The sequence below is a fragment of the Paraburkholderia sp. J76 genome (assembly GCF_905220295.1).
Lineage (GTDB): Bacteria > Pseudomonadota > Gammaproteobacteria > Burkholderiales > Burkholderiaceae > Paraburkholderia.
In genome coordinates, this window is the sequence record NZ_CAJMZJ010000014.1 from 56,237 (window position 1) to 113,712 (window position 57,476).

The 57,476-nt window shown below is 65.2% G+C and carries 49 protein-coding genes and 1 pseudogene (2 of these 50 running past the window's edge); 31 read left to right on the plus strand and 19 right to left on the minus strand.

The features are described from left to right. The 4 genes from U5768_RS24310 to U5768_RS24325 all read right to left on the minus strand — a co-directional run. Window positions 1-1,160 carry the 5' portion of an EAL domain-containing protein gene (locus U5768_RS24310; RefSeq protein WP_322032947.1) on the minus strand. Its footprint begins 130 nt before the window's first position, so the window shows 1,160 of its 1,290 coding nt (coding positions 1-1,160); its start codon is at window positions 1,158-1,160; its stop codon lies off the left edge, out of view. A 193-nt stretch (window positions 1,161-1,353) separates the two neighbouring features. Continuing rightward, window positions 1,354-1,614, minus strand: a complete 261-nt coding sequence (locus U5768_RS24315; protein ID WP_028204803.1) for a hypothetical protein — start codon at window positions 1,612-1,614, stop codon at window positions 1,354-1,356. A 233-nt stretch (window positions 1,615-1,847) separates the two neighbouring features. Next, a complete protein-coding gene (locus tag U5768_RS24320; RefSeq protein WP_322032948.1) occupies window positions 1,848-2,081 on the minus strand; it encodes a hypothetical protein in 234 nt (77 codons plus the stop codon). Window positions 2,082-2,240: 159 nt separating this feature from the next. Further along, window positions 2,241-2,963, minus strand: coding sequence for a YdcF family protein (locus tag U5768_RS24325; protein ID WP_322032949.1), 723 nt, complete (start codon window positions 2,961-2,963; stop codon window positions 2,241-2,243). Window positions 2,964-3,130: 167 nt separating this feature from the next. Between U5768_RS24325 and U5768_RS24330 the strand changes: the two genes are divergently transcribed. Next, complete coding sequence (locus U5768_RS24330; RefSeq protein WP_028204806.1) at window positions 3,131-3,445, plus strand: hypothetical protein; 315 nt, start codon at window positions 3,131-3,133, stop codon at window positions 3,443-3,445. A gap of 263 nt (window positions 3,446-3,708) precedes the next feature. On the opposite strand, the gene U5768_RS24335 is transcribed toward U5768_RS24330, so the two are convergent. Both U5768_RS24335 and U5768_RS24340 read right to left on the minus strand, forming a co-directional pair. Further along, on the minus strand, window positions 3,709-4,008 hold the full coding sequence (locus tag U5768_RS24335) for a hypothetical protein (protein ID WP_322032950.1): 300 nt from the start codon (window positions 4,006-4,008) through the stop codon (window positions 3,709-3,711). Between the two features lie 285 nt (window positions 4,009-4,293). Continuing rightward, window positions 4,294-4,689: pseudogene (locus U5768_RS24340) on the minus strand (transposase); the annotation flags it as partial. Window positions 4,690-5,115: 426 nt separating this feature from the next. Here U5768_RS24340 and U5768_RS24345 point away from each other — a divergent pair. From U5768_RS24345 to truB, 9 genes are all read left to right on the plus strand, one after another. Beyond that, window positions 5,116-6,018, plus strand: a complete 903-nt coding sequence (locus tag U5768_RS24345) for a LysR family transcriptional regulator (protein ID WP_322032951.1) — start codon at window positions 5,116-5,118, stop codon at window positions 6,016-6,018. A gap of 107 nt (window positions 6,019-6,125) precedes the next feature. Next, window positions 6,126-7,325 (plus strand): pyridoxal phosphate-dependent aminotransferase, encoded by a 1,200-nt coding sequence (locus tag U5768_RS24350; RefSeq protein WP_322032952.1) that lies wholly within the window; start codon window positions 6,126-6,128, stop codon window positions 7,323-7,325. Between the two features lie 276 nt (window positions 7,326-7,601). Beyond that, on the plus strand, window positions 7,602-8,546 hold the full coding sequence (scpB, locus tag U5768_RS24355; RefSeq protein WP_322032953.1) for an SMC-Scp complex subunit ScpB: 945 nt from the start codon (window positions 7,602-7,604) through the stop codon (window positions 8,544-8,546). A 62-nt stretch (window positions 8,547-8,608) separates the two neighbouring features. Continuing rightward, window positions 8,609-10,411, plus strand: coding sequence for a 23S rRNA pseudouridine(2605) synthase RluB (gene rluB, locus U5768_RS24360; RefSeq protein WP_322032954.1), 1,803 nt, complete (start codon window positions 8,609-8,611; stop codon window positions 10,409-10,411). 489 nt (window positions 10,412-10,900) lie between these two features. Continuing rightward, a complete protein-coding gene (gene rimP / locus U5768_RS24365; RefSeq protein ID WP_028204813.1) occupies window positions 10,901-11,359 on the plus strand; it encodes a ribosome maturation factor RimP in 459 nt (152 codons plus the stop codon). Continuing rightward, window positions 11,356-12,831, plus strand: a complete 1,476-nt coding sequence (nusA, locus tag U5768_RS24370) for a transcription termination factor NusA (RefSeq protein ID WP_310632376.1) — start codon at window positions 11,356-11,358, stop codon at window positions 12,829-12,831. The genes rimP and nusA overlap by 4 nt, the downstream gene beginning before the upstream one ends. A 156-nt stretch (window positions 12,832-12,987) precedes the next feature. Further along, window positions 12,988-15,945: a translation initiation factor IF-2 gene (gene infB, locus U5768_RS24375; protein ID WP_322032955.1), complete on the plus strand. Its 2,958-nt coding sequence runs from the start codon at window positions 12,988-12,990 to the stop codon at window positions 15,943-15,945. 134 nt (window positions 15,946-16,079) lie between these two features. Continuing rightward, a complete protein-coding gene (gene rbfA, locus U5768_RS24380; RefSeq protein ID WP_042272510.1) occupies window positions 16,080-16,445 on the plus strand; it encodes a 30S ribosome-binding factor RbfA in 366 nt (121 codons plus the stop codon). Between the two features lie 8 nt (window positions 16,446-16,453). After that, complete coding sequence (gene truB / locus U5768_RS24385; protein WP_322032956.1) at window positions 16,454-17,422, plus strand: tRNA pseudouridine(55) synthase TruB; 969 nt, start codon at window positions 16,454-16,456, stop codon at window positions 17,420-17,422. 130 nt (window positions 17,423-17,552) lie between these two features. On the opposite strand, the gene U5768_RS24390 is transcribed toward truB, so the two are convergent. The 4 genes from U5768_RS24390 to U5768_RS24405 form a co-directional block, all read right to left on the minus strand. Continuing rightward, complete coding sequence (locus U5768_RS24390; protein ID WP_322032957.1) at window positions 17,553-19,118, minus strand: DHA2 family efflux MFS transporter permease subunit; 1,566 nt, start codon at window positions 19,116-19,118, stop codon at window positions 17,553-17,555. A gap of 107 nt (window positions 19,119-19,225) precedes the next feature. Beyond that, the gene (locus U5768_RS24395; protein ID WP_322032958.1) at window positions 19,226-20,485 is read right to left on the minus strand and encodes an EmrA/EmrK family multidrug efflux transporter periplasmic adaptor subunit; all 1,260 of its coding nucleotides are present in this window, start codon (window positions 20,483-20,485) and stop codon (window positions 19,226-19,228) included. Between the two features lie 65 nt (window positions 20,486-20,550). Beyond that, complete coding sequence (locus tag U5768_RS24400; protein ID WP_322032959.1) at window positions 20,551-22,152, minus strand: efflux transporter outer membrane subunit; 1,602 nt, start codon at window positions 22,150-22,152, stop codon at window positions 20,551-20,553. A gap of 86 nt (window positions 22,153-22,238) precedes the next feature. Beyond that, window positions 22,239-22,745, minus strand: coding sequence for a MarR family transcriptional regulator (locus U5768_RS24405; RefSeq protein ID WP_322032960.1), 507 nt, complete (start codon window positions 22,743-22,745; stop codon window positions 22,239-22,241). A gap of 413 nt (window positions 22,746-23,158) precedes the next feature. On the opposite strand from U5768_RS24405, the gene typA reads away from it, so the two are divergent. The 6 genes from typA to U5768_RS24435 all read left to right on the plus strand — a co-directional run bounded on the left by typA (window position 23,159) and on the right by U5768_RS24435 (window position 33,011). After that, on the plus strand, window positions 23,159-24,985 hold the full coding sequence (gene typA, locus U5768_RS24410; RefSeq protein ID WP_322032961.1) for a translational GTPase TypA: 1,827 nt from the start codon (window positions 23,159-23,161) through the stop codon (window positions 24,983-24,985). Between the two features lie 339 nt (window positions 24,986-25,324). After that, on the plus strand, window positions 25,325-28,189 hold the full coding sequence (locus U5768_RS24415; protein WP_322032962.1) for a 2-oxoglutarate dehydrogenase E1 component: 2,865 nt from the start codon (window positions 25,325-25,327) through the stop codon (window positions 28,187-28,189). Between the two features lie 118 nt (window positions 28,190-28,307). Then, window positions 28,308-29,579 carry a 2-oxoglutarate dehydrogenase complex dihydrolipoyllysine-residue succinyltransferase gene (gene odhB / locus U5768_RS24420; RefSeq protein WP_322032963.1) on the plus strand — a complete coding sequence of 424 codons (1,272 nt, stop codon included), beginning with the start codon at window positions 28,308-28,310 and terminating at the stop codon, window positions 29,577-29,579. A 144-nt stretch (window positions 29,580-29,723) separates the two neighbouring features. Further along, entirely contained in the window at window positions 29,724-31,154 is a 1,431-nt protein-coding gene (lpdA, locus tag U5768_RS24425) for a dihydrolipoyl dehydrogenase (RefSeq protein ID WP_322032964.1), read from the plus strand. A gap of 115 nt (window positions 31,155-31,269) precedes the next feature. Further along, window positions 31,270-32,367, plus strand: coding sequence for a cell division protein ZapE (gene zapE, locus U5768_RS24430; protein ID WP_322032965.1), 1,098 nt, complete (start codon window positions 31,270-31,272; stop codon window positions 32,365-32,367). 188 nt (window positions 32,368-32,555) lie between these two features. Further along, complete coding sequence (locus U5768_RS24435; protein WP_322032966.1) at window positions 32,556-33,011, plus strand: transposase; 456 nt, start codon at window positions 32,556-32,558, stop codon at window positions 33,009-33,011. 108 nt (window positions 33,012-33,119) lie between these two features. On the opposite strand, the gene U5768_RS24440 is transcribed toward U5768_RS24435, so the two are convergent. Next, window positions 33,120-33,572 carry a DUF2147 domain-containing protein gene (locus tag U5768_RS24440; RefSeq protein WP_415913970.1) on the minus strand — a complete coding sequence of 151 codons (453 nt, stop codon included), beginning with the start codon at window positions 33,570-33,572 and terminating at the stop codon, window positions 33,120-33,122. Window positions 33,573-33,914: 342 nt separating this feature from the next. Between U5768_RS24440 and U5768_RS24445 the strand changes: the two genes are divergently transcribed. Then, complete coding sequence (locus U5768_RS24445; protein ID WP_322032968.1) at window positions 33,915-34,649, plus strand: DUF2968 domain-containing protein; 735 nt, start codon at window positions 33,915-33,917, stop codon at window positions 34,647-34,649. Between the two features lie 104 nt (window positions 34,650-34,753). Here the strand turns inward: U5768_RS24445 and U5768_RS24450 are convergent, their stop codons facing one another. The 3 genes from U5768_RS24450 to U5768_RS24460 form a co-directional block, all read right to left on the minus strand. Continuing rightward, window positions 34,754-34,942, minus strand: a complete 189-nt coding sequence (locus tag U5768_RS24450; RefSeq protein WP_322032969.1) for a hypothetical protein — start codon at window positions 34,940-34,942, stop codon at window positions 34,754-34,756. A 195-nt stretch (window positions 34,943-35,137) separates the two neighbouring features. After that, window positions 35,138-35,629 (minus strand): RNA chaperone Hfq, encoded by a 492-nt coding sequence (gene hfq / locus U5768_RS24455; RefSeq protein WP_322032970.1) that lies wholly within the window; start codon window positions 35,627-35,629, stop codon window positions 35,138-35,140. Between the two features lie 103 nt (window positions 35,630-35,732). Further along, complete coding sequence (locus tag U5768_RS24460) at window positions 35,733-35,954, minus strand: hypothetical protein (RefSeq protein ID WP_322032971.1); 222 nt, start codon at window positions 35,952-35,954, stop codon at window positions 35,733-35,735. Between U5768_RS24460 and U5768_RS24465 the strand changes: the two genes are divergently transcribed. Genes U5768_RS24465 through U5768_RS24485 form a run of 5 tightly spaced genes read left to right on the plus strand, consistent with a single transcriptional unit; the run spans window position 35,953 to window position 39,474 of the window. Beyond that, complete coding sequence (locus U5768_RS24465; protein ID WP_322032972.1) at window positions 35,953-36,207, plus strand: hypothetical protein; 255 nt, start codon at window positions 35,953-35,955, stop codon at window positions 36,205-36,207. The two genes, U5768_RS24460 and U5768_RS24465, sit on opposite strands and share 2 nt — an antisense overlap. 35 nt (window positions 36,208-36,242) lie before the next feature. Further along, window positions 36,243-36,389: a hypothetical protein gene (locus tag U5768_RS24470; RefSeq protein ID WP_322032973.1), complete on the plus strand. Its 147-nt coding sequence runs from the start codon at window positions 36,243-36,245 to the stop codon at window positions 36,387-36,389. 12 nt (window positions 36,390-36,401) lie between these two features. Then, window positions 36,402-36,965: a sigma-70 family RNA polymerase sigma factor gene (locus U5768_RS24475; protein ID WP_415913966.1), complete on the plus strand. Its 564-nt coding sequence runs from the start codon at window positions 36,402-36,404 to the stop codon at window positions 36,963-36,965. After that, entirely contained in the window at window positions 36,962-37,885 is a 924-nt protein-coding gene (locus U5768_RS24480; protein ID WP_322032974.1) for an anti-sigma factor, read from the plus strand. The genes U5768_RS24475 and U5768_RS24480 overlap by 4 nt, the downstream gene beginning before the upstream one ends. Continuing rightward, the gene (locus tag U5768_RS24485) at window positions 37,885-39,474 is read left to right on the plus strand and encodes an FAD-binding oxidoreductase (RefSeq protein ID WP_322032975.1); all 1,590 of its coding nucleotides are present in this window, start codon (window positions 37,885-37,887) and stop codon (window positions 39,472-39,474) included. The genes U5768_RS24480 and U5768_RS24485 overlap by 1 nt, the downstream gene beginning before the upstream one ends. Before the next feature lie 438 nt (window positions 39,475-39,912). On the opposite strand, the gene U5768_RS24490 is transcribed toward U5768_RS24485, so the two are convergent. The 4 genes from U5768_RS24490 to U5768_RS24505 form a co-directional block, all read right to left on the minus strand. Continuing rightward, window positions 39,913-41,694 carry an AMP-binding protein gene (locus U5768_RS24490; protein WP_322033092.1) on the minus strand — a complete coding sequence of 594 codons (1,782 nt, stop codon included), beginning with the start codon at window positions 41,692-41,694 and terminating at the stop codon, window positions 39,913-39,915. Between the two features lie 247 nt (window positions 41,695-41,941). Beyond that, complete coding sequence (locus U5768_RS24495) at window positions 41,942-43,159, minus strand: MFS transporter (RefSeq protein WP_322032976.1); 1,218 nt, start codon at window positions 43,157-43,159, stop codon at window positions 41,942-41,944. A gap of 386 nt (window positions 43,160-43,545) precedes the next feature. Next, window positions 43,546-44,955, minus strand: coding sequence for a tetratricopeptide repeat-containing glycosyltransferase family protein (locus U5768_RS24500; protein ID WP_322032977.1), 1,410 nt, complete (start codon window positions 44,953-44,955; stop codon window positions 43,546-43,548). Between the two features lie 157 nt (window positions 44,956-45,112). Continuing rightward, window positions 45,113-46,237, minus strand: a complete 1,125-nt coding sequence (locus U5768_RS24505; RefSeq protein ID WP_322032978.1) for a porin — start codon at window positions 46,235-46,237, stop codon at window positions 45,113-45,115. 385 nt (window positions 46,238-46,622) lie between these two features. On the opposite strand from U5768_RS24505, the gene U5768_RS24510 reads away from it, so the two are divergent. Together U5768_RS24510 and U5768_RS24515 are read left to right on the plus strand one after the other, a co-directional pair. Continuing rightward, on the plus strand, window positions 46,623-47,396 hold the full coding sequence (locus U5768_RS24510; RefSeq protein WP_322032979.1) for an SDR family oxidoreductase: 774 nt from the start codon (window positions 46,623-46,625) through the stop codon (window positions 47,394-47,396). A 39-nt stretch (window positions 47,397-47,435) separates the two neighbouring features. Further along, the gene (locus tag U5768_RS24515; protein ID WP_322032980.1) at window positions 47,436-49,148 is read left to right on the plus strand and encodes a long-chain fatty acid--CoA ligase; all 1,713 of its coding nucleotides are present in this window, start codon (window positions 47,436-47,438) and stop codon (window positions 49,146-49,148) included. Window positions 49,149-49,259: 111 nt separating this feature from the next. On the opposite strand, the gene U5768_RS24520 is transcribed toward U5768_RS24515, so the two are convergent. Further along, a complete protein-coding gene (locus U5768_RS24520) occupies window positions 49,260-49,622 on the minus strand; it encodes a hypothetical protein (RefSeq protein ID WP_322032981.1) in 363 nt (120 codons plus the stop codon). Between the two features lie 251 nt (window positions 49,623-49,873). On the opposite strand from U5768_RS24520, the gene U5768_RS24525 reads away from it, so the two are divergent. The 7 genes from U5768_RS24525 to U5768_RS24555 form a co-directional block, all read left to right on the plus strand. Next, window positions 49,874-50,593: a GntR family transcriptional regulator gene (locus tag U5768_RS24525; RefSeq protein ID WP_322032982.1), complete on the plus strand. Its 720-nt coding sequence runs from the start codon at window positions 49,874-49,876 to the stop codon at window positions 50,591-50,593. A gap of 215 nt (window positions 50,594-50,808) precedes the next feature. Then, entirely contained in the window at window positions 50,809-52,557 is a 1,749-nt protein-coding gene (oxc, locus tag U5768_RS24530; protein ID WP_322032983.1) for an oxalyl-CoA decarboxylase, read from the plus strand. Window positions 52,558-52,593: 36 nt separating this feature from the next. Then, window positions 52,594-53,844: a formyl-CoA transferase gene (gene frc / locus U5768_RS24535; protein ID WP_322032984.1), complete on the plus strand. Its 1,251-nt coding sequence runs from the start codon at window positions 52,594-52,596 to the stop codon at window positions 53,842-53,844. 147 nt (window positions 53,845-53,991) lie between these two features. Next, window positions 53,992-54,420 (plus strand): PAS domain-containing protein, encoded by a 429-nt coding sequence (locus tag U5768_RS24540; RefSeq protein ID WP_322032985.1) that lies wholly within the window; start codon window positions 53,992-53,994, stop codon window positions 54,418-54,420. A gap of 25 nt (window positions 54,421-54,445) precedes the next feature. Next, the gene (locus U5768_RS24545; protein ID WP_322032986.1) at window positions 54,446-54,703 is read left to right on the plus strand and encodes a hypothetical protein; all 258 of its coding nucleotides are present in this window, start codon (window positions 54,446-54,448) and stop codon (window positions 54,701-54,703) included. Window positions 54,704-54,864: 161 nt separating this feature from the next. Further along, a complete protein-coding gene (locus U5768_RS24550) occupies window positions 54,865-56,433 on the plus strand; it encodes a Re/Si-specific NAD(P)(+) transhydrogenase subunit alpha (protein ID WP_322032987.1) in 1,569 nt (522 codons plus the stop codon). Window positions 56,434-56,442: 9 nt separating this feature from the next. Next, window positions 56,443-57,476, plus strand: the 5' portion of a protein-coding gene (locus U5768_RS24555) for an NAD(P)(+) transhydrogenase (Re/Si-specific) subunit beta (RefSeq protein WP_322032988.1). The gene runs 361 nt beyond the window's last position; 1,034 of the gene's 1,395 nt are visible here — the first part of the coding sequence; its start codon is at window positions 56,443-56,445; its stop codon lies off the right edge, out of view.

Here is a 57,476-nt window from a genome sequence, read left to right on the forward strand (position 1 = left end):
ATCACCGCGACCCGGCCGGGCGTGGCAAGCGCACGCCGGAAATACTCGCGGCGCGACCAGTTGCTGTCGGTATCGGGATAGAAAGGCGCGAGGCGCGCGGGCGGCCCGACGCCTGGCATCGTAATCGAAGGTTCGTGCTGCTCGCCGTGTTCGTCCGCGGTGAAGACGCGCTGCGCGCGGCTGGCGCCGTCGCTGAAGATCGCGTTGGCGGCGGCCTCAAGCGTTCCGCCGCCCGTGAGCACCCGCGCGCCGCACAGCATGGCGTGCGAGAGCGCGCCGAAATTGACCTGTTCGATGATCTCGGTGCTGCGCTGGTAGTCGGCGAAGCGCCGCCACATCGACTGCGCGAGCGCGGGCGCGGCGGCCCCGGCTTCCCGTACCGAAGCGCGTGGCTCGCCGAACCAGAAGCCCTGCACGAGATCGATGTCGGCCTGCATCAGCACCATGAGCTGCGACTCGGTCTCGACGCCTTCGGCGAGCACCATCGTGCCCGCGTGATGAAGGATCGACACCAGCTCCGAAATGAATGCCACGTGACTTTCGCCGCTGGCCGCGCGCGTGACGAGCGAGCGGTCGAGCTTGACGATGTCGGGCCGGTAGCGCCACACGCGATCGAAATTGGAGAACCCGGCGCCAAAGTCGTCGAGCGCGACGAGGAAATCGCGGCCGCCCGCAGGCGGTCGTTCGTCGACGAACGAGCTGTATTCGTCGCCGCCGCGCTGCTCGAGAACCTCGATCACCACACGTTCGCGCGGGAAGTCGAAGTAGCGGCACAAGCCGTCGATGGCGGCCTGCGCGGGATCGGCGGCGCGTGCGCTGCGCGGCAGGGTGTTCAGGAAGATCCAGCCGGTTTCCACGCCTTGCTCGACGAAATTCGCGAGATGCAGGCAGCGGGCGAGTTCGTCGAGTTGCTGCGCCTCGGCGCCTTCGACCGTTGCGAACAGATCGGGCGGGGCGACAGCGTGGCCCGATGCGTCGGTCACGCGCAGCAACGCTTCATAGCCGACCACGCGCTGGTGCGTGATGGAGAGCACCGGCTGGAACGCGCTGTCGAGCGCGCAGCCGCGCCATTGCGCGCCCCAGCCCGCAGCGCGCGGCTGGAGTTGGGCGAGCAGGCTGGCGGCGGCAACCGCCCTGGCGTTCGACGGATCGTTCGGCATGGCTCGGGACGCGCGGCGTCGCGCGCGGTTCGTGAGCGTTTGAACCCGCAGGCCCGCGGGCCGCGCGACTGCCGTTTGTCGCAGGCGCCAGCCCGACGGCGATAACCGGCGGGGCCTGTCGTCAAGTGTACGGACTATCGGAAAATATTGCTCGCCTCGGTCGTGCCTGGCGTGGCGAGACGGAACGTGCCGCTCAGTGCGCGGTGTCGGGCACGTCGAGAATGAGGATGATGGTCCAGTCCGCGTCGCCTTCGTGATGGTACTGACGTTCGGCGACGATGAACGGCTGCTGCTTGCCGGCCGGCCCGAGGAACAGCACGTCGCCTTCCATCGGCAGGCATTCGACGGGAGGCAGCGCGAGATATGCGTCCTGGTTGCCGCCGCGCGGCATCAGTTTTTCGATCTTGCGTGAGGCCGCTTCGGTCCATTCGATATCGAGCTGGATGTTGCTCATTGTGTCTCTCCGCGCGTGGCGCGCACAAAAGGTTGGGTCTACGCCGACCGGGCGTTTTCGAGGTGCGCGACTTTAGCATACCGCGCCCGCGGGCCGGCGCGGTGGCCATGCGCACGAGGGCCGGGGCGACGAGGTGGAAGCGGATAGAAAAAAAGCCGATGACGGCAAACGCCGCATCGGCTTCATGGTTGCGGGTGAGGGGCTGCCCGCGTGCGGCCAGTCCTCGCCCCGGCTTACTGGGCGGGAGCCTTCTTGTGATGCGAATGCCCCGACTTGTGATGCGTCATGGGCGCCGGCGCCGGTGCGGGCGCGGCTTCCTGTTGCTGCTGCAGGGCCTGGGCGCGTTGCAGGACGTCGTCTGCCCTGGCCGGATCGGTGCTCATCGTGATGCCGTTGTCCGACTGCGCATACGCAGCGCCCGTCAGTGCGGAAAGCGAAATCAGGACTGCGAGGGACACTTTTTTCATCTCTACCTCCGAAGGAGCGGTTTATGGACCCAGCCGGTACCTGTCCAAGCAGGATGGACATGTCATTCTAACGATCAAATACTCGCACCAGATGACATCGCATAAACCGTTCCCACGGGAGTTACATCTCGTTACACCTGGTGGCGTCACGCGGTGACGCTAGAACCAGCCGATCATCCGATAGACATAAAACTGGGCAACCCCAATCGATTCATGGAGCGCCGTTTCGGCGGACCTGAGGTTGGCCACGCGCGGCAGCAGACCGCGCTCGACGTGGCGCACGCTCGATACCGCCGGCAGCGGGTGCATGTCGAACCGGTGAAAATCGAGCATCGCGCGGCGCATCTGGTACGAGGACGTCACGAGCAGCAGCGTTTCGTCGTTGCCGGCCCGAACGATGGGCGCGACGTTGCGCGCGTTTTGATACGTCGTAAGACTCTGGTTTTCGAGCACGAGATCGGCGCTCGGCACGCCCGCGCGCAGCAGGTAGGGCGCGTAGTTGTCGGCCTCGGCGCTTGCGTGACGCTCGGGGTTGCCGCCGCTCACGATCACACGGCACGCGCCGCCCGCGCGCGCGCACTGCGCGTGCAGTTCGGCGGCAAGGGCGATGCGTGCGTACACGTCGCGCGCGGGTACCAGTTCGCCGTCGCGCGATTCGGTGCCTCCGCCCAGCATGATGATGGCGGTGCGTGGACCGAAGCTCGCCGGGCCGATCTTCGTTTGATCGTAGGGAGTGCGATACAACGCCGGCTGGGCGAAATCGAGCAGCGCCCCGGAGAGCCAGCCGGTTGCGAGCAGCCAGAAGACCGCCGCCGCGCAGGCTGCGACACGCCATCGCGCGTTGCGCCACAGCAGGCCGAGCGCAATAAATAGCGCAAACAAAACGATTAGAATCAATTTGGATGAGGTAACGTATTGTTTTCGGGAAAAAGTGCGTCCAACCGACCTTTGCGCCGCGAGCGTGGCGCGGCGTTGGCCGTGCGGGAAGCGGGAAACCCGCTTTCACGGGGGACCGGATAACCTGGACTGCATTTTAAGAAAGAAGTGAGATGACCACGTATTCCAACGAAGCAGTACTCGAAGCGCTGCGGCGGGTGCAGTACCGGCAGGTCCCGTGGGCGCGTCGTCCTGAAGTGTTCCAGTATTTGCGCGATCTCGGCATGATGGACATCGTCCGGCAGCGCACCGTTGCGCCGGCGCCGGGCTTCCACGCGCCGGTCGACATCGCCGTGCTAACCGATCGCGGCCGCGCCGAATTCGCCCGGCTCGCGCGCGACGAGCGCACGCTTCAGTGGAGCGCGCACCGAGTGGCCGATTACGTCGCGGAGCGCGTACCGCAATCCGGACTCGAAGCGAGCCAGTAACACGCCACCATTCTCCACCCGCCAAAAAAAAGCCCGCATCGAAAGACACGGGCTTACCGGAATTACTGCTGCCACGCTGTGCTTGATGGCGTTAGGGTAGACCACACGTGAGGCGCGGTGGTTCCCCGGGGCAGGGTATATGCTGAGCCGCGGTCCTTCATGGCGCGTTTGCGGCCCGCTTTCGCGGTCTTACGGTCATTTACGGTCATCGCCTCTCCTTCCTCGGCTCCGACTGTTTCCTCATTGATGTTTCGCTGGCCGGCTCACCGCCGTTGCGTTTGTTCGGGCTTCTGCGGCGGCTGGGACGCGCTGCGGCGGGCATTGTCCGCTATGTCGCCGCGCAAGTCGCCGCGCGGCACCGGCGGGTTGCCCGCGCTGGGGCCAGGCGCCACCGGCGGAAGCGGGGCATGCGCGCCGGTGCGCGACATCGACCATGCCGGTACCGAAGCATGCGGCGGCTGGGCCGCGGCGCTAAACGACACGAAAGACGCCGTTGGCACAAAAAGGGCGAGGGCGGACAGCGAAACCATGACGCCCCGGATGTGGAGGTTCATGGATTTCATGGAGGCTCCCGTCAATCCAGTTTCTTGACGTTAATGGACATGCTCCTACGGTAGCGTCGAGCACGAAAGCGCGCTGTAAATATTGGTAAAGAGATGTATCGCGCAATGCCGATCGCTTCGTTGCGTACGCAGCGATGTCCAATGCGGCCTGGATCAGCCCGAACGGGCGTCAGTGTGGATGCGGTCCGGCAGGCGGTCCGCTGCGCTCAGGAAGCGTGGAAGAGGGGAGAAAACGCGCCGGACGCACGAGGCGCCCGGCGGAAAAGCAGGTTCAAGCGTGGCTCAGGCCATCTTCACCGGCGCGCGCCACGATTCCGGATTCGTCCAGAACGCGCCACGCAGGCGATCGCGGCTCGGCGGCGCGGGCGGCTTGGTCGCCGTCGCGCCGATACGGCCGCGCAGCGAAATTTCACGCCCGTTCGAACCCAGTCGCTTGACGATCTCGGCAAGCGTGCCGTCTGCCTGCCACTCGTCGAAACGGCGGCGGCAGGTCGGCGGCGAGGGGTAGCGGCCCGGCAGCTTGGACCAGCCTTCGCCCGTCGAAAGCACCCAAAGCACCGCGTTGACCACAGCACGCGCTTCGACGCGAGGCCGCCCGCGCCGTTCGCTCCGTGCCGGTTCGGCACAGAACAACGCCTCGACCAGCGCCCATTCGTTGTCTCTCAAATCGTCGAACAGCATCATGTTTCACCTCAGCGAAGCTATCTCCGGTGCGCTGCCCCGCGCTGCGCACTCTTCATGGACTCCCGGCCGGATGCCGGAGTACCAGGCGGGCCCGGCTGGATCGTCCCGGACTGCATGCGTCCGGAGGCGTCCATCGAACCTGTGCGTGCCTTAATGCGAAAACCGTGCCAGCACGTACGTTCTCGTCTTGAAGCCGCGTGGCGCCAAGCCCGCGCGGGAGATTGCCAGGGGCGTATAAGACTCGAAAACACTTGTCGAGAAAATCGGGAGAATCACCAATCTTGTGCACACAAGCCCGTCCTGCGTGCGTTTGCGCCGTATTGCTGCATTGCGGCGAACCATGGTCGATGGGGTGTCCCCGCCCTCAACCACGGGTGGCCGGCATAAAATCGCATGAAAATTGACAATTCATGAGGCGAGCGGATGAATGTGACGCTGCGGCAGTTGCGGGTGTTCATCGAGGTCGCCCGGCTGCAGAGTTTCAGCCGGGCAGGCGACGAAATCGGGCTCACGCAGTCGGCGGTGAGCCGCTGTGTGCGCGAACTCGAAGCCGAGATTGGCGTGAAGCTCGTCGACCGGACCACGCGCGAGGTGCAGCTCACGGATGTCGGCGCGAATCTGATCGCGAGCATTGCGCGCCTTCTCAACGATCTGGATGACGCCTTGCGCGAAATTCGCGAGATTGGCGAGCAGCGCCGCGGCCGCGTGGTCGTGGCGGCCAGCCCGACGGTCGCGTGCCGCTTGATGCCGCAGGTCGTGGCCGCGTGCGGGCGGCAGTTTCCCTACATCACGCTCGGATTGCGCGACGACGTGCAGAGCGACGTGGTTCGCAAGATCCGCTCGGGGGAGGTCGACTTCGGCGTCATCATCGGGCCCTTTGATGCCGAGGATCTCGAAACGGAATGTCTGACGACGGACTCGTTCTGCGTGGTCGTGCGCGGCGATCACGCGCTCGCGCTGAGCCAGGAAGTGTCGTGGCGCGAGCTGGACGGCGAGCGGCTCGTGATGCTCGACTACGCCTCGGGCAGCCGGCCGCTTATCGACGCCGTGATGAGCGAACAAGGCGTGCACGCCCGCGTGGTGCAGGAGCTGGGCCATCCCGCCACGGTATTCGGCCTCGTCGAGGCGGGCGTGGGTATTAGCGTACTGCCCTGGCTCGCGCTGCCCGTGCCGGCGGGCGCGCCCTTGCTTGCGCGGCCGCTGGTGCCGCGCGCGGAGCGCACGGTCGAACTGGTGCGGCGGCGTGACCGCTCGCTCTCGCCGGCCGCCGAGGCGGTCTGGTCGCTGATCCGTCAACTCGCCGGCCAGCCCGAAGCGCAGCACTGAAGCGGGCGCGTTGAAGTCGCCGATCCGGTGCATGCCGGCGCGGACCTCGCGCCGCCCGGCCGCGCGCTAAACTTCACGTTTCCCCACATTCCGCGATCCGAAACCCGATGAGCGATCCCGATTCGTCGTCCCCCGTGTCCCTGCCGCGCGAAGCAGTGCGCGCCCTGCGCTCGTCGCAGATTCGCGAAGTGGCGAACGCCGGGTTCGGCGTGCCCGACGTGCTGCCGTTCTGGTTCGGCGAATCCGACCGCGTAACGCCGCCGTTCATCCGCGAGGCGGCCGCCGAGGCGCTCGGGCGCGGCGACACGTTTTACACGCACAACCTCGGCATCGCGCCGCTGCGCGAATCGCTCTCGCGCTACGTGAGCGGGCTGCACGGCGCGACGCCGGTGGACAACCTCGCGGTGACGAGCGCCGGCGTGAATGCGCTGATGCTGGCGGCGCAGCTCGTCGTGGGCGCGGGCGACCGGGTTGTGGCGGTGACGCCGCTGTGGCCGAACCTCGTCGAGATCCCGAAGATTCTCGGCGCCACGGTCGAGACGGTTTCGCTGAGCTACGGCGCGCACGGCTGGACGCTCGATCTCGACCGCCTGCTGGCGGCGCTCACTCCCGAGACGCGGCTGCTCATGATCAACTCGCCGAACAACCCGACCGGCTGGGTGATGACGCGCGACCAGCAGCGCGCGGTGCTCGAGCATTGCCGGCGCCTTGGCATCTGGATCGTCGCCGACGAGGTCTACGAGCGCCTTTACTACGGCGATGCGAGCGAGCGCACCGCGCCGTCGTTTCTCGACATTGCGTCGCGCGAAGAGCGGCTGATCTGCGTGAATTCGTTTTCGAAGGCGTGGCTCATGACCGGCTGGCGGCTTGGCTGGATGGTCGTGCCGCGCACCTTGACCGACGATCTGGGCAAGCTGGTCGAGTACAACACCTCGTGCGCGCCCTCGTTCGTGCAGCAGGCCGGCATCGCGGCGCTCGAACACGGCGAGCCCTTCACGCGTTCGCTCGTCGCCGATCTGCGCCACTCGCGCGATCACCTCGCTGCGGCGCTCGCGAAGCTGCCCGGCGTCGACGTGAAGGTGCCGCACGGCGCGATGTACCTCTTTTTCCGGCTGGCCGGCGCGCAGAACAGTCTCGCGCTGTGCAAGGCGCTGGTGCGCGATGCGGGACTTGGGCTCGCGCCGGGCAGCGCGTTCGGAGCGCAAGGTGAAGGCTTCGTGCGCTGGTGCTATGCGTGCGACCCGGCGCGGCTCGATGCGGGCGTCGAGCGACTCGCGCGCTACCTGGAGGCGGTGGGAGCGCATTGAGCCGTTAAAATGGGAGCGCTCGGGCAAAACGGCGTCTTTACGCACCCCGCGTTTTTGCGTAATATGGCGCTCAGTCAAGCGATTCCCTGCGGGAATTTCGCGGCTCCCTCCGGCTGGGTCTGGCTCTGTGCCTGCATTTCGGCCCCCCGGTGCGTGCTCCCATCAATATGACCGATCAGAATCGGGCGAGCGCGTCTCCAAGTTCCATATCGTCTTTGTCTGTCTGATCCGGTTCCTTGAACCTGATTTACCTTACTTAGGGTCTGACCTGGCTGCATGAATACCCAAGAGGCGAAAATCGTCCTCGAGACTGCATTGATCTGCACGCAGGAGCCGTTGAAACTCGGCGAACTGCGCAAACTGTTTGCCGACGACATTTCGGCCGACACGGTCCGCAACCTGCTCGAAGACCTGCGGAACGAATGGTCCGGGCGCGGCGTCGAGCTGGTGGGGCTCGCGTCGGGCTGGCGCTTTCAGAGCAAGCCGGCCATGCGGACGTATCTTGACCGGTTGCATCCCGAAAAGCCGCCGCGCTATTCGCGCGCGGTCCTCGAAACGCTCGCGATCATCGCGTACCGGCAGCCGGTCACGCGTGGCGACATCGAGGAAATTCGCGGCGTCACGGTCAACACGCAGGTCGTCAAGCAGCTCGAGGACCGCAACTGGATCGAAGTGATCGGTCATCGCGACGTGCCGGGCCGCCCGGCGCTCTACGCAACGACACGGGAGTTTCTCGACGATCTCGGACTGAAGTCGCTCGACGAATTGCCGCCGCTCGACGATCCGTCGAGCCAGTTCGGCGAGCAACTGCTCGCCCAGCACGCGATCGAGTTTCCCGAGAGCGCCGCGGCGCAGTTCGTCGCCGACGGTCAGCCCGAGGCGGCCATCGAGGCGGCGGGCGTGGAACATGCGGCAGCGGAGGGCGTCGATGCGCTCTTGCAGGCCGGGGGCGAGGCGCCCGGTGTTCACGCCGCGCACGAAACAGAGCAAACGCACGAGGCAGCGGGCGCAAACGTTGCATATGCAGCCGATGCATCGGGCGACGCGGTGCAAGACGAAGCAAGCCTCGCGCAGGACGGGCCGGCCCCGGACGCTCGCGCGCAGGGTGCCGCGCACGAAGCAGATGCGGCGGGCGAAGAAGAACACGAAGACCGCCGCGACGCGGCGCAGGACGACCCCGTCTCGACGACGGACGACGAAGCCGCACGACGCGGCATCTGAAGCAACACGCTTTTTTGACGCGCCCCGCAAGCGGGCGCGCAACCTGACATTTTGAGGTTGTTTTGACTGATATCCACGACACCGATTCGACCGACGCGTCCGAATCCGCGCGCCGCGCGTCTTCCGCGCGCGACGACGACACGCGCGCTTCGCAGGTCGAAGGCGAAGCACAGGGCGGCGAAGGCGAAGAGCGGCCGCGCCGCGGCCTGCGCCGCGGGCCGCGCAGCCTGATCGCGCGCCGCCGCGCAGGCGCGAAGGCAAAGTCCGAAGGCGCTGAGGGCGCGGACGTGTCCGCAGCGCCCGTTGCCGCACCGGAAGCCGCGCCTGAGCGCGCGGCCGCCGCACGCCCGCCGCGCAAGGACGCCGGCGCGAAGAAGCCCGGCCGCCGCCAGAATGCGGGCGGCGCCGCTCAGGGTGAGCGGCAAGGTGAACGTCAAGGCGAGCGCCAGGGCGAACGTCGGGGTGAACGTCAGCAGGGCGCGGGCAAGCGCCAGAAGGGCCAGGGCCAGGGCCGGGGCGAAGGCCAGCCGGCCGCCGCCGCGGGCAACGCTCAGGACGACCTGTTCCTCTACGTGACCTCGCCGGCGTTCGACGCCGACAATGGCGACGGTTCGGGCGTGCACGCACCGATGCTGCGCCGCGGCCGCCCACAGCAGCCCAAGCGCGTGCTGAGCCCGGACGACGACGCGCCGAAGCTGCACAAGGTGCTGGCGGATGCAGGCATGGGCTCGCGCCGCGACATGGAAGAGCTGATCATCGCCGGGCGCGTCTCGGTGAACGGCGAGCCCGCCCATATTGGCCAGCGCATCCTGCCGACCGACCAGGTCCGCATCAACGGCAAGCCCATCAAGCGCAAGCTGCAGAACAAGCCGCCGCGCGTGCTGATCTATCACAAGCCGACCGGCGAAATCGTGAGCCACGCCGATCCGGAAGGCCGCCCCTCGGTGTTCGACGGCCTGCCGCCGATGAAAACGGCGAAATGGCTGGCCGTCGGCCGTCTGGACTTCAACACCGAAGGTCTGCTGATGCTGACGACCTCGGGCGATCTCGCGAACCGCTTCATGCATCCGCGCTACAGCGTGGAGCGCGAGTATGCGGTGCGCGTGGTGGGCGAGCTGAGCGAGGGGATGCGCCAGAAGCTGCTCAAGGGCGTCGAACTCGAAGACGGCCCCGCGAGCTTCCTGCGCATCCGCGACGGCGGCGGCGAGGGCACGAATCACTGGTATCACGTCGCGCTGGCCGAAGGCCGCAACCGCGAAGTGCGCCGCATGTTCGAGGCGGCTGGCTTGATGGTGAGCCGGCTGATCCGTACGCGTCACGGCCCGATCGCCCTGCCCAAGGGCCTCAAGCGCGGCCGCTGGGAAGAGCTTGAGGACAACCAGGTGCGCGCGCTGATGGCAGCGGTGGGCCTGAAGGCGCCGGCCGAAGAGAAGGGCGGTCGTGGCGGCAAGGAGCAGGAGCGTCGCCAGCCCGATCCGATGCAGACCTCGATGGGCTTCATCGATCGTGAGCCGGTGCTGAGTTCGCACGGTGCGATGGGGCAGCCGCGTCAGGGCCAGGGCCACGGACGGCGCGGTGCGGCGGGCGGCTTCGGCGGCGGCGCGGGCGCGGGTCATGGCAACTTCGGCGCGGGCTCCGGTTTCGGCGGCCGTGGCGGCAACCGCGCAGGCGGCCGCGAGGTGGACGGCAACCGTGCGCCCGGCGCGCAAGGCAAGCGAGCAGGCGGCAATGCCAATGGCAATCGTCGCGGCGGTCCCGGCAACGGCGGCAGTGGCGGCAATGCCAACCCCAATGGCAATCGCGCTGGCGGCAATAGCCGTGGCGGCCCGCGTGGCGCGCCGCGCAACCGCACACGCGGCCACTGACCCGCGAGGCGCGCGCCGCTACCGCTGGTGTTTTAAATGCGCGTAGTCGATGCGAGTCGTTAGCGAGCAAAAGCGCCGGCAAATCCTCTTCCCAGGCCCATAAATAACGGCAAAAGGCCGTTTGGGCCTGGCCGCGGATTTGCGTTAATGTGCAAAAAAGGCTAGAATCACAAAGTCGCTGGGCGTGCGGCTATTTATCTGCGCTGTAATACGCGCCCCAGGTGCGACCACCTGGCTAAGTGAGAAGATGGGCGTTTCGCCCATTTTTTTTTGGTTTCGCCCCAAATTGGTTTCAAACAGATGCCGACGTTTCACGTTCGGCATTGTCAATTTGGGGGGCGTTCAACCATCCAGGTCGTTCGTCATCGTGGGGCCGGTAGGTGAGAAGCGCGCGCTCACCTGGCGCGCGGCCCGCGAATCCCTGGCGAAGCAGAAATGAAAGCTGAGGAAGTTGCTGGCCCGCTGCGCGGAACATCTGGAGTGGGCATTGTGCAACTGACGGAACTGATTGAAACCACGGTCACCGGGCTCGGTTACGAGCTGGTCGACCTCGAGCGCACCGGGCGCGGCATGCTGACCATTTTCATCGATCAGCCCGCGGGGATCGCGATCGAGGACTGCGAGAAGGTCACGCGTCAGCTCCAGCACGTTCTGACGGTCGAGAACATCGACTACGAGCGGCTCGAAGTTTCGTCGCCCGGTCTCGACCGTCCGCTGAAAAAACTGGCGGACTTCGAACGCTTCGCAGGCTGCGAAGCGGTAATCACGTTGAAAAAGCCATTGGACGGACGGAAATCGTACCGGGGCATCGTGCATGCTCCCGAAGGCGAGTCCATCGGTCTGGAATTCGAAGGGAAGGCGGGTCCTGCGATGCTCGATTTCACGCTCGCGGACATCGACAAAGCACGCCTTGTCCCCAAAGTTGACTTTAGGAGCCGCAAACAATGAGTCGCGAAGTGTTGATGCTGGTGGATGCGCTGGCACGCGAGAAGAATGTCGACAAGGACGTGGTGTTCGCCGCCCTTGAAGCGGCGCTTGCGTCGGCCTCCAAGAAACTCTTCGACGAGGATGCGGATATCCGCGTGCATATCGATCGCGAAAGCGGCGAACACGAAACGTTCCGCCGCTGGCGCATCGTGCCGGACGAAGCGGGCCTGCAGGAGCCGGACCAGGAAATCCTGCTGTTCGAAGCCCGCGAGCAAGACCCCGAAGCGCAGATCGACGGTTTCGTCGAGCAGCCGGTGCCTTCGGTCGAGTTCGGCCGCATCGGCGCGCAGGCCGCCAAGCAGGTCATCCTGCAGAAGGTGCGCGACGCCGAGCGCGAGCAGATCCTCAACGACTTCCTCGAGCGCGGCGAAAGCATCATGACCGGCACGGTCAAGCGCATGGACAAGGGCAACTTCATCGTCGAATCGGGTCGCGTGGAGGCGCTGCTGCGCCGCGACCAGTTGATTCCGAAGGAAAACCTGCGCGTGGGCGACCGCGTGCGCGCCTGGATCGGCAAGGTCGACCGCACCGCGCGCGGCCCGCAGATCGAACTCTCGCGCACGGCGCCCGAGTTCCTCATGAAGCTGTTCGAAATGGAAGTGCCCGAAATCGAACAGGGCCTCCTCGAGATCAAGGCGGCGGCGCGCGATCCGGGCGTGCGCGCCAAGATCGGCGTGGTGGCTTACGACAAGCGCATCGATCCGATCGGCACCTGCGTCGGCATCCGCGGTTCGCGCGTGCAGGCCGTGCGCAACGAGCTTGGTGGCGAAAACGTCGACATCGTGCTATGGTCGGAAGATCCCGCCCAGTTCGTGATCGGCGCGCTCGCGCCGGCTGCCGTGCAGTCGATCGTCGTCGACGAGGAAAAGCACTCGATGGACGTCGTGGTCGACGAGAGCGAACTCGCGGTCGCGATCGGCCGTAGCGGCCAGAACGTGCGTCTTGCCAGCGAACTGACCGGCTGGCAAATCAATATCATGACGCCGGACGAATCCGCGCAAAAGCAGAATCAGGAGCGCACGGTGCTGCGCGACCTGTTCATGGCGCGTCTCGACGTGGACGAAGAAGTCGCCGACATCCTGATCGACGAAGGCTTCACGAGCCTCGAAGAGATCGCCTACGTGCCGCTCAACGAAATGCTGGAAATCGAGGCGTTCGACGAGGACACCGTACACGAACTGCGCAACCGCGCTCGCGACGCCCTGCTCACGCAGGCAATCGCGAACGAGGAGAAGGTGGAAAGCGCTGCGCTGGACCTGAAGAGTCTGGACGGCATCGACCCGGACCTGCTCGCGAAACTGGCGCAGCATGAAGTTCACACCCGCGACGAGCTTGCCGAGCTGGCCGTGGACGAGCTGGTCGAAATGACGGGAATGGAAGAGGACGCCGCCAAGGCGTTGATCATGAAGGCGCGTGAGCACTGGTTCCAGTGACCCGGCCAACGGGAAGCTGCATCAGGGCGCGACGAGCAGGAAGCGACCATGACCCACTGAACTGAACGCGGCGGGGCCTTGCAGGACGTGAGGCACCGAAGGCCGCATGACCCGATGTCAACCGCAAGGAATCGGTCCTTGCATTAAGAGGAATGAATGGCGAGTAACAACGTAGCCCAATTTGCCGCGGAACTGAAGATGCCTGCTGGCGTGCTGCTGGAGCAGCTCCAGGCGGCGGGCGTCACGAAAGCGAGCGAAGCTGACTCCTTGTCCGAAACGGACAAGGCGCGTCTGCTCGACCACTTGCGCAAGTCTCACGGCTCGACTGATGCAGACAAGCGCAAGATCACGCTGACGAAACGGCATACGTCGGAAATCAAGCAGTCCGATTCGACGGGTAAGGCTCGCACCATTCAGGTCGAGGTGCGCAAGAAGCGCACGTTCGTCCGCCGCGACGAATCCGCCGGTGAGGCGGATGCATCGAATCATGCAGCCGACGCAGCCGCTGCCGCCGAAGAGGCGGAGCTGCAGCGCCGCGAGGAAGAAGCGCGCCGCGAGGCAGAACTGCTCGAGCGTCAGGCCCAGGAACTCAAGGAGCGCCAGGAAACCCTCGCGCGTGAAGAGTCCGAGCGCCGCGCGCGCGAAGAGGCCGCCGAGGCCGAGCGCCGCCGCGCCGAAGAAGAACTTGCAAAGAAGAAGGCATCGGCCGATGCCGCCGCTCGCGAGCTGGCCGCTCAGGCCGTGGCTGCGCAGCGCAACGCCGAAGCGGAAGCGAAGGAAGTGAAGCAACAGCAGGACCAGCAGGAAGAACAGCGCGCCGCAGCCGAGCGCGCCGCGCAGCGCGAAGCGGCCCAGAAGGCCGAAGCGGCCGCGCGCGAAGCCGCCGAAAAGGCGCAGAAGGAACAGGACGAGATCGCCCGCCGCCGCGCGGCTGCCGAAGCCGAAGCGCGCGCGATCCGCGAAATGATGAACACGCCGCGCAAGGCGCAGGTGAAGGCGCCCGAGCCGGTGAAGCCTGCCGAGCCGGCCAAGCCGGCTGAAGCCAAGGGCACGCTGCACAAGCCGGCGCGTCCGGAAGGCGCACCGTCGCGTCCGGCCGCCGGGGCTGGCGCTGCGGCGAAGAAGCCGGCCACGACGGCCGCGCCTTCGACGAGCGCGCCGGGTGCAGGCGCGGGCGACCGCAACAAGAAGCCGGGCGCAGGCAAGGGCGGCTGGCAGGACGACGCGGCCAAGCGCCGTGGCATCAAGACGCGCGGCGACTCGTCGGGCGGCGTGGACCGTGGCTGGCGCGGCGGCCCGAAGGGCCGTGGCCGTCACCAGGACGCATCGACGTTCCAGGCGCCGACCGAGCCGATCGTGCGTGAAGTGCACGTGCCGGAAACCATCACCGTGGCCGACCTCGCGCACAAGATGTCCGTGAAGGCGTCCGAAGTCATCAAGGTGATGATGAAGATGGGCCAGATGGTCACCATCAACCAGATGCTCGACCAGGAAACGGCGATGATCATCGTCGAGGAACTGGGCCACAGCGCGGTTGCCGCGAAGCTCGACGACCCGGAAGCGCTGCTGGTCGAAGGCCAGGCGACGGGCACGGACGCCGAGCAACTGCCGCGTCCGCCGGTTGTCACGGTCATGGGTCACGTCGACCACGGCAAGACCTCGCTGCTCGACTACATCCGCCGCGCCAAGGTTGCAGCGGGCGAAGCGGGCGGCATTACGCAGCACATCGGCGCATACCACGTCGAAACGCCGCGTGGCGTCATCACGTTCCTCGACACGCCGGGTCACGAGGCCTTCACGGCCATGCGTGCCCGCGGTGCGAAGGCAACCGACATCGTCATTCTGGTGGTCGCGGCCGACGACGGCGTGATGCCGCAGACGAAGGAAGCCATCGCGCACGCGAAGGCTGCCGGTGTGCCGCTCGTCGTGGCGATCAACAAGATCGACAAGCCGGATGCGAACCTCGATCGCGTCAAGCAGGAACTCGTCGCGGAAGGCGTGGTGCCGGAAGAGTACGGCGGCGACTCGCCGTTCGTGCCGGTGTCGGCGAAGACCGGCGCGGGCATCGACGACCTGCTCGAAAACGTGCTGCTGCAAGCCGAAGTGCTGGAACTGAAGGCACCGGTCGAAGCGCCGGCCAAGGGCATCGTCATCGAAGCGAAGCTCGACAAGGGTAAGGGTCCGGTCGCGACGATCCTCGTCCAGTCGGGTACGCTCAATCGCGGCGACGTCGTGCTGGCAGGCAGCGCCTACGGCCGCGTGCGTGCGATGCTCGACGAAACCGGCAAGCCGACGAAGGAAGCCGGTCCGTCGATCCCGGTCGAAATCCAGGGTCTGTCGGAAGTGCCGGGCGCGGGCGAAGAAGTCATCGTGCTGCCGGACGAGCGCAAGGCGCGCGAAATCGCCATGTTCCGTCAAGGCAAGTTCCGCGACGTCAAGCTCGCGAAGCAGCAGGCCGCGAAGCTCGAAAACATGCTCGAGCAGATGGGCGAAGGCGAAGTGCAGAATCTGCCGCTCATCGTCAAGGCCGACGTGCAGGGTTCGCAGGAAGCGCTGGTGCAATCGCTGCTCAAACTGTCGACCAGCGAAGTGCGCGTGCAGATCGTGCACAGCGCGGTCGGTGCGATCAGCGAGTCGGACGTCAACTTGGCAACGGCTTCGAAGGCGGTCATCATCGGCTTCAATACGCGTGCGGATGCGCAGGCGCGTAAGGTGGCCGAGGCGAACGGCATCGACATCCGCTACTACAACATCATCTATGACGCAGTGGATGAGGTGAAGGCGGCGATGTCCGGCATGCTGGCGCCGGAGAAGCGCGAGACGGTCACGGGTATGGCCGAGGTGCGCCAGGTGATTCGCGTGCCGAAGGTCGGCCTGATCGCGGGTTGTATGGTCACGGACGGTTTCGTCAAGCGTTCGTCGTCGGTGCGCGTGATCCGCAACAACGTGGTCATCCATACCGGCGAACTCGACTCGCTCAAGCGCTTCAAGGACGACGTCAAGGAAGTCAAGCAAGGCTTCGAGTGCGGTATGTCGATCAAGAACTTCAGCGACATCGTCGAAGGCGACCAGTTCGAAGTGTTCGAGATCACCGAAGTCGCACGTACGCTGTAATCGCAGCGGACTTGCCGATAACGGGCGGGGCAGGCGCTGGCCAGTCCCGCCCGTTTTGTTTTTGCGCGGCCGTGCGCGCCTTCGTGGACGCAACGCCGCCTGAATTGCCTCGCAGACCAAGAGGTGGAATTATCATGCCGAAAAAACGTACTTCCCCGAATCGCAACGTGCAGATCGCCGATCAGATCCAGCGCGATCTTTCCGAGCTGATGCGCGAAGTGAAGGACCCGCGAATTGGACTCGTGACGATCCAGAGCGTGGAACTCACGCCCGACTACGCGCACGCCAAGGTCTACTTCACGACGCTCACGGGCGACCCGAAGACCACCCAGGAGGCGCTCAACCACGCCGCCGGCCATCTGCATAACCAGCTTTTCAAGCGCCTGCACATTCACACGGTGCCGACGTTGCATTTCCATTATGACCAGTCGGTCGAGAAGGGTGTCGAGATGTCGCGTCTCATCGACGAGGCGAACGCCACGCGCGCGAAGGACGACTGACGCGGGCAATGACTGCATCATCGAACAAGAACCAGGGCGAGCCGCGCGCGAAGGTGCCGCGCCGCCTGCTCGACGGCGTGCTGCTGCTGGACAAGCCCGTGGGCCTGTCCAGCAACGACGCGTTGATTCGCGCGAAGCGCCTGTATCGCGTGAAGAAGGCGGGCCATACCGGCACGCTCGACCCGCTCGCGTCGGGCCTGCTGCCGCTGTGCTTCGGCGAAGCGACCAAGTTTTCGCAGGATCTGCTCGAAGCCGACAAGACCTATGAGGCGACCATGCGCCTCGGCATTCGCACGACTACCGGCGACGCCGAAGGCGAGGCGATCGAGACCCGCGAGGTCACGTGCGACGAAGCCGCGGTGCGCGAAGCGATGCAGCGTTTTCTCGGCGACATCGTGCAGGTGCCGCCGATGTATTCGGCGCTCAAACGCGACGGCAAGCCGCTCTACGAATACGCGCGTGCGGGTCAGACGGTCGAGCGGGAAGGGCGCGAAGTGAAGATCCTTGCGCTGGAGATGATCGCGTGCGCGCTTCCCGGGATTCCTGAGGTAACGTTTCGCGTGACGTGCAGCAAGGGCACGTATGTTCGCACGCTGGCCGAGGATATCGGCGAGGCGCTGGGCTGCGGTGCGCATCTCGTGATGCTGCGCCGTACGGGCGTGGGTGCGCTCACGCTCGAGCACGCGGTGACGCTCGATGCGCTCACGGCCGCCGCCGAACCCGAGCGCGACACCTGGCTGCGCCCCGTCGATGCGTTGCTCTCCACGTTTCCCTCCGTGACACTCAATGAAGAAGCGGCGCGCCGCTTCACGCATGGCCAGCGCCTGCCGCTCAACGAGCTGGTGCTCGATCGCGCGGTGTGCGAAGCGGCCGAACGCGTGCGCGTGTACGCGGACGACGGGCGTTTGCTCGGCGTCGCGAAGGCCGCGAACGGCGTGCTTGCGCCGGAGCGGCTGGTGGTGAGCGGCGCGGTCTGAGCGCGCTCTCGTATAGCGCCCGGAGCGCACAAGCTAAAACGGCACGCCGCGGTGAATAACCGGACGTGTCGTTTTGCTTTTGCTTTGCTTTTACTTTTAGACAGCCGGGGAGCGCTTCAGCGCATCGGCCTCAATGTGCCGCCGAAGCCGCCGCGCCCGCATCCGCTCCACCGGCGCGCTCGGGCCGCGTGATCCAGATGAGCGCGATCAGCACGATGAAGATCACCGAGGAAATCCAGAACAGGTCGTTTACGCCGAGTTGCGCGGCCTGCTGCGAAAGCATCCGGTCGAAGAGTCCATGCGCCTGCGAAGGATCGAGACCCGCGCCCTGGAATTGCTGCATCGACTGATTGAAGACCGGGTTGGTCGGTGTCGCCACTTCGGTCAGGCGTGCGTGGTGAAACGTCGTGCGGTGATCCCACGCCGTCTCGAAGATCGAGGTGCCGATGCCGCCGCACATGATCCGCACGAAGTTTGACAGGCCCGAGGCCGCCGGAATGCGATGGCCGGGCAGCCCCGAAAGCGTGATCGAGACGAGCGGAATGAAGAGGCCCGCCATGCCGATGCCCTGAATGAGCGTGGGCAGCGTGAGCGCCCAGGTATCCACGCCCGTGGTGTAGCGCGAACGCATCCAGAAACACAGCGCGAACACGACGAACGCGCCCGTCGCGATATAGCGCGGGTCGGTGCGCGGCAGAATCTTGCCCGTGATCGGCGAAAGCAGGATCGCGAAGAAGCCCACGGGCGCCATCACGAGCCCCGCGTCGGTGGCGGTGTAGCCGATATCGGTCTGCAGCCACAGCGGCAGCAGCACGAGATTGCCGAAGTACAGGCCGTAGCCCACCGAAAGCGCGATCGTACCGCCCGTGAAATTGCGCCGCGCGAAGAGCGAGAGGTCGACCACGGGGTGATCGGCGGTCAGCTCCCACACTACGAAAAACGCGAAAGCGATGATGGCGGTGAGCGCGAGCACGACGACCGTGGTGGACGAGAACCAGTCGAGGTCCTTGCCCTTGTCGAGCATCACCTGCAGCGAGCCCACCCAGATGATGAGGAGTGCCAGGCCCACGCCGTCGATCGGCGCCTTCTTCACCACCGAATCGCGGTTGCGGAAGATCGCCCACGTGGCGAACGCAGCGACGATGCCCACGGGGATGTTCACGTAGAAGATCCACGGCCACGAGATGTTGTCGGAGATCCAGCCGCCGAGGATCGGGCCGGCCACGGGCGCGATCAGCGTGGTCATCGACCACATCGAGAGCGCCATGGGCGCCTTCGCGCGCGGATAACTCGCGAGCAGCAGCGTTTGCGAAAGCGGGATCATCGGGCCGGCCACGGCGCCTTGCAGCACGCGCGAGGCGAGCAGGAAGGGCAGCGTGGGCGCGAGGCCGCACATCCACGACGAGATCACGAACAGGATGATCGACGCCATGAAGAGGCGCACCTGGCCGATGCGGTCGGTGAGCCAGCCCGTGAGCGGCACCGAGATCGCATTGGCCACCGCGAACGAGGTGATGACCCACGTGCCCTGGTCCGACGACACGCCGAGGTCGCCCGAGATCGACGGGATCGACACGTTCGCGATCGAGGTGTCGAGCACGTTCATGAACACCGCGAGCGACACCGCGATGGTGCCGATCACGAGTTGCGCGCCTTGTAGCGGCGGATGCGCGACCGGTTGTTGTGCTGCTGCCATTGGGTCCTTTCCTGTTGACCTGGAGGCCACCCGAAACAAAGCGGCGCGGGCTGAGGATCAGCCCGCGCCGGCGTTTGCGAGTGCTTTTATCAGGGCTTCAAACTGCCTTACGCGCCCGGCTTCGCCACGTGTGCGGACGACATCTGGGCTCTCGGGCCCGCGTTGTTGCCCGCGTTATTGCTGGCCGCCTTGTGCGCGTTCGGACCGGCGTTTTCGGCGATGATGCGCGCGATTTCCGCATCGGCTTCAGCGCCGTACTTCGCGAACACATCGGTTTCCCAGACGGTGTTCTGCGCGTTGCCGAGCTGCGTGCCCGAATCGTTGCGGATGTTCACGTCCACCTGCATCGAGAGACCGATGCGCAGCGGATGCTTCTGCAGGTCTTCCGGATCGAGCGAGATGCGCACCGGCAGGCGCTGCACGACCTTGATCCAGTTACCCGTGGCGTTCTGCGCGGGCAGCAGCGAGAAGGCCGAACCCGTACCCGCCGAGAAGCCCACCACCTTGCCGTGATAGACCACCGACGAGCCGTAGACGTCGGCCGTCATTTCGACCGGCTGGCCGATGCGCATGTGCTTCAGTTGCACTTCCTTGAAGTTGGCGTCGACCCACAGCGAATTCAGCGGCACCACCGACATCAGCGGATTGCCCGGCGAAACGCGCTGGCCCACCTGCACCGAGCGCTTGGCCACGTAGCCCGTGACCGGCGCGGGCAGCGTGTTGCGCGCATTCGCCAGGTAGGCGTCGCGCACCTTCGCGGCGGCGGCCTCGACGTTCGGGTGATTGGCGATGGTCGTGTTCGCGGTCAGCGCGCGATTCGCGGCGAGTTGCTGCTGCGCGGCTTCGAGCGCGGCTTGGGCGCTGCGCACGGCGTCGCGGGCGTGCGAGATCTCTTCCTGCGAGACCGCGCCCGTCTGCGCCACCTCCATGCGGCGGCGCAGGTCGTCCTGCGCACGCGAGAGGTCGGCCTGGCGAACCGCGACTTGCGCTTCGTACTGGCTGTCGTCGGCGAAGAGGCCGCGCACCTGGCGCACCGTTTGCGCGAGTTGCGCCTCGGTTTGCTCGAGCGTGACGCGCGCGTCGGCCGGGTCGAGCAGCACGAGCGGGTCGCCGACGTTCACGGTTTGCGTGTCGTCCGCTTTGAGCGCGATCACGGTGCCCGTGACCTGCGGCGTGATCTGCACGACGTTGCCGTTCACGTAGGCGTCATCGGTGCTTTCGGTAAAGCGCGCGACGAGGAAGTAGTAGAGGCCGTAGGCAACGGCTGCAATCACGATCACGAGGACAAGCAGCGTCATCATGCGCTTGCGCTTGCCGCTGTTCGCGTTCGGCTGCGGATTGGCCGCCGGCTGCTGGGGGGTGCTCATGGAAGGATCTCCGGATGCTTGCGTGCTGTTCGTTCGGTTTTTGATGTTTGCGTGCGGCTCGGCGCTCAGTTCGTCGCCGGCGCCGCGTTTGCCGCGTTCGTCGACGCCGCGGCGTTCTGCGGCGAGCGCGTACCGCGCCACGGTGCGCCGTTCACGTCGCTCTGGCCGCGTGCCTCGCTTCCGACGTCGGCCGGCGGCGCGAGCCCCGCGCCTTGCGCTTCGAAGCCGCCGCCGAGCGACTTGATCAGCGCCAGTTGCTGGTCGCGCCGCTGCGCTTTCAGGTTCGACACCGTCTGCTCCGCGGCGAGGCGGTTCTGGTCGGCGGTGAGCACCTGAAGCTGCGGCGAGAGGCCCGCCTTGTAGCGGATCACGGCGAGCTGCCAGGCCTTGGTCGAGGCGTCTAGCGCGCGATCGGCGTCCACGAGCTGCTTGTCGGCCGAGCGGATCGTCGAGACGTCGGTCGCCACGTCCTGGAACGCGCCGATGAGCGTCTGGTTGTAGTTCGCCACGTCGAGTTCGAAGTCGGCGTAGCGGCCCTTCAGTTGCGCGCGCAACGCGCCCGCGTCGAAGAGCGGCAAATGCACGGCCGGGCCGATGTTCGCCTGACGGCTCGTGAAGTTCAGGAATCTGCCCCAGCCGAACGCATCGAAGCCGAAGCCGGCCGCGAGGTTCACGTCGGGATAGAACTCGGCCTTCGCTTCCTTCACGTCGTGCATCGCGGCTTCCACTTGCCAGCGCGCGGCGACGATGTCGGGGCGGCGCGCGAGCAGGTCGGCGGGCAGATTGTCGGGCAGCGCCACGTTGGCGACCGGATTGAGCACCGGCTGCGCGATTTGCAGGCCGCGGTCGGGGCCCTTGCCGAGCAGCGCGCCCAACTGGTAGCGCGTGGTTTCGATCTGGCCGTCGATCTGCGAGAGGTTCGCCTGGCTCGTGGCGATGTTGCCGTTCGCGGTCTGTTTCTCGACGTTGGTGTCGAGGCCCGCCACCACGCGGCCGTTCGTGATCGTGCCGATGGTCCTGCGGTTCTCGATCTCGTGCAACGCGATGTCGCGCAGTTCGTAGAGCTGGGCGAGCTGGTTGTACGTGCGCGCGACCGACGAGGCGAGCGTGATGCGCGCCTGCTGCATGTCCGCCTGGGCGGCGCGCTGCGCGGACACGGCCTGCGCGAGGCGCTGGCGGTTCTTGCCCCAGAGGTCCAGATCCCACGAGGCGCTGGCGAGCACGTTGTTCTCGCTATACCAGGTGCCGCCGTACGGGGGCGGGAAGAGGGAGTTGGCCGAGTACAGCTCGCGGGTCCACGAATAGCTCAGGTTGGCCTTCGGGAAGAGCCCCGAGCGCGAGGTTTCGATATAGGACGAAGCCTTCGCGATGCGCGCCTGCGCCTGCGCGATGGTCGGGCTGCCTTCGAGCGCTTCGTCGATCAGCGTGGGCAACTGCGGGTCGCCGAACTGGCTGGCCCAGTCGAGCGTGGGCCACTGGCCGCCTTGCGCGGGAATGCTTTGCGAGCTTTCGAACTGCTGCGGCTGATCGATGGTCTTGTCGCTCTTGATGCCGATGTAGTTCGCGCAACCCGAAAGGGCGAGCGCCGCGACCGCGGCGGCGACCGCCGCCCGGCAGGACAGCGCCCGCACGGCCGGAACTGGCGCAAACTCGGTTTGGGATTTCATTGCTCGTCTCGATGCGTGAGAGTGTGTTGTGATACTGGACGATGCAGCTATTTTCTTGTTCGGCGATTTCAAATTTGCTTGCCCCGTCATCGATTTTCAGGGGGATTCGGGTTCGAACTCTGGCTAGCTTCGCAGCTATTCGAAAGAATCCGCCGCAACATGCTCTTCAGAAAGCCGACTTCCTCCGGCGTGAAACCGGCGGAAAGATGCTCCGTGACGCTGCGGAAAATCGCCGGCATGCGCGCGGCGATGGCAAGGCCTTCGGGCGTGAGCGCGAGATGAACCGCGCGGCGGTCTTCGGAGCTGCGCACGCGCTGCAGGAGCCCGCGTTTCTCCAGCCGGTCGACGAGACGTGTGACGGCGCTCGCGTCGATGCCGTACTCGCGGGCGAGTTCGGCCGCGAGCAGGCATTTGCCGCTCGCCACCATGAAGAGGATGCTGGCCTGCTGGCTCGTGACGCCGAGTTCCGCAACGGCGCGCTGGCTGACCATGTTCGACATGGTCGATTTCACCCGCGTGATCAGGTAGCCGACGCTCTCGCCGAGATCGTAGTCGCGGACTTCGGGCGGGGGCGTGGGAGTCGGATCCGTCATGATTCTGCTGCGGCTGCAATGGTTGACCAGGCAGGGATTATAGGGGCGGTTAGTTGACGCGGCAAGGTTTATTCTGCCTTTGCCGAGAAACCTTTGCAGAGTAGGGGCTTAATCCGGCCCCGTCTCCGGCTGCGCCCGTGCCCGCCAGTTGCGGCGCCCTTTACCGTGCCCGCGTTGCGCGGTTGCGACGTCGACGCCCTCATCCAGGGTGCTCCCTGATATGCGCGAGATCAATTCATCTGCGCGTGCTATACTTTCAGGTTCCCAAAGTGCGTCATTGCAGCGATGCTGAATTGACCGCCCGCGACGGCCCCAGGCCAATCGTCCGGGGCGGATCGAAGCGGCGGCCGCGCGCCCTTGCCGGGCCTGCCAGCAGGGCATGCGCGGCGCACTCAAACTGTACCCAGGTTCCTATGTCCCGCGCTCTTCGCAACATCGCCATCATTGCCCACGTCGACCACGGCAAGACCACGCTCGTCGACCAACTGCTGCGTCAGTCCGGCACCTTCCGCGACAACCAGCAGGTCGCCGAACGCGTCATGGACTCGAACGACATCGAAAAAGAGCGCGGGATCACGATTCTCGCGAAGAATTGCGCGGTCGAGTACGAAGGCACCCACATCAACATCGTCGATACCCCGGGTCACGCCGACTTCGGCGGTGAAGTGGAGCGCGTGCTCTCGATGGTCGACTCGGTGCTGCTGCTCGTCGACGCCGTGGAAGGCCCGATGCCGCAAACGCGCTTCGTCACGAAGAAGGCGCTCGCGCTCGGCCTGAAGCCGATCGTCGTCGTCAACAAGATCGACCGCCCCGGCGCCCGTATCGACTGGGTGATCAACCAGACGTTCGACCTGTTCGACAAGCTCGGCGCGACCGAAGAGCAACTCGACTTCCCGGTGGTGTACGCCTCGGGCCTGAATGGCTACGCGTCGCTCTCCGCCGACGCGCGCGAAGGCGACATGCGTCCCCTGTTCGAGGCGATTCTCGAACACGTGCCGGTGCGCGACGCCGATCCGGAAGGTCCGCTCCAGCTCCAGATCACGTCGCTCGACTACTCGACCTACGTTGGCCGTATCGGCGTGGGCCGCATCAAGCGCGGCCGCATCAAGCCGGGTCAGCCGGTGGCGCTGCGCTTCGGCCCGGAAGGCGAGGTGATGAACCGCAAGATCAATCAGGTGCTGTCGTTCAGCGGCCTGGAGCGCGTGCAGGTCGAATCGGCCGAAGCCGGCGACATCGTGCTGATCAACGGTATTGAAGACATCGGCATCGGCGCGACGATCTGCGCGGTCGACAACCCCGAAGCGCTGCCGATGATCACGGTGGACGAGCCCACGCTCACGATGAACTTCCTCGTGAACTCGTCGCCGCTCGCCGGCCGTGAAGGCAAGTTCGTGACGAGCCGCCAGATTCGCGACCGTCTCACGAAGGAACTGAACCACAACGTCGCGCTGCGCGTGAAGGACACGGGCGACGAAACCACGTTCGAAGTGTCGGGCCGTGGCGAGTTGCACCTCACGATCCTGATCGAAAACATGCGTCGCGAAGGCTACGAGCTGGCCGTGTCGCGTCCGCGCGTGGTGCTGCACGAAGTCGACGGCGTGAAGCAGGAGCCGTACGAAATGCTGACGGTGGACGTCGAAGACGGCCACCAGGGCGGCGTGATGGAAGAACTGGGCCGCCGCAAGGGCGAAATGCTCGACATGGCCTCGGACGGCCGCGGCCGCACGCGTCTGGAATACCGCATTCCGGCGCGCGGCCTGATCGGCTTCCAGGGCGAGTTCATGACGCTCACGCGCGGCACGGGCCTCATGAGCCACGTGTTCGACGCGTACGGTCCGGTCAAGGAAGGCACGCTCGGCGAGCGCCGCAACGGCGTGCTGATCTCGCAGGACGACGGCGCCGCTGTCGCCTACGCACTGTGGAAGCTGCAGGACCGCGGCCGCATGTTCGTGAAGCCGGGCGACGCGCTGTACGAAGGCATGATCATCGGCATTCACAGCCGCGACAACGACCTCGTCGTGAACCCGATCAAGGGCAAGCAGCTCACCAACGTGCGCGCCTCGGGCACCGACGAAGCCGTGCGCCTCGTGCCGCCGATCCAGATGTCGCTCGAATACGCAGTGGAATTCATCGACGACGACGAACTCGTGGAAGTCACGCCGCAATCGATCCGTCTGCGCAAGCGTCACCTGAAAGAGCACGAGCGTCGCCGCGCGAGCCGCGAAGGCGCTGCTGAGTAATCCGCAGTTCTAGCGCTTTTTTCCGCACTGCAATGCAAACAGACTTACAGAAAAGCCGCCGCTTTATGGGCGGCTTTTTTGCGTTCTGGCGGGGATTGCATTGCGGTGCAGGAAGAGAGCGTTGCGAACGCTGCAAAAGCCTGTTTAAAAGGCTTTTCACGCGGTGTTCGGTCGCATTGCATCCTGTGGGGAGATGCGCATATGCGCTATACTCCGCGGATGCATGATTTAGGTCCTTCCAAGCAGACTTGATTCGCAATCCGCTAAACGGTCAGGCCGTGGCGCGGAAGGTTGAGTAACCCGCTATTTCTCGCGAAACGCGAAGAAAGGTGAGCGTAAATGTCGGAAACGATGAAGCAATTCCAGCTGAACTCCTATTTGTTCGGCGGCAATGCTCCGTATGTCGAAGAGCTATACGAAGCATATCTTGACAACCCTGCGTCCGTTCCGGACACCTGGCGTGAATACTTCGACGCACTGCAAAACGTGCCGTCGTCGAGTGGCACGGCCGACAACGACATCGCCCACGGGCCGATCGTCGAATCCTTCGCTCAACGCGCGAAGGCCAACGCATTCGTTCCCAAGGGCGGCGGCGAAGATCTCGCCACGGCGCGCAAGCAGGTGTACGTTCAGTCCCTGATTGGCGCCTATCGATTCCTCGGCTCGCAATGGGCCAATCTCGATCCGCTCAAGCGCCGCGAGCGTCCTCCCATTCCCGAACTCGAGCCTGCGTTCTACGACTTCACCGAAGCCGACATGGACCAGACGTTCAGCGCCACGAACCTGTACTTCGGGTTCGAGCGCGCGACGCTGCGCGAGATCGTCAAGGCGCTGCGCGACACGTACTGCGGCACGATTGGCGTCGAGTACATGTACATCAGCGATCCTGAACAAAAGCGCTGGTGGAAGGAACGCCTCGAGTCGATCCGCTCGACGCCGAACTTCTCGAACGACAAGAAGAAGCACATCCTTCAGCGCCTGACGGCAGCAGAAGGCCTCGAGCGCTTCCTGCACACGAAGTACGTCGGCCAGAAGCGCTTCTCGCTCGAAGGCGGCGAGTCCTTCATCGCCGCGATGGACGAAGTGGTCCGTCACGCAGGCGCGAAGGGCGTGCAGGAAATCGTCATCGGCATGGCCCACCGTGGCCGTCTGAACGTGCTGGTCAATACGCTCGGCAAGATGCCGGCCGACCTCTTCGCCGAATTCGAAGGCAAGCACGTCGACGACCTGCCGGCTGGCGACGTGAAGTACCACAAGGGCTTCTCGTCGGACGTCGCAACCGAAGGCGGCCCGGTCCACCTGTCGCTCGCGTTCAACCCGTCGCACCTCGAAATCGTCAACCCGGTGGTCGAGGGTTCGGCCAAGGCCCGTATGGATCGCCGCGGCGACGCGGACGGCCTCCAGGTGCTGCCGGTGCAGATTCACGGCGACGCGGCCTTCGCAGGCCAGGGCGTCGTGATGGAAACGCTGAACCTCGCGCAAACGCGCGGTTACGGCACGCACGGCACGCTGCACATCGTCATCAACAACCAGATCGGCTTCACGACGTCGGACCCGCGCGATGCGCGCTCGACGCTGTATTGCACGGACGTGGTCAAGATGATCGAAGCGCCGGTGCTGCACGTGAACGGCGACGATCCGGAAGCGGTCGTGCTGGCTATCCAGCTCGCGGTCGAATTCCGCATGCAGTACCACAAGGATGTCGTGGTCGACATCATCTGCTTCCGCAAGCTCGGTCACAACGAGCAGGACACGCCGGCGGTCACGCAGCCGCTGATGTACAAGACCATCGCGAAGCACCCGGGCACCCGCGCGCTGTACGCCGAGAAGCTCGTGCAGCAAGGCGTGATCACGGCGGAAGACGGCGACAACTACGTCAAGGCCTACCGCGCCGCGATGGACGAAGGCCACCACACGGTCGACCCCGTGCTCTCGAACTACAAGAGCAAGTACGCGGTGGACTGGGTGCCGTTCCTGAACCGCAAGTGGACCGACGCCGCCGACACGGCCGTGCCGCTCGCCGAACTCAAGCGTCTGGCCGAGCGCATCACCACGATCCCGGAGAACTTCAAGGTTCACCCGCTGGTCGAGCGCGTGATCAACGACCGCCGCGCGATGGGCAAGGGCGAAGCGAAGCTCGACTGGGGCATGGGCGAGCACCTCGCGTACGCGTCGCTGGTCGCTTCGGGCTACGCCGTTCGCCTGACGGGCCAGGACTCGGGCCGCGGCACGTTCACGCACCGCCACGCCGTTCTGCACGACCAGAACCGCGAGCGTTGGGACGACGGCACGTACGTGCCGCTGCAGAACATCGGCGAGAACCAGGCGCAGTTCACGGTGATCGACTCGGTGCTGTCGGAAGAGGCCGTGCTCGGCTTCGAATACGGCTACTCGACCGCTGAGCCGAACACGCTCGTCGCGTGGGAAGGCCAGTTCGGCGACTTCGTCAACGGTGCGCAGGTCGTGATCGACCAGTTCATCTCGTCGGGCGAAGTGAAGTGGGGCCGCGTGTCGGGCCTCACGATGCTGCTGCCGCACGGCTACGAAGGCCAGGGTCCGGAGCACTCGTCGGCGCGTATCGAGCGTTTCCTGCAACTGTGCGCCGAGCACAACATGCAGGTCGTTCAGCCGACCACGCCGGCCCAGATCTTCCACGTGCTGCGCCGCCAGATGATCCGCCTGTTCCGCAAGCCGCTCATCATCTTCACGCCGAAGTCGCTGCTGCGCCACAAGGAAGCCGTGTCGGATCTGTCCGAACTCGCGAAGGGCACGTTCCAGCCGGTCATCGGCGAAGTGGACGAAGCCATCGACGCGAAGAAGGTCAAGCGCGTGGTGGCCTGCTCGGGCCGCGTGTACTTCGACCTCGTCGCGCACCGCCGCGAAGCGAAGGCGAACGACGTCGCGATCATCCGTATCGAGCAGCTTTATCCGTTCGCGCACAAGCAGTTCGAAGCGGAGCTGAAGAAGTACGACAACGCGACCGAAGTGGTCTGGGTGCAGGACGAGCCGCAGAATCAGGGCCCGTGGTTCTACATCGAGCACCACCTGAAGGAAGGCATGAAGGAAGGCATGAAGCTCGCATACAGCGGCCGTCCTGCTTCCGCATCGCCGGCTGTTGGCTACTACGCGAAGCACTACGAACAGCAGAAGGCGCTGATCGAAGGTGCATTCGGCCGCCTGAAGGGCGCGCAGGTCGCGAAGTAAGCACTAGAGCAACCGAACCGGGAAAGCGCGCGAATGCAAAGCGCGCTTTCCCGCGCTCAAGTGCGCGACCCGGTTCGTCATACGGGGATGTCCCCGAGAAAGTATTCAGGAAAATCACATGGCTATCGTAGAAGTGAAGGTCCCGCAGTTTTCGGAGTCGGTGTCGGAAGGCACGATGCTGCAATGGAAGAAGAAGCCGGGCGAAGCGATCGCTCAGGATGAAGTCGTCATCGAGATCGAAACCGATAAGGTCGTTCTCGAAGTGCCCGCGCCGGCAGCCGGCGTCCTGGCCGAGATCCTGGTGGGCGACGGCGCAACCGTCGAGAGCGAACAGGTGATCGCGAAGATCGACACGGAAGCCAAGGCTGGCGCCGCCGCGGCTCCCGCAGCCGCCGCCGCGCCGGCTGCTGCTGCTGCGAGCGCTGCTGCTCCCGCAGCCGCTGCCGCATCGACGGCAAGCAGCAACGTGGCGTCGCCCGCCGCGACCAAGCTGATGGCGGAGAAGGGTCTGTCGGGCGGCGACGTCGCCGGCACGGGCCGCGACGGCCGCATCACGAAGCAGGACGTGCTCGGCGCTGGCGCACCGAAGGCCGCTCCGGCTGCCGCACCGGCATCGAAGCCGGCTGCTGCTGCGAAGCCGTCGCTGCCGCAAGTCAGCGCGCCGGCATCGGCTGCGAACTGGCTCAACGACCGTCCGGAACAGCGTGTGCCGATGTCGCGTCTGCGTGCGCGTATCGCCGAGCGTCTGCTCGAGTCGCAGCAAACCAACGCCATCCTCACGACGTTCAACGAAGTGAACATGGCGCCGGTCATGGACCTGCGCAACAAGTACAAGGACAAGTTCGAGAAGGAACACGGCGTGAAGCTCGGCTTCATGTCGTTCTTCGTGAAGGCGGCGGTCCATGCGCTGAAGAAGTTCCCGCTCGTGAACGCGTCGATCGACGGCAACGACATCGTCTATCACGGCTACTTCGACATCGGTATCGCGGTCGGTTCGCCGCGCGGTCTGGTGGTGCCCATCCTGCGTAACGCAGACCAGATGAGCCTTGCCGACATCGAGAAGAAGATCGCCGAATTCGGTCAGAAGGCCAAGGACGGCAAGCTCTCGATCGAGGAAATGACGGGCGGCACGTTCTCGATCTCGAACGGCGGCGTGTTCGGCTCGATGCTCTCGACCCCGATCATCAACCCGCCGCAGTCGGCGATCCTCGGCGTGCACGCCACGAAGGAACGCGCCGTGGTGGAAAACGGCCAGATCGTGATCCGCCCGATGAACTACCTCGCGATGTCGTACGACCACCGCATCATCGACGGCCGCGAAGCCGTGCTGTCGCTGGTCGCGATGAAGGATGCGCTAGAAGATCCGGCGCGCCTGCTGCTCGACCTGTAAGCATCGGATACGCGATGGCGCGCGTGGCTTGAAACCACGCGCGGCCGTCGCGATATACGCAGCAAGTCACTCGCATTTCCGCAGTACTGAAGCCACGCGCGCCGCGAAGCGCGGCCGCGTCGCTTAGCCATCAAAAGGATAGTCATGTCCAAAGAATTTGACGTCGTCGTGATCGGCGCCGGCCCCGGCGGCTATATCGCGGCGATCCGCGCCGCGCAGCTCGGCAAGTCGGTCGCGTGTATCGAAAAGTGGAAGAACCCGGCCGGCGCGCTGAAGCTGGGCGGCACGTGCCTGAACGTGGGCTGCATTCCGTCGAAGGCGCTGCTCGCCTCGTCGGAAGAATTCGAAAACGCCTCGCACCACCTGGCCGACCACGGCATCAACGTGAGCGACGTGAAGATCGACGTCGCGAAGATGCTCGCCCGCAAGGAAGGCATCGTCGAGAAGATGACGAAGGGTATCGAGTTCCTGTTCCGCAAGAACAAGATCACGTGGCTCAAGGGCCACGGCAAGTTCACCGGCAAGAACGAAGCCGGCGTGCAGATCGAAGTGAGCGGCGAAGGCGAAACTGAAGTCGTGACGGCAAAGAACGTCATCATCGCGACGGGTTCGAAGGCGCGCCATCTGCCGGGCATTCCGGTCGACAACAAGATCGTCGCCGACAACGAAGGCGCGCTCTCGTTCGACACCGTGCCGAAGAAGCTGGCCGTGATCGGCGCCGGCGTGATCGGTCTGGAACTGGGTTCGGTGTGGCGCCGCCTGGGCGCGGACGTGACCGTGCTCGAAGCGCTGCCGGAATTCCTCGGCGCGGCTGACCAGGCGCTCGCGAAGGAAGCCGCCAAGCTCTTCAAGAAGCAGGGGCTCGACATTCACGTTGGCGTGAAGGTCGGCGAAGTGAAGGCGACGGACAACAACGTCACGATCAACTACACGGACAAGGACGGCAACGCGCAAGCGCTCGAAGCCGACCGCCTGATCGTGTCGGTTGGCCGCGTGCCGAACACCGACAACCTCGGTCTCGAAGCGATCGGCCTGAAGGCCAATGAGCGCGGCTTCATCGACGTGGACGATCACTGCGCAACGTCGGTGCCGAACGTCTACGCGATCGGCGACGTGGTGCGCGGCCCGATGCTCGCGCATAAGGCCGAAGACGAAGGCGTGCTGGTCGCCGAAATCATCGACGGTCAGAAGCCGCACATCGACTACAACTGCATTCCGTGGGTGATCTACACCGAACCGGAAATCGCATGGGTCGGCAAGACGGAGCAGCAACTCAAGGCCGAAGGCCGCGAGATCAAGACGGGCCAGTTCCCGTTCATGGCGAACGGCCGCGCGCTTGGCATCAACAAGGCCGATGGCTTTGTGAAGATGATCGCCGACGCGAAGACCGACGAACTGCTCGGCGTGCACATCATCTCGGCCAATGCATCGGACCTGATCGCGGAAGCCGTGGTGGCGATGGAATTCAAGGCGGCCGCCGAAGACATCGGCCGTATCTGCCATCCGCACCCGTCGCTCTCCGAAGTCATGCGCGAAGCTGCACTCGCTACCGACAAGCGTGCGCTGAACATGTAAGCGCCAGGGGCAGGGCGGCCGGTTTTTTTGGCTAAGCTGCCTCGCAGTACCAGCATTACGTACGGAGGCGGGTGAGCTTTTGCTCTCCCGCCTTTCCTCATTTGCGGCCCGGAAAATGAACGTCACCGAATATTACGAAAACGAACTGCAGAAGCGGGGATACAAGCCCGATACGGCGCAACGCGCCGCGATCGACCGGCTGCAGCGGTGCTATGACGAGTGGGCCGCATACAAGTCGCGGCGCTCCAACGCGTTCAAGAAGTTTCTCATTCACCCGGACCTGCCGCGCGGCGTGTACATGTGGGGCGGAGTCGGGCGCGGTAAAAGCTTTCTGATGGACAGCTTCTATGCGGTCGTGCCGCTGCAGCGCAAGACACGTCTGCATTTTCACGAATTCATGCGCGAGGTGCACCGCGAACTCGAAGAACTCAAGGGCCAGGCCGATCCGCTCGACGAACTCGCACGCCGCATTGCGAAGCGTTATCGCCTGATCTGCTTCGACGAATTCCACGTCTCGGATATCGCCGACGCGATGATCCTCTATCGTCTGCTCGACCGTCTCTTCGAAAACGGCGTGCAGTTCGTGATGACGTCCAACTACGATCCCGATCTGCTCTATCCCGACGGACTGCATCGCGACCGCATGCTGCCCGCGATCGAGTTGATCAAGAGCAAGCTCGATGTGCTCAACGTCGATGCGGGCATTGACTACCGCCAGCGCACGCTGGCACAGGTCGAGGTCTATCACACGCCGCTCGGTGCGGCCGCCGACAAGGCGTTGCGCCACTCGTTCGCGGAGCTTGCCGCCGTGCCCGACGAAAGCCCGCTGCTGCGCATCGAGAAGCGCGAACTCAAGGCGTTGCGCAAAGCAGACGGCGTAGTGTGGTTCGATTTCGCGACGCTGTGCGGCGGTCCGCGCTCGCAGAACGACTATCTGGAACTGGCGAGCCGCTTTCACGCCGTGATTCTCTCCGACGTGCCGCAGATGACGCCGCGCATGCAGTCCGAAGCGCGCCGCTTCACCTGGCTCATCGACGTGTTCTACGACCACAAGGTGAAGCTGCTGATGTCGGCTGCGGTGCCGCCCGAGCAACTCTATGTGGAAGGCCCGATGGCCAACGAGTTCACGCGCACGGTGTCGCGCATCGTCGAAATGCAGTCGAAGGAATATCTCGAAACGCCGCGCCGCATTGTCGATACGGCCTTGACCTGATCGCACGGCGGGCGCGGCGCGCATGCGGGCGCGTGGGCGCGTGGGCTATTCGCGGCGACGATGAATATCAAGAAGCTAGTCTCAAAATAGCGCGGCGGTGCCTTTTTCAAGATTCGGACTCGTCTGATATGGACGACGGGGGCGAGTGGATATCGTTTGTCAGTACAGCTTTTGACAAAGGACCCTCCATGACCCCGCATCGCGATATAACCGACGAAGAATGGCAGCGCGTGATGCTGCTCCTGCCCGAACTGGGTCCGCGCACCGAGCTGCGCGGACGGCCGCTCGCGAATACGCGCTCAGTGCTCAACGGTGTGCTATGGGTCATGTATAGCGGCGCGACCTGGTCGGCCATGCCGCGCCGCTACCCTTCGTATCAAACCTGCCATCGCCGCTTCAAGACCTGGTACGACAACGGCGTGCTCAAGCGCGTGATGGGCGAGCTGTTTGGCGAAAAGGGCGTGACGTTGTGCGACTCCATCGAATCGCGCATGCGCAAGCACGCGAGCCGTGCGGAGAAAGCGGCGCGCAGGCAGGATGCGGCGCGCAACACGCCGCGCAACTCGCCGTTCGTACCGGTCGCGCCCGCGTCCGCGCCGTCGCAGCCGTTCAACTACCGCTCCGTGTACCGTCACACGGCGTAACATCAGCGCTTACGTAGTCCGGCCGAAGCGGCGCATGCGTGCGCTTCGGCCGGTTTCGTCTCTCAGGTTCTCTTGCCGGGTCGCGCGCCGGTTCTCAGTTCGATCCGCTCACTGCTGGCGCACCCACGTTTGCGAGCGGCCAAGCAGCGAAATCCCCATATAGCCGCGCACGACGAGTTTCTGGCCGCCGTCTTCCGTATGCATCTTGCAGCGGTAGATCTTGCCGTTCTCGGGGTCGAGAATGTGGCCGCCGTCATACTCCTCGCCGGTTTTCTTCATGCTGTCGATGATCGTCATGCCGAGGACCAGTTGATCCTTGCGCGCGTCGGTGCACGCCGTGCAGCGACGGTCGGGCTGGTCATTCGCGCCGAGTCCCTTGATGACTTTCCCGCTCAGATCGCCGTTGGCGTCGGCGCTGATCTGCACGAGCGCTTTGGGCTGGCCGGTGTGATCGTCGATGGTCTGCCACACGCCCACTGGCGTGTCGGTCTGCGCGTGCGCGGCCAGGGCGCCGCACAGCATGGCGCTCGCCAGTGCGACGTGGCGCGCCGCGCGTCCCATGAATCGGTTCATGTCTTCCTCCTCCACTGATGTTGTTTGTCATGTCGATGCTGCCCGTGCGGCCCGGGTGGCGCGCCGCAAAGGTCAGGGCAGGATACTGGAAAGCACTGCGCGCGTCGGAGAGTAGGAACTCTAGTTAGAGTCGGCCTACCGTAGCCGCAGCGCTGGACTAAAACGTTTGCCAGCGCAAGCCCACTCCACAATTCCTCAGAATTTCTCCCAAAGTGTTGTGAGAAAAGAGACGTCATCGGCAAATTTTCTATGCGCGTCCCGAAAACACGTGAAGTTGAGTAATAATTGTGCCGATTTGTAAAAATTAGAACTGTTCAAAGCAGGTACTACATGGACTACAAGTGGAGAGTTCGTCGCACCGCCTTGGCGGCGCTGGTGTTAATCGGGGGAATCGGTACGGGCTGCGCGCAGACGCCGCCTGACAATCCAGCAGCAGCGGCGCCCATCGCACAGACCACCGCCGCACCCGCCGTGCAGGACGAGCAGGCCGCAACGCCTGCGCAGGCGACGGCAGCGAGCCAGCCGGGCATACTCACGCCCGATGAAGCGAAGCAGAACGCGGCAGGCAATGTCGCCGAACTCCAGCAGATGCTGCGGGGCTCGGAACTTGCCGAATTGCGCACGACCTACAACGGATCGTATGGCGCGAGCCTGCTGTTTTACGGCAAGGAAATGACGTACTACGTCACGCTGTTCCAGAACAAGACGTTCTGGCGCGTGATCAAGACGAGCGACGAGACGCGCGCCGAAGCGATCTATCGCGACTTCGCGATGAAGTCGGGCCAGCTTGCGGAAGTGGAAATCCGCCGTACGCGTCTCGAGGCGCAGAAGGCGTTCACGAACCGCATGATCGCGCTCACGCAGGACCACGCCAACCGCCTCCAGGCGGATCTGGCCATCGCGCGCGAGCAGCAGGCGCTCGTCGCGGACCAGCAGAAGCAGGGCCGCGATCAGGCGAACGCATTGCAGGCGCAGAAGGCGGAAGCCCAGGCGCAACTGCGCACGGTGCAGCGTCAGGTGCGCGAACTGCAGCAACAGGTGGAAGGCGGTCTGCCGATCCGCTGATCGACTGCGCGCAGTCGCAACATGACGGTTGCAACATGCAAAAGGCGGAGCGTCACGGGGCGCTCCGCCTTTTTTCGTGGTGCGATCGATCGTTCAGGGCGCGCCTAGTGCTTGCCGGGTCGATGCGTGTCGCGGCCCTTGCGGGATTCGTCTGCGGAATGAGGTTGGGGTTGCGATCGGGTGGGCGAGGGGTCTACGGCGATCGGATCGCTCGCGGGGAAGGTTTCGTCGAGTGCTTCGTCGAGCGGGTCTTCCTGCGAGGGTTGTGGGGCTTTCGGCTTGGATGCGCTCATGGCGGTCTCCCTGGCGACAGGCGTCACGTTCAGAATAGCGCAAAGCCAACATCGTGATCGCCAGCCACGGCTTCCAAGCCGGGTTGCGGCGCAGGGCAGCGGAACTACAGAGGAACGCAACGGAACCACAGCGGCGCGCACAAACGAGCGGGCGCGCCGTGGCGCGCCCGAAGTGTCGCAAAAAGCCGCGGCGGTTTAGCTGTTACCCGAGCCTTCGCCGCCGTTGCCGCCGTTGTTCACCGTGCCGTAGAGGCGGCGGCGGCGCGTGACCACGACCGGGCCGTCTTGCGACCCACGGTCGTTGCCGGGCGCACCCGAGGGCGCGCCGGAGGGCGCCGACCAGTTTTCGCGCGGCTCGCGCGGTTCTCGTTGTTCACGCGGACCATGGCCGCCATGGCCGCCGTGACTCCCATGGGGGCCGCGGCTCGTATGCTCGCCGTGCGAGCTGCGAGCGCCGCCCGGGCGCGGACCCGGACGGGTGCCGGTGTCGAGCTGGATGGTCGAGATGGCGCGCTTGTAGATGCCTTGCAGGCCGACGGGCGTGCGCAGCATCACCAGGTACTGATCGAACGACTCTATGCATCCGGTCAGGCGAATGCCGTTGACCAGATAGATTTCGACGCGCTTTCTTTCCTTGCGCGCGGCGTTCATGAAGTCGTTTTGCGGGTGCGATTCTGCGGAAGGCATGGACTAGGTTTGGCCAGGCGGCGCAATGCCGCAATCAGTTGGAAACGTTTGCTCGCCGCGATTCTACCTTGTGTCGGCGAAGCGCGCGTGCGGGGAAGTAAGCTTACTGCACAACTATACCGGCTCGCGGCCACAACCGCAGATTGACGAAAAATGCATCGCTGCGTCCCATGTCGTCGGCCGCCGGGAAACGGGCGTCCGGATGGCAGATTGCGATGTCCAGCGACAGCGGTTTTCGGCGAAACGCCGGCTGGCGATACGTCTGCGGGCGGTCGGCCCCGTGACGTTTCGACGCGCATGCGCTCACTCCCACAGCGTAGTCCATGACGGCCGCCCATGCTCGACGGATTCGAGGCCGCGTTGATGCGCGCCGCGCCGAATCGCGCGCCGACGCGATGCATTTCAGCGCGCTTGTGACGATTCTCGCGGCGCGCAAGGGCTTCGTTCCGTGCGGCCGCGCACGCGGGAGCGCCGGATTGGCGCGTGACCGGCGCTTCCTCGGCGCGGGAAAGGCCAAATCGGCCAAATCGGCGAAATCGCTGCTTGCGCGGAATAAGCGTCCCGGCTGCCACGTTTAATGCGATATCGGCGATGAGCCTCGGTGGAGGTAATCATGAAGCGGTTTCGCAAAGTTCTCGCGTGTTTCGTCTGTGCCGTGCTCGCGGGTGTGGCGGGCGCAGGTCTCGCCGCGTGCGGCGACATGAATTCAGGCGGCGCTTCCTCGACCAGTTCGGGCGGCTCGTCCGGCGGCGGTTACTGAGCGGCGTGCGGCGTGTTGCGTCAACCGTCGCCGGAGTTCGAAGCGCAGGTCGTGGCGCAGCTCGCGCCGATGCGACGCTATGCGCGCGCCTTGACCGGCGACGTCGCCTGGGCTGACGACCTCGTGCAGGACGCCGCGGAACGCGCGCTCTCGCGCTGGACGACCTTTCGCCCGCAAAGCAATCTGCGCGCGTGGCTGCTCACGATCCTGCGCCATCTCTATATCGACCAGTTGCGCGGCCGGCGCGAGATTGCCGTGGACGACGAAGCCGCGCCCTGGCGCACGCTCGAAGCGCCGCCCGGCGAGGTGGATGGCCTCGTGCTGCGCGATCTGCAGCGGGCGCTTTATGCGTTGCCGGCGGCGCAGCGCGAGGTACTGCTGCTCGTGTGCGTGGAGGAGTTGAGCTACAGCGAGGCTTCAGTGGTGCTCGGGGTGCCGCCCGGCACGGTGATGTCGCGGCTCTCGCGGGCGCGCGAGCATCTGCGCGCGTTGCTCGACACGGGCCCGGTGCACGATCCGGAGCGCGATTCGGCGCAACGCGCGACGCCGCTCAGGGTGGTGGGGACGCTACGATGAACGACGACGATCTCGGCCACGTGCCCGATGCCGCGCCGCACGACTCCCCCGCGGAGGATCTTTCGATGCTGGGCGCTTTCGTCGACGGCGAACTGCCGCCTGCCGGGCGCGAAGCCTTGCAGGCGCGCCTCGCGGGCGATCCGCATGCGGCGGCGCGCGTGGCGGCGTACCGCGCGCAGAAAGCCGCGCTGCAGGCGTTGTGCGCAGGTGCGCGCGTGGCGGGTGAGGAGCGTGGGGCGCCCGGCGCCGCCGACGCTGCGGATGCCGCTCCTGCCGTGCTCGTCCTGCGTCCGCGCACGCCGTGGTGGTGGCGCGCGGGCAGGGCGGCGGCGTGGGCGGCCGTGGGTGCGGGGCTCGCGGTGGCGGCCACGGCGCTCGTGCCGCGGCTTGCGCCGGGTCTCGCGCCGGGTCTCGCGCCGGCGGGTCTCGCGCCGGAACTGGCCGCAGTGTCAGCGCCGGCGGCCGCGCACGCCGAAACGCCCGAGGCGTTCGCGCGCCGGGCCGACATCGCCTATGCGGTGTACTCGCCGGAGCAGCGGCATCCCGTGGAAGTGGGCGCCGCCGACGAGGCGCATCTCGTCGCGTGGCTCTCGAAGCGCCTGGGCAAGCCGCTTTCGGTGCCGTCGCTCGCCGAGTACGGCTATACGCTGGTGGGCGGGCGTCTGTTGCCGGGCAATACGGGCCCGGCCGCGCAATTCATGTACGAGAACGATGCGGGCGAGCGCCTCACGCTCTATGTGGGCAGTTCGGCCGCGGACCGCGACCCGGTGCGCCTGTTGCGCGACGGCAATCGCCGCACGTTCTACTGGAGCACCGAGCGAACGGGCTACGCGCTCTCGGGGCCGCAGACGGAACCGAAGCTGCGCGAAATCGCGCTCGATGTATGCGGCGCGCTGGGCGGCGAACCCGGGCAGTGGTGATGAGCGACGCCGCGCGCATTTTGCCACCCGGCATCGACGAGGCCCGATTCGCGCGTGCGCTCGCCGCGTTCGAAGGCATCGTCGGCGCGCCGAACGTCTGCCGTGGCGGCGCATCGCTGGAGCCGTATTTCGACCCGTTCGTGCCGCTCGCCGATGCGCACGCTTTCGCGCCTTCGGCCGCGATCCTCCCCGCGAATGTCGATGAGATCCGCGCGATCCTGCGCGTCGCCAACGAAACGCGCGTGCCGCTATGGACCGTCTCCACGGGGCGCAATTTCGCCTATGGCGGCGCCGCACCGCGTCTGGCGGGCTCGGTCGTGCTCGATTTGCAGCGCCTGAATCGCATCCTCGAGGTGGACGAGCGGCTCGCGTGGGCGCGCGTCGAGCCCGGCGTGAGTTACTTCGATCTGCATGCGTATCTGCGCGAGCGGCATCTGCGCCTGTGGGTCGATCCGCCCGCAGCGGGATGGGGCAGCGTGGTGGGCAATACGCTCGAGCGCGGCTACGGCACCTCCGCCTACGGCGACCACGCCGCGTCGCAGTGCGGCATGGAGGTTGTGCTCCCCAACGGCGACGTGGTGCGCACCGGCATGGGCGCGATCGAAAACGGCACGGCGTGGCAACTCTACAAGCCGGGCTACGGGCCTTCGTTCGATGCGCTCTTCATGCAGTCGAACTACGGCGTAATCACGAAGATGGGGCTCTGGCTCATGCCGGCGCCGCCGGCGTTCGTGATCGGCGAGATCCAGTTCGCGCGCGAGGACGATCTCGGCGTGCTCGTCGATACGCTGCGCGCGCTGCAGCTTGGCGGCACGATACGCCAGCACGCCGCGATCGAAGGCGCGATCCGGCGTGCCGCGAGCCTCGCGCCGCGCTCGCGCTGGTACGAAGGCGAGGGCGCGATGCCCGAGTCTGCCGTCGCGGCGATGCAGCGCGATCTGGGTGTGGGCCGCTGGAATCTGCATTACGCGCTGTACGGCGAGCCCGAGGTGGTAGACGTGGAGCGGCGCATTGTCGAGCGCGCGTTCGCCGGCGTGCCCGGCGTGCGTATCTCGGCGCGGCAGTATGCCGAAGGCGAAGAACCGCAGGGCGGCGCAGATCGCAATCTCGCGGGCATTCCGGCGATGAGCGCGTTACGCATGCTCGACTGGCGCGGCGGCGAGGGCGCCCACGTGGACTTCTCGCCGCTATGTCCCGCCGACGGCCGCGACGCGCTGCGCCAGTACGCGCTCGTCAAGGCGCGCGCGGCCGAGTACGGCTTCGACTACTACGGCGGGTTTACCGCGGCGGGTCGCTATCTGCATCACGTATTCGCGGCGATCTTTGCGCGTGGGCGCCGCGACGATGCGGCGCGCGCCGGGGACCTGCTTCGCGCGTTGATGAGCGATGCGGGCGCGGCCGGTTACGGCGTCTACCGCTCGCATCTGCTCTATATGGATTACGCGGCGGCGCAGTACGCTTTTAACGACGGCGCGCTGCTGCGCCTCGCGCAAACCGTGAAAGACGCGCTCGATCCGCAGGGCGTGCTCTCGCCGGGCAAGCAGGGCATCTGGCCCGAGGCGTGGCGCGCGCAGCGCGGCTATACCTGATCGATTTCATCAAGACTGCGAAGCGATTGCAGGAAGGGCACACGGAGGACGCCATGGACAGACGGGCTTTTCTACGCGATGCGGGCGCCATGGCGCTAGACGCGGCGTGGCAAGCGCATCGGCTCAGGTTTGCGTTTGGCGAACGCGCGCTTCGTGCAGGCGCAGTGCTGAATGCGTCAGCCGTCGCGGTGTTCGACCCGGCGCTCGCGCACGGCCGCATGCTCGCGCGCGAAGCGGCGCGAGCGGGATGCGTTGCGTGGGCCATCGGCGACGTTTGTGACATCGGTACCCTGTGGCACGCGCGCGTTGCGCGGCGGATCGAGCCGGGGTCAGCCTTGATTGGCGCGCTGCGTCCCTCCGACCGGTTCGTGCTTGCGCGGCTTGCAAGCGCGCGCGGCATGACGCTGCGCGATTTTGCCTGGCTAGGAGATCGACATCTCACGCTTGCGGCTTCTTCGGGGCTTTCGCAATTTCCTCGTCGCGCAACTGGCGGCGCAGGATCTTGCCGATAGTCGATTGCGGCAGGGACTCGCGGAACTCGACAATGCGCGGCACCTTGTAGCCCGTGAGTTGCTGGCGGCAGAACTGGATCAACGCGGCTTCGGTAAGCGCCGGGTCGCGCTTCACGATGAACACCTTCACGCGCTCGCCTTGCACGGGATCGGGCACACCGATGGCCGCCACTTCGCGCACGCCGGGGTGCAGCGCCACCACGTCCTCGATCTCGTTCGGGTACACATTGAATCCCGACACGAGAATCATGTCCTTCTTGCGGTCGACGAGCCGGATATAGCCGCGCGCATCCATTACGCCGATGTCGCCGGTCAAGAGCCATCCATCGGCAAATACCTTCGCGGTTTCATCCGCACGGTTCCAGTAGCCCTTCATCACCTGCGGGCCTTTCACGCAAAGTTCGCCCGCCTCGCCGATGCCGGCCCAAGCGCCGTCGTCCCTGCGAAAGCGCACCTGCGTGGAGGGCGCGGGCAGCCCGATCGTGCCTTCCGGCCGCGCCTCGCCCGCGTTCGTCCGTTCGACGTCGACGGGATTCATCGAAACGATCGGCGAGCATTCGGTGAGCCCATAGCCTTCCACGACCGGCTTGCCCGTCACGGCCCGGAACCGGTCGGCGATGGCCTTCTGCATGGCCATGCCGCCCGCCATCGCGAGCTTGAGGCCCGAAAAGTCGCGCTCGCGGAAGTCCGCGTTGTCGAGCAGTGCGCTGTAGAGCGTGTTGACCGCGCTGATGCAACTGAACGTCTCGCGCCGCAGCACCTTCATGACGCGCTTCATGTCGCGCGGATTGGCGATCAGGATGTTGCGCCCGCCGAGCGCGAGGAAGATCAGCGCATTGATGGTGAGCGAATAGATGTGATAAAGCGGCAACGGCGTGAGCACCGTTTCGGCTTTGGCGTCGAGCTGGTTGCCCACCCAGGCCCTGGCCTGCTGCACGTTCGCGAGCACGTTGCCGTGCGTGAGCATCGCGCCCTTCGCGACACCTGTGGTGCCGCCCGTGTACTGAAGAAACGCGAGGTCGTCGGCGTGCGTCGTTACCGGCGCGTGTGGCGCGCGCGCCCCTTGCGCGAGCGCGTCGAGAAGACGGATTGCCCGCGGCAGATGATAGGGCGGCACCATCTTCTTCACGTGGCGCAGCATGACGTTGATGAAGCGGCCCTTGAGGTTCAAGCCCTCGCCCAGCAGGTCGCCGAGCGCCGTCACGACGATGCGTTGCACCTGCGTGCCGGGCAGCGCCGCTTCGAGCGTGGCCGCGAAATTCTCGAACACGACAATGGTCTTCGCGCCGCTGTCCTGCAACTGATGCTCAAGCTCGCGCACGGTGTAGAGCGGATTGACGTTGACGACCACGGCGCCGGCCTTGAGCACGCCGAAGAGCGCGACCGGATACTGCAAGGTGTTGGGCAGCATGATCGCGACACGCTCGCCCGGCTGCACGCCCGCGCCTTGCAGCCAGGACGCGAACGCGGTGGCCTTGCGGGCGAGCGCGCCGTAGGGCATCGGCGAGCCGGCGCTCACGTAGGCGACGCGCTCGCTGAAGCGCGCCGTGCAGTCGTCGAAGAAATGCGTGAGCGAGGCGTACTGGCTTGCGGCGATTTCGCGCGGCACGCCCGCAGGGTACGACGCGTACCAGATGCCATCGGTGTCCGGCGGCGCTGCGTGAGATGCGGAGGCTGCCACGGGGCTCGCCGGATCGGGCTGGGGCATTTCGCTCATGGTGGATCTCCGGGCGGAAGGGCAACCGCCTGCAAATGCGTGGGCGCTTTCATCATGCAACGGCGCGCGCCGCGAAGCCAGGAGGTCTTACCCGGTGTGAGAGGGTGCGCAGGGCGGGCGGCCCCGCAATCGTCGATATCAGCAAAAAGCAGCAAAAAGGCCGTGCGGGCGAACCCGGCACGGCCTTCCATGGCGTTGCTGCGGTGCGGCGGCGTCCTCGCGTGGGGCCGCCGGCGGATCAGACGCCCGACACTTCCTTCGCGCTCTGCGTCATGTTGATGCCTCGACGTTCGCGGCTGAACGGGATCAGCACGGCGATCACGACGGCGACCGTGCCGGCGACGATCGCCATGGCCATCGAGTAGTCCTGGTTGTGCGTTTCGGCAAGCGACGCCTGCAGCGTGGCGTTCACCGAGGCAAACAGGTTGCCGAGCTGGTAGACGAGGCCCGGGAAGGTCGCACGCACTTCGTCAGGCGAAATCTCGTTGAGGTGCACCGGGATCACGCCCCAGGCGCCTTGCACCGAAATCTGCATGAGGAACGCGCCGAGCGCGAGCAGCACGGGGCCTTGCGAGAACGCCCACAGCGGCAGCACGGGCAGCGCGATCAGCGCGGCGATGAAGATCGCCTTGCGTCGGCCGATCTTCTCGGAAACCTGACCGAAGAAGAGGCCGCCCACGATCGCGCCGATATTGAGCACGATGGTGATGATCGAAACCGTGTGCGGATCGAAGTGATGCTGTTCGCGCAGGAAGGTCGGATACAGGTCCTGCGTGCCGTGCGAGAAGAAGTTGAACGCCGTCATCAGCACGATGGCGTACAGCGAAAGCTTCCAGTTGTGCTTGAGCGTCGTGAGCAAGGTGGGACGCGCGCGCTTTTGCATTTCCTTGAAAGCCGGCGACTCGGGCACATGCATACGCACATAGACCACGAGCAGCGCGGGCAGCACGCCGACGAAAAACATGCCGCGCCAGCCGATGTACTGATACAGCACGCCGAACACGATCGACGCGAGCAGGAAGCCGCTCGGATAGCCCGCCTGCAGCAGACCGGAAATGATGCCGCGCGACTTGGGCGGAATGGTTTCCATGGTGAGCGCTGAGCCCACGCCCCATTCGCCGCCCATCGCGACGCCGAAGAGCCCGCGCAGCACGATGAAGGTCGCGAGGTTGGGCGAGAAGCCCGTGAGCAGTTCGAGGATCGAATAGCACGCGATGTTGACCATCAGCGTGGGACGGCGGCCGTATTTGTCGGCGAGGCGGCCGAATATCAGCGCGCCGAGCGGGCGCATGGCGAGCGTCAGCGTAATGGCGAAAGCCACTGCCGGGATTTTGGTGTTGAATTCGGTGGCGATGTCTTTCAGAACGAAAACCATCAGAAAGAAATCGAATGCATCGAGCGTCCATCCCAGGTACGCCGCGATCGTGACGTTCTTCTGTTCACGCGTCCAGCTCATGTTGATTGTTCTCCTGTAATACCGGGCAATGCCCTGTCTCCGTGCACAGCTTTCGGCCGCACGATGATGAACTCGTGCGTGAGTCGGCATTGCCTTGTGTGGCTTGGTTGTATGGCTTGGAGCGGCCCCCCCGCAATGGGCCACGCGCCAGCAGTGTACGCCCGGCATTAAACATTTGCATGCATCTTGACTGGAACCCGTAGTAATCCCTGGTGAATTCGGCTATGGGCGAAAGCTTTTTGTTTTAATCGTAATTTAAATGTAATTAAAGTGAAGGCGATTAAACCCGGCGCGTGAACCAGTCGATTCGGATAAACGAATGCAAACGAGCGGGCGCTAGCCCGCTCGTTTGCATTGAAACAGCCGCCCGGCGAAGAGCGTGCGCGTCAGCCGCGAAGCAACCAGCCGATGGCGCCTGAAATGACGTCGTGCCATTCGCCCATTTTCGCCTGGCGCAGGACCGTCGCCGCGCTCATCCACGGCGTGCGCGCGCCGGTTTCGCCCCAGCGCCATTCACCGGTCGGGTTGACGAGCACGGCGGTGGGCTTGCCCATCATCGCGCTCAGGTTGGCGGCGACGGCGTCCACGCTCAACACGGCGTCGAGTTGCTCGATGCAGGCCGCCGTATCGGCAAAGCTCGCGATGCCGGGCCCGTAGTGGCTCATGGCGCCTCGCGGCGTACCGTTCGCCAGCTCGGCTACGGGATGATGCAGGCTCACGAACTGGACTTCGCGTGCGAGCGCCGAGTGGGTCGTGAGGCGCTCGATTTGCGCGAGCGGTACGCTGCGCAAGCCAGCCCAGCAACGCTCCTTACCGCCGAATTCCGTGCCGTGCCGTTGCGCGCAATCCCAGAAGACGCCCACGAGCCGTTTGCCTCGCTCCCGTGCGCGCAGCGTTTGCGCCCACGTGGACGCGCGTTCGCGCGCCGCCTCCGGCGCACGCAGGTAAGCGGCGAAATAGGGTTGGGGCAGCGGTGAGTCCGCGGCCGCGAGCAGCGGCAGATGGAGCAGGGTGGCCTGAAGGGTGGGCGCGAACGCCTCGATCGTCTCCAGCGCTTCCGAGGGCAGGGGCGCGCTCACGGCGAGCGGGCGGGCGATGCCCAGTACGGTGCAGCCGGGCAACGAGGCCTGGATGAGGTCGTGAATCGCGTGGTCGCACGTAAGCATGACTTCTGCGCCCGCGTCGCGCCACTGTCGCACCGATGCGAACAACAGAAACTGATCGCCATAGCCCATCTGGTGCGTCACGAGCACGCGCTCGCCGCGCAGGTTGCGTTGGCCGTTCCACATCGGCGCCTCGGCGTAACGATAGTTGCCGCTGTCGCCGCGATTGCGCTCGAGCCAGTGCGTGAACCCGCGCGCGTCGCCAAGACTCAGCAGCGCTTCGGCCAGCCATTTGCGGGCCTTTTGCGCGTCGCGCGAGAGATCGTCCGGATGGCGGCGCAGCGCGGTTTCGAGGTGTTCGATGGCGCGCCGGATTTCGCCGCTCAGGTAGAGGTCGCGCCCGATCCGCATTTCGCAGAACAGCGAGTCCCATGGCAGCGACCGATGCGCGAGCCAGTGGGCGGCGGCTTCGGCGTGTTGCCCGCGCAGGCGCAACGCGCGGCCTCGCGCATGGATGAAACCGCGGTTCTCGGGATCGAGCGCAAGGCCTTTGTCGGCCCAAGGCAGCATCTGCTCGTCGCGGCGCGCCTGCACCAGCGTTTGGCAGATTTGCATGAGCAGGCCCGCATTGTCGGGCGCGCGCGCGTGGGCCTCGAAGGCCGCGAGAAGCTGTTGTTGGAGAGATTGGGACATGGAGCAGGCCGGCGTCGAACGTTTTCGGGAGACAGAAAAATTCTATCGACGCCATCCTGCAAGGGAATCAGACAAATCTGAGATATCGCGAGGAGCGGCGCTGTCGGCGCGCCGCCGTTGAGCCGGCCGTCAGACCCGGCTCAGACGCTCCCCGCGATCAAAAGATGTTGCGCAGGCCGATCGAGATGCCGGTCTGGTTGCTGCGGCCCGGCAGTTCCACGTCCGCCGCGCCGCTCGTCCTGTTGAAGTCGACCGTGCCGTAGACTTCGGTGCGCTTCGAGAGCGCGTACTCGGCGAGGCCCACGATCGCGTAGCGGTTGCCGCTGCCGAGCGTGCCGTCGACCTGCGTCGCGTTGCGCATGTGGTCATAGTAGAACGCGCCCGTGAACGAGAGCGGCGCGGTTGCCTGCCACGTGAAGCCGGCGAACGGACCGTCGTCGATACGGTTGGTGTTCTTCAGGTTCGTGCCGCTCGCGTAGGTCTGCTGCGCGAGCAGGCTATCCACGAAGCCGGTGTCGTCCTGCGAGCGCAGATAGCCGACGTAGACCTTCGCCTTGCTGAACGCGTAGACGAGGTTGGCGTTGTAGATCGTCTGCTTGTTGTTCGAGTTGTCGCTGTTCTGCTGGAAGCCCGCCATGACGCTGATGGGACCCGTCGTGTACGACGCCGTCACGCCGACCATATTGCCCGCGCCCATATGGCCCGGAACGTTGCCCGAGAAGCCGCCCGCGCCGGTCGAGGTGGAATCCGTGCCGAACGAGTACATGGCTTCGAGGTTCAGGCCGCCGAAGCTGCCGTTGTACTTGACCGCGTTGTCGGCGTAGAGCCCCGCGCCGAGCGCGACCGGCAGCCACGCGTTTTCGAGGTAGTTGCCGACCGTGAGCGGGTCGTAGGTATCGGAGAGTTGATCGAACAGCGGCGACTTCTGGCGCCCGAGCGTCACGGTGCCGTACTGGCTCGCGAGACCCACGTAGGCGTTGCGGCTGAACAGGCGGCTGCTCGAGAGACCGCCGCTTTGCAGATCGATGCCGCTTTCCAGATCGAAAATCGCCTTCAGGCCGCCGCCCAGGTCTTCCGCGCCGCGCAGGCCCCAGCGGCTGTTGGTGACGGCGCCGTTGGTCATGAAGAGCTTGCCGTCGTTATTGGCGTTGGCGTTCGTCAGATAGCGGATGCCGACGTCCGCGACGCCGTACAGCGTGACCGAGCTTTGAGCGAAGCTGTGCTGGCAAGCCAGCGCGAGGGCGAGGCCGCCAACGGCGGAGGCGATCTGGGTGTGTCTCACGGTGAAATCCTGTTTCTGCTGCTGCGTGTTGTAAGTCTGATGTAAGTCCGTCGAGCCGCCAGCGTGCCGGGGCCCTGTTTTTCGTATGCCGGGCCACGGGTTTTTGGCGGCCGGGGGGCCGATGATAGACGCTTGGCGAAAGGGTGAACACGCCGCTTGTCGCGCGATCGCAACGGTTGCGCGCGCAAGCATCTGGCGGGCGCGTTTCGTCTGGCGGCGAACCAACCCGCATATCATCCGCCGCAAGAGCACAACTCTCATTTAATGAACGGTCGTGCTTTTCCCTATTTTGATGGCTGGCAAGCCCCGCTAGAATCGTTGGCATCTCATCGCGTTCCGCCATGCGGAACTCCGGCGGGTCGACAGTCATCAAGGAGACGAAAGCATGCGGGTCAGGGAAATGTTCGAGCTGGGCGGTCAGGTCGCACTCATCACCGGCGGGTCGCGCGGGCTGGGCTTGCAGATGGCGCAGGCGCTCGGCGAGATGGGCTGCCATGTCGTGATCACGGCGCGCAAGGCCGACGAACTCGCCCAGGCGGCGAGCCATCTGCAGGAACTCGGCGTCAAGGCGACCACGATCGTGAGCGACCTGCAGCGCCCCGAGGCCGTGAAGCCGCTCGTGGACGAGACGCTGGCGGCCTGCGGCCAGATCGACATCCTCGTGAACAACGCGGGCGCAACATGGGGCGCTCCCGCCGAGGATTATCCCGACGAGGCGTGGCACAAGGTCATGAACCTGAACGTGAACGCGCCGTTCTTTCTCGCCCGCGAAGTGGGCAAGCGCAGCATGATCCCGCGCCAGCGCGGCAAGATCATCAACGTGGCGTCGATTGCGGGCCTGAAAGGGTCGCTCGGGCCGATGCAGACCATCGCGTACAACACGTCGAAGGCGGCGGCCATCAATTTCACGCGCGCGCTGGCAGCCGAATGGGGCAAGTACAACATCAATGTGAATGCGATCTGCCCGGGCTTTTTTCCCTCGAAGATGTCGGCCGGCCTGCTCGACAAGCTGGGGCAGATGGTGATCGACCATACGCCGCTGCACCGTCTTGGCGACGACGACGATCTCAAGGGCGCCGTGGTGTTTCTCGCAAGCCAGGCGTCGCGGCACATGACCGGCCAGTATCTGGCCGTGGATGGCGGTGCGAGCATCGTCTGATCAAGCATTCTTCACCAGTCCTGCCCGACGGAGCCCGCCATGTCCACGTCCGCCCCGACGCTTCCCGCGAATTCGCGGTCTTCATCATCGCCATATTGGCCCGCGCAACTTTCGCCGCATCTGAGCATTCCGCAAACGAACCTCTTCTATAACGCCGAGGTTTCGGCGGCGCGGTATCCCGACAAGCCGTTCATCGTCTTCTACGACACGCCCGTGACGTTCGCGCAGTTCAAGGACGAGGCCGAGCGCGTGGCGGGCTATCTGCAACAGGAGTGCGGCGTGAAAGCCGGCGACCGCGTGCTGCTGTACATGCAGAACAGCCCGCAGTGGGTCATCGCTTACTACGGCATCCTGCGTGCGAACGCCGTTGTCGTGCCCGTCAATCCGATGAACCTCACCGAGGAACTCGCGCATTACGTGGAAGACAGCGGTGCGACAACGGCTTTCGTCGCGCAGGATCTCTACCCGCGTATTGCGCCGCTTGTCCAGGAAGGCGAGGGCGAGGGCCTCCAGCATCTGCTCGTTGCAACCTATAGCGACTATCTGAAGTGCGAGCCGTTTTCGCCGCCGCCGGAATTCGTGAGCGCGCCGCGCTCTGTGAGTGGCCCGGGCGTGGCTCACTGGACCGACGTGCTGGAGGCGCGCTGCGTGCCCGGCGCGCTAACGGCCGGCCCCGACGACCTCTGCGTGATGCCGTACACCTCGGGCACCACGGGCAAGCCCAAAGGCTGCATGCACACGCACCGCAGCGTCATGGCGACGGCCGTGGGCGGGTGCAACTGGTTCGGCAGCAATCAGGACGCCGTACAACTTTCCGTGTTGCCGCTCTTTCACGTCACCGGCATGCAGGGCGGCATGAACAGTCCGGTCTACAACGGCTCGACCGTCGTGCTGCTGCCGCGCTGGGATCGCGACGCCGCGGCGCGTGCGATCGAGCACTATCGCATCAACGGCTGGCAGGCGATCTCGACGATGGTGGTGGACTTCATCTCGAACCCGCGCATTCATGAGTACGACCTGTCCAGCCTCGCCTGGATGCGCGGCGGCGGCGCGACCATGCCCGACGCGGTGGTGAAGAAGCTCAAGGATCTGACCGGGCTCGATTTTGTCGAGGGCTACGGCATGTCGGAGACGATGGCGGGCACCCATATCAATCCGCCGCAGCGTCCCAAACCGCAGTGTCTCGGCATTCCGGTGTTCGATGTCGACTCGCGCGTGGTCGATCCGATCACGCTGGAAGAAGTCCCGCCCGGCGTTTCGGGCGAACTGATCATGCATGCGCCGCAGGTGATGCAGGGCTACTGGCGCAACCCCAAGGCGACGGGCGAAGCGTTCATCGAACGCGACGGCAAGCGCTTCCTGCGCACGGGCGATCTCGTGCGGCGCGACGAGGAAGGCTATTACTTCATGACCGATCGCCTCAAACGCATGATCAACGCCTCGGGCTACAAGGTCTGGCCGGCCGAGGTCGAAGCGCTGATGTACCGGCACCCGGCCATCAAGGAGGTGTGCATCATCGGCGCGCAGGACGCGCGCCGCGGCGAGACCGTGAAGGCGGTCGTCGTACTCGATCCGAGCCATGTCGGCAGCGTGAACGAAGACGACATCATCGCGTGGGCGCACGACAACATGGCTGCCTACAAAGCGCCGCGCATCGTGCAGCTCGTCGATGCGCTGCCGAAGTCGGGCAGCGGCAAGATTCTGTGGCGCATGCTGCAGGAAGAAGAGGCCGAGACTCGCCGCAACGCGTGATTCGTTCTCCTTCGCTTTCCTTTCCTATCGAACCCGTCTGGATAGCGCGTTAGCGCGCGCCAGTCCAGACGGGGTTTCGTCTTTATCGGCTCGCGCTTTCGTGCGCGCGCCTCACGCGCCTGCGAGCGCGGGCAAACCGCCTTCGCGCCAGTCCTGCTCCAGGGCGGCGCCCATCCCCCATTCCTGTGAACTGCGCGCAGCGGGCACGGTCAGCGGCCATTCGCCCGGCGCCTGCGCGTTCTTGCGCGCGAGAATCGCCTCGCACAGAAACTCCATGCTGTACGCCTTCAGCAGATGCGGGTGATTCGTCTCGATGTAGGCGGCGACGCGCGCATGCTCGCCACCGATCGCTGCGAGCGAGTAGAGCGTGCGCGCATCCCAGCGAAAGCGCAGGCCCAGTTCGGCGAATGCCGTATTGAATGCGCAGAGCTGCGCTTCCAGTTGTCGATCGTGGCGGGTGTCCAGGTGGCTCATGGCTGTCTCCTCATGTCGAGTGGCGTGATGCAAGAGTAGGAGCGCCAATGAATAAACGATAGTTAAAGTTTTTTTAGAAAAACATAAACGAAAATGTATGGTCCGAGGGTAAGCCCGTAAATCGCACGAAGAGCCGGCGCCGCTTAGGCGTAAACCCCGCTTAGCTATGAGCGAGTTGCTGATATATTGTATTGGAAATATGAAATTACGCAGAAGCGCCGGCTAAACAGAACGTTGGAGACAAGCGACCGATGTCCGCCGAAAGAGAACTCGTCACCGCAATGGCCCCGGTGACCTTGACGCTGGAGCCGATCAACGCGACCGCTTCGCTGCGCGATCAGGCTTACGCGAAGCTCAAGCAGGCCATTGCCGAAACCGACATCTACCGCTCGCGAGACGAGATCCGGCTAGACGAAAAGGAATTGACGGAGAAACTGGGCGTGAGCCGAACGCCGGTGCGCGAAGCGATGACGCTGCTGGAGCAGGAGGGCTTTCTGCGCACGGTGCCGCGACGCGGCGTTTACATCTTGCGCAAGACGCGCAAGGAGATCGTCGAGATGATCTATATGTGGGCCGCGCTCGAAAGCATCGCCGCGCGCCTCGCCACGCAGCGCGCTTCGGACGAAGATATCGCGGGCCTGCGGCGCATGTTCGCGACTTTCGGCGATTCGACGCCCTCGGAGCATATTGAAGAGTACTCCGAAGCGAACATCATGTTTCACCAGTCGCTGGTGGAGCTGTCGAAGTCGCCCATCATCGTCGACACCATCAAGAACATTTTCATGCATGTGCGCGCAATCCGGCGCATGACGATCGCGCAGAGCGATCGCGCGTCGCGCTCGATCGTGGAGCACATGCGCATTATCGAGGCGCTCGAGGCGCGCGACACCGAACGCGTCGAGCAGCTCGTGCGGCAGCATTCGATTGAACTCGCCCTGTTCGTAGAGGCGAATTGCGACTTCCTCGACTGAGGCGGGGCGCATAAGCAGAACGTATCGATGCGTTTTCGGGCTGAATGGGCGCCGCGATGCTGAAAGGAAAGTATGGAGTCCGTATCAAATTCGTTGGGACGTTTGGACCGGTTGAAGAGATTTGTCGAGATGGGTAGAAAAACGTCTTGACTAATATTGTGTGTGGAATATTGTATATCACGAATCACACTACGCCCCGCCAAAGAGGAGACGTCATGGCAGAAGCAGGCATCAACGAGGCACAGCAGAACCCTGTGCCGCAAGCGCAGCAAACGACCGACGGTTTTCATCTCGTCATCGACGCGCTGAAACTCAACGATATCGACACGATCTTCGGTCTCGTCGGTATTCCGATTACCGACCTCGCCCGTCTCGCGCAAGCCGAGGGCATGCGCTTCATCGGCTTCCGGCATGAGCAGAACGCCGGCAACGCCGCGGCGGTGGCGGGCTACATGACGAAGAAGCCGGGTATCTGCCTGACGGTTTCCGCGCCGGGTTTCCTGAACGGCCTGACCGCGCTCGCCAACGCGACCACGAACTGCTTCCCGATGATCCTCATCAGCGGTTCGAGCGAGCGCGAAATCGTCGACCTGCAACAGGGCGACTACGAAGAGATGGACCAGCTCAACGCCGCGAAGCCTTATGCCAAGGCTGCGTTTCGTGTTCTGCACGCGGAGGACATCGGCGTGGGCGTGGCGCGTGCGATTCGCGCCGCGGTGTCGGGCCGTCCCGGCGGCGTGTACCTCGACCTTCCGGCCAAGCTGCTCGCGCAGACCATCGACGCTGTGAAGGGCCAGCAGTCGCTCATCAAGGTCGTGGATGCGGCGCCGCGCCAGATTCCCGCGCCCGACGCGGTGGCGCGCGCCATCGATGTGCTCAGGAATGCGAAGCGTCCCCTGATCCTGCTCGGCAAGGGCGCCGCTTACGCCCAGGCCGACGCGCAGATCCGCGAGCTGGTGGAAAAGAGCGGCATTCCGTATCTGCCGATGTCGATGGCCAAGGGGCTTTTGCCCGATACGCACGAGCAGTCGGCATCGGCCGCGCGCTCGTTCGTGCTGGCCGAGTCGGACGCCGTCGTGCTGGTCGGCGCGCGCCTGAACTGGCTGCTCGCGCATGGCAAGGGCAAGACCTGGGGCGCGGCCGCCGGCCCGAAAAAGTTCGTGCAGATCGACATCGCTCCCACGGAAATCGACAGCAACGTCGCCATCGAAGCGCCCGTGATCGGCGACATCGGTTCATGCGTGGAAGCACTCGTCGCCGGACTCGGCAATGATTTCCCGAAGCCGCCGGCGGAATGGCTCGACGCCGTAGCCGATCGCAAGAACAAGAACCTGGAGAAGATGGCCGCGACGCTCGCGAAGAATCCGTCGCCGATGAACTTTCACAGTGCCCTGCGGGCGATTCGCGACGTGCTCAAGACGCGCCCCGATATCAACGTGGTCAACGAAGGCGCGAACACGCTCGACTACGCCCGCAGCATCATCGACATGTACCAGCCGCGCAAGCGCTTCGACTCGGGCACGTGGGGGATCATGGGCATCGGCATGGGCTTCGCCATCGGCGCGGCGGTGACGAGCGGCACGCAGGTCGTGGCGATCGAGGGCGACAGCGCGTTCGGCTTCTCCGGCATGGAACTCGAAACGATCTGCCGCTACAACCTGCCTGTGTGCACCATCGTGTTCAACAACAACGGCGTGTATCGCGGCACGGATGTGAACCCGAACGGCGGCTGCGACGTCGCGCCCACGGTGTTCGTGAAGAACGCGCGCTACGACAAGATGATCGAGGCCTTCGGCGGCGTCGGCCATCAGGCGACCACGCCCGAAGAACTCACGAGCGCGCTGCTCGAAGCGATTGCGTCGGGCAAGCCCACGTTGATCAACGCAGTCATCGACGAATCGGCCGGGACCGAAAGCGGCCGTCTCACGAATCTGAATCCGCAAAGCGCGGCCATGAAGAAATAAGCCCCTATAGATCAGGTAGACCAGGAGATACGACAAATGAGCAAGCCCCTCGAAGGTATCAAGATCATCGACTTCACGCACGTACAGGCCGGCCCCGCCTGCACGCAGATGCTCGCGTGGTTCGGCGCGGACGTGATCAAGGTGGAGCGCCCGGGCGCCGGTGACGTGACGCGCTCGCAACTGCGAGATATTCCCGAAGCCGATGCGCTGTACTTCACCATGCTCAACAGCAACAAGCGCTCGCTCACGCTCGACACGAAGAAGCCCGAAGGCAAGGAAGTGCTGGAAAAGCTGATTCGCGAGTCGGACGTGATGGTCGAAAACTTCGGCCCCGGCGCGCTCGACCGCATGGGCTTCACGTGGGAGCGCATCAAGGAACTGAATCCGAAGATGATCGTCGCTTCGGTGAAGGGCTTCAGCGAAGGCCACCACTACGACGACCTCAAGGTTTATGAGAACGTCGCGCAGTGCGCGGGCGGCGCGGCTTCGACCACGGGCTTCTGGGACGGCCCCCCCACGGTCAGCGCGGCGGCGCTGGGCGACAGCAACACGGGCATGCACCTCGCCATCGGCATTCTCACGGCGCTGATCGGCCGCGACAAAACGGGCAAGGGCCAGAAGGTGGCCGTATCGATGCAGGACAGCGTGATCAACCTGTGCCGCGTGAAGCTGCGCGACCAGCAGCGTCTGGATCGCGTGGGGTATCTCGAGGAATATCCGCAGTACCCGCACGGCACGTTCAGCGACGTCGTGCCGCGCGGCGGCAACGCGGGCGGCGGCGGCCAGCCGGGCTGGGTGCTCAAGTGCAAGGGCTGGGAGACGGACCCGAACGCGTATATCTACTTCACGGTGCAGGGTCATGCGTGGGAGCCGATCTGCCGCGCGCTGGGCAAACCCGAATGGATCAACGACCCGAACTACAACACGGCACAGGCGCGCCAGCCGCATATCTTCGACATCTTCGCGACGATCGAAGCGTGGCTCGCCGACAAGACCAAGTACGAAGCGGTCGACATTCTGCGCAAGTTCGATATTCCGTGCGCGCCGGTGCTCAGCATGAAGGAAATTGCTGAAGACCCTTCGCTGCGCGCTAGCGGTACTATCGTCGAAGTGCCGCACAAGGAGCGCGGCACGTACCTCACGGTGGGCAGCCCGATCAAGTTCTCGGATCTGAAGCCGGAGATCACGGGTTCGCCGCTGCTCGGCGAGCACACCGACCAGGTGCTGGCCGACCTCGGCTACACGCCGCAGCAGATCGCGGCGCTGCATGAAACGCGCGCCGTTTGAGTTCGTGAGCCGCTAGCAGTACGTAGTAAGCGGGCGCGGCCCACGCCGCGCTCGCGCAATACCAGACTGGCAGGCAGGACGCCGCGCGGCATGGGCAATGCGTGCCGCGCGACGACGAAAAACGACTCACCCCACATAGTCATCGCCATGCAATCCGCCATCGATTTCGAGCAGCTCGCAAACGCCATTGGGGACGCCATCGTCATCTCCGACGCAGCCGGCGACATCACATTCTGGAATCCGGCGGCCGAGCGCATGTTCGGCTATACGCGGGAAGAAGCGCTCGGCAAGACGCTCGACCTGATCATTCCCGAGCGGCTGCGCGGACGCCACTGGGAGGGCTATCACAAGACGATGGCGACCGGCCAGACGCGCTATGGCAACGACGTGCTGCGCGTGCCGGCCGTGGACAAGGCGGGCAAGGCGCTTTCCATCGCCTTCACCGTGGCGTTGCTGTACTCGCCGCAGGGCGAACTCGACGGCATCGTCGCCGTGATCCGCGACGAGACGGCGCGCTTCCAGGAGGAGCGCGCGCTCAGGAAGCGCGTCACCGAACTCGAAGCACAGGCCCAGTAATCCTGAACTCATCGGGAGCTTTTCGATGCACACCGAAAGACTTGGACACTTCGAGGTCGAACTGTCGGCCCGTCAAATGATCCACAACGGCGGCTGGGCCGCGTTCGCCGCGATCCACGCGGTCGAGGCCGCTGCCGACGAACCGGCGGCCGCCGTTTTGCCGCGTCAATGGGTCGTCGACGAAACCGTATTCGAAAGCGAAGCCGCCGCCATCGCCGGTGCGCGCGAGGCGGCGCTCGCTTTTCTCAAGAGCGGCAATCCGCCCAGCATGGGCGTGTCATAGGGCACAGCCCTCATCGAGCCGCGGCACATAAAGAATTCCAAACTCAGGAGACGTTTCATGAAGTCGTGGCTACGCTTTCGGCGCGCCAGAGGTATTGGCGCGCCGCCGATTCCGCATGTTCGCGCCGCAGCGCTCTCTTTTGTGAAGGACGGAGGCGCATCATGGCGATGACGATTGCGGTTCCCCGCGAGACACATGAAGGCGAACGACGCGTAGCGGCGACGCCCGAAAGTGTGGCACAACTAATCAAACTCGGTTACGCCGTGGAGGTCGAAACGGCGGCGGGCATCAACGCGTCCTACCCGGACGACGCGTATCGCGCCGCAGGCGCGCGCGTCGTGGACGATGCGCGCGCGCTCGTGAGCGGCGCGGATATCGTCATCAAGGTGCGCCCGCCTTCGAGCGAGGAAGTGCAGCGCCTCAAGCCCGGCGCGACGCTGATCGGCTTCATCTGGCCCGCGCAAAACGCGGCGCTGCTCGAGCAACTGGCGGCGCGCGAGGTAACGGTGCTGGCGATGGATTGCGTGCCGCGCATCTCGCGCGCGCAAAAGCTCGACGCGTTGAGTTCGATGGCGAACATGGCCGGCTATCGCGCGGTCGTCGAAGCGGCCCAGCATTTCGGGCGCGTGTTTACAGGGCAGATCACGGCGGCGGGCAAGATGCCGCCCGCCAAGGTGCTCGTGATCGGCGCGGGCGTGGCCGGGCTCGCGGCGATCGGCGCCGCGCGCGGTCTTGGCGCGATCGTGCGCGCGTTCGATACGCGTCCCGAAGTCGGCCAGCAGGTGCAGAGCATGGGCGCGGAGTTCCTGAGCGTCGACATCGAGGAGGAGGGCGACGGCTCGGGCGGTTACGCCAAACAGATGAGCGCGAAGTTCATCGAAGCGGAAATGGCGCTGTTCGAGGCGCAGGCGCGCGAGGTTGACATCATCATCACGACGGCGCTCATTCCGGGCAAGCCTGCGCCGCGTCTCATCGATGCGAAGACAGTGGCGTGCATGCGCGCGGGCAGCGTGATCGTCGACATGGCCGCAGAGCAGGGCGGCAACTGCGAACTCACGCGACCGGGCGAGGTCGCGAATGCGAACGGCGTGACCGTGATTGGCTACACGGATTTGCCAAGCCGCATGGCGAACCAGTCGAGCCAGCTTTACGCGACCAACATCCGCCATCTGCTGACCGATCTCACGCCCGCGAAAAACGGCGAACTCGAACTCGACATGGACGACGTCGTGCAGCGCGGCACCACCGTCATGCAGCGCGGCCAGGTGTGCTGGCCGCCGCCCCCGGTGCAGGTCTCGGTAGCGCCGCAGGCCGTTGCGCAGGCGAAGCCCGTTGCTGCCGCGGCTGGCAACGCGAAGGAGGAAGCCGCTCAGGCCGCGCGCCGCAATGGCGTCGGATCGCTCGCGGCGCTCGTTATCGCCGCGCTGCTGCTGCTCGCGCTCGGCGCGGTCGCGCCGCCGGCGTTCGTCGCGCACTTCACCGTGTTCGTGCTGGCCGTGTTCGTCGGCTATCAGGTGGTCTGGAACGTCACACCCTCGCTGCATACGCCGCTCATGAGCGTGACGAATGCGATCAGCGGGATCATCGTGATCGGCGCATTGCTGCATCCGGGCAATGCCAGCACGATCGTCACCGTGCTGGCGGGCATTGCGCTCGTCGTCGCGACCATCAACATCGCGGGCGGCTTTCTCGTCACCCAGCGCATGTTGAAGATGTTCCAACGGACCTGAGGAGACGTCATGCTAAACGGAATCGGCAACATGGCGTGGCTCGGCGCGGCGACGCTCTTCATTCTCAGCCTGCGAGGGCTGAGTCATCCCGCGAGTGCGCGGCGCGGCAACCTGTATGGCGTGACCGGCATGGTGATCGCCGTGCTCGCCACTCTGCTCGTCACGGGCGGCGCGGGTCTGCAAATCGCGCTCGTCGCGGCGCTGGTGGGCGGCGGGCTCGGCGCGGTGCTCGCGCGCCGCGTGGAGATGACGCAGATGCCGCAGCTCGTCGCGGTGCTGCACAGCTTCGTCGGTCTCGCGGCCACGCTCATCGCCTTCGCGAACTTTCTCTCGCCCCAGGGCGCGATGAGCGGGGTCGAGCGCGCGATTCACGACACCGAGATCTACGTCGGCGCCTTTATCGGCACGGTCACGTTCAGCGGCTCGATCGTCGCGTTCCTGAAGCTGCAGGGCACGGTGAGCGGCAAGCCGCTCGTGCTGCCCGCGCGGCATCTGCTCAACGCGGTCGTGCTGGGCGCGTGCATCGCGCTCGGTTATCGGTTCGTCAGCGCTCCCGATGGCGGCGACGCGCTCTATGCGCTCATCGTGATGTGCGTGCTGGCGGCGGCGCTTGGCGTGCACCTCGTGATGGCGATCGGCGGAGCGGACATGCCCGTGGTGGTCTCGATGCTCAACAGCTATTCGGGCTGGGCCGCGGCGGCAACGGGCTTCATGCTCGACAACGATCTGCTCGTGACGACGGGCGCGCTCGTGGGTTCGAGCGGTGCGATTCTCAGCTACATCATGTGCCGCGCGATGAATCGTAGCTTCGTTTCGGTAATTCTCGGCGGCTTCGGCGCGGTGAGCGCCACGGCGAGCGCGACGCCGGAAGGCGAAGTCGTCGCGACGACCGTGGACGAAGTGGGCTCGCTGCTGCGCGACGCACAGGAAGTCGTGATCGTGCCGGGCTACGGCATGGCCGTCGCGCAGGCGCAGGGCACGATCAGCGAGATCACGCGGCGCTTGCGCGCGTTGGGCATACGCGTGCGCTTCGGCATTCACCC

Bases quoted from the DNA above. Each gene is read 5' to 3' on its own strand.
- U5768_RS24540 (WP_322032985.1), top strand. From the start codon at position 53,992: ATGCAATCCGCCATCGATTTCGAGCAGCTCGCAAACGCCATTGGGGAC.
- U5768_RS24400 (WP_322032959.1), bottom strand. From the start codon at position 22,152: ATGAAATCCCAAACCGAGTTTGCGCCAGTTCCGGCCGTGCGGGCGCTG.
- U5768_RS24440 (WP_415913970.1), bottom strand. From the start codon at position 33,572: ATGGGACGCGCGGCGCGCCACGTCGCACTGGCGAGCGCCATGCTGTGC.
- hfq (WP_322032970.1), bottom strand. From the start codon at position 35,629: ATGCCTTCCGCAGAATCGCACCCGCAAAACGACTTCATGAACGCCGCG.
- U5768_RS24350 (WP_322032952.1), top strand. From the start codon at position 6,126: ATGAGCGATCCCGATTCGTCGTCCCCCGTGTCCCTGCCGCGCGAAGCA.
- U5768_RS24550 (WP_322032987.1), top strand. From the start codon at position 54,865: ATGGCGATGACGATTGCGGTTCCCCGCGAGACACATGAAGGCGAACGA.
- U5768_RS24485 (WP_322032975.1), top strand. From the start codon at position 37,885: ATGAGCGACGCCGCGCGCATTTTGCCACCCGGCATCGACGAGGCCCGA.
- rbfA (WP_042272510.1), top strand. From the start codon at position 16,080: ATGCCGAAAAAACGTACTTCCCCGAATCGCAACGTGCAGATCGCCGAT.
- U5768_RS24315 (WP_028204803.1), bottom strand. From the start codon at position 1,614: ATGAGCAACATCCAGCTCGATATCGAATGGACCGAAGCGGCCTCACGC.
- U5768_RS24330 (WP_028204806.1), top strand. From the start codon at position 3,131: ATGACCACGTATTCCAACGAAGCAGTACTCGAAGCGCTGCGGCGGGTG.
- U5768_RS24480 (WP_322032974.1), top strand. From the start codon at position 36,962: ATGAACGACGACGATCTCGGCCACGTGCCCGATGCCGCGCCGCACGAC.
- odhB (WP_322032963.1), top strand. From the start codon at position 28,308: ATGGCTATCGTAGAAGTGAAGGTCCCGCAGTTTTCGGAGTCGGTGTCG.
- U5768_RS24495 (WP_322032976.1), bottom strand. From the start codon at position 43,159: ATGAGCTGGACGCGTGAACAGAAGAACGTCACGATCGCGGCGTACCTG.
- U5768_RS24465 (WP_322032972.1), top strand. From the start codon at position 35,953: ATGACGGCCGCCCATGCTCGACGGATTCGAGGCCGCGTTGATGCGCGC.
- U5768_RS24490 (WP_322033092.1), bottom strand. From the start codon at position 41,694: ATGCCCCAGCCCGATCCGGCGAGCCCCGTGGCAGCCTCCGCATCTCAC.
- U5768_RS24525 (WP_322032982.1), top strand. From the start codon at position 49,874: ATGTCCGCCGAAAGAGAACTCGTCACCGCAATGGCCCCGGTGACCTTG.
- U5768_RS24450 (WP_322032969.1), bottom strand. From the start codon at position 34,942: ATGAGCGCATCCAAGCCGAAAGCCCCACAACCCTCGCAGGAAGACCCG.
- U5768_RS24445 (WP_322032968.1), top strand. From the start codon at position 33,915: ATGGACTACAAGTGGAGAGTTCGTCGCACCGCCTTGGCGGCGCTGGTG.
- zapE (WP_322032965.1), top strand. From the start codon at position 31,270: ATGAACGTCACCGAATATTACGAAAACGAACTGCAGAAGCGGGGATAC.
- infB (WP_322032955.1), top strand. From the start codon at position 12,988: ATGGCGAGTAACAACGTAGCCCAATTTGCCGCGGAACTGAAGATGCCT.
- truB (WP_322032956.1), top strand. From the start codon at position 16,454: ATGACTGCATCATCGAACAAGAACCAGGGCGAGCCGCGCGCGAAGGTG.
- U5768_RS24515 (WP_322032980.1), top strand. From the start codon at position 47,436: ATGTCCACGTCCGCCCCGACGCTTCCCGCGAATTCGCGGTCTTCATCA.
- U5768_RS24500 (WP_322032977.1), bottom strand. From the start codon at position 44,955: ATGTCCCAATCTCTCCAACAACAGCTTCTCGCGGCCTTCGAGGCCCAC.
- frc (WP_322032984.1), top strand. From the start codon at position 52,594: ATGAGCAAGCCCCTCGAAGGTATCAAGATCATCGACTTCACGCACGTA.
- U5768_RS24390 (WP_322032957.1), bottom strand. From the start codon at position 19,118: ATGGCAGCAGCACAACAACCGGTCGCGCATCCGCCGCTACAAGGCGCG.
- U5768_RS24320 (WP_322032948.1), bottom strand. From the start codon at position 2,081: ATGAAAAAAGTGTCCCTCGCAGTCCTGATTTCGCTTTCCGCACTGACG.
- U5768_RS24405 (WP_322032960.1), bottom strand. From the start codon at position 22,745: ATGACGGATCCGACTCCCACGCCCCCGCCCGAAGTCCGCGACTACGAT.
- nusA (WP_310632376.1), top strand. From the start codon at position 11,356: ATGAGTCGCGAAGTGTTGATGCTGGTGGATGCGCTGGCACGCGAGAAG.
- U5768_RS24415 (WP_322032962.1), top strand. From the start codon at position 25,325: ATGTCGGAAACGATGAAGCAATTCCAGCTGAACTCCTATTTGTTCGGC.
- U5768_RS24395 (WP_322032958.1), bottom strand. From the start codon at position 20,485: ATGAGCACCCCCCAGCAGCCGGCGGCCAATCCGCAGCCGAACGCGAAC.
- U5768_RS24520 (WP_322032981.1), bottom strand. From the start codon at position 49,622: ATGAGCCACCTGGACACCCGCCACGATCGACAACTGGAAGCGCAGCTC.
- U5768_RS24345 (WP_322032951.1), top strand. From the start codon at position 5,116: ATGAATGTGACGCTGCGGCAGTTGCGGGTGTTCATCGAGGTCGCCCGG.
- U5768_RS24470 (WP_322032973.1), top strand. From the start codon at position 36,243: ATGAAGCGGTTTCGCAAAGTTCTCGCGTGTTTCGTCTGTGCCGTGCTC.
- scpB (WP_322032953.1), top strand. From the start codon at position 7,602: ATGAATACCCAAGAGGCGAAAATCGTCCTCGAGACTGCATTGATCTGC.
- oxc (WP_322032983.1), top strand. From the start codon at position 50,809: ATGGCAGAAGCAGGCATCAACGAGGCACAGCAGAACCCTGTGCCGCAA.
- typA (WP_322032961.1), top strand. From the start codon at position 23,159: ATGTCCCGCGCTCTTCGCAACATCGCCATCATTGCCCACGTCGACCAC.
- lpdA (WP_322032964.1), top strand. From the start codon at position 29,724: ATGTCCAAAGAATTTGACGTCGTCGTGATCGGCGCCGGCCCCGGCGGC.
- U5768_RS24335 (WP_322032950.1), bottom strand. From the start codon at position 4,008: ATGAAATCCATGAACCTCCACATCCGGGGCGTCATGGTTTCGCTGTCC.
- U5768_RS24545 (WP_322032986.1), top strand. From the start codon at position 54,446: ATGCACACCGAAAGACTTGGACACTTCGAGGTCGAACTGTCGGCCCGT.
- U5768_RS24510 (WP_322032979.1), top strand. From the start codon at position 46,623: ATGCGGGTCAGGGAAATGTTCGAGCTGGGCGGTCAGGTCGCACTCATC.
- U5768_RS24460 (WP_322032971.1), bottom strand. From the start codon at position 35,954: ATGGACTACGCTGTGGGAGTGAGCGCATGCGCGTCGAAACGTCACGGG.
- U5768_RS24435 (WP_322032966.1), top strand. From the start codon at position 32,556: ATGACCCCGCATCGCGATATAACCGACGAAGAATGGCAGCGCGTGATG.